This window comes from Sinorhizobium sp. FG01, from assembly GCF_002531875.1.
Taxonomy (GTDB): Bacteria; Pseudomonadota; Alphaproteobacteria; order Rhizobiales; family Rhizobiaceae; genus Sinorhizobium; species Sinorhizobium fredii_C.
The window spans coordinates 1-54,249 of sequence record NZ_NWTB01000010.1 but is presented as its reverse complement, the minus strand read 5'-3'; the positions used below and the strand labels follow the sequence as shown (position 1 = coordinate 54,249).

General features: G+C 64.0%; 57 protein-coding genes (1 of these 57 only partly in view). 26 read left to right on the top strand and 31 right to left on the bottom strand.

The window, feature by feature from the left end:
- Positions 1-557, top strand: the 3' portion of a protein-coding gene (locus tag CO656_RS17825) for a hypothetical protein (protein ID WP_097526605.1). It extends 22 nt beyond the left edge of the window; the window shows 557 of its 579 coding nt (coding positions 23-579); the start codon falls outside the window, past its left edge; its stop codon occupies positions 555-557.
- Between the two features lie 33 nt (positions 558-590).
- On the opposite strand, the gene CO656_RS17820 is transcribed toward CO656_RS17825, so the two are convergent.
- On the bottom strand, positions 591-1,061 hold the full coding sequence (locus CO656_RS17820; RefSeq protein ID WP_234819788.1) for a hypothetical protein: 471 nt from the start codon (positions 1,059-1,061) through the stop codon (positions 591-593).
- A 255-nt stretch (positions 1,062-1,316) separates the two neighbouring features.
- Here CO656_RS17820 and CO656_RS17815 point away from each other — a divergent pair, with 255 nt between their 5' ends.
- The 3 genes from CO656_RS17815 to CO656_RS17805 all read left to right on the top strand — a co-directional run bounded on the left by CO656_RS17815 (position 1,317) and on the right by CO656_RS17805 (position 2,263).
- Positions 1,317-1,712, top strand: coding sequence for a low affinity iron permease family protein (locus CO656_RS17815; protein ID WP_037419897.1), 396 nt, complete (start codon positions 1,317-1,319; stop codon positions 1,710-1,712).
- A 79-nt stretch (positions 1,713-1,791) separates the two neighbouring features.
- A complete protein-coding gene (locus CO656_RS17810) occupies positions 1,792-1,980 on the top strand; it encodes a hypothetical protein (protein ID WP_037419894.1) in 189 nt (62 codons plus the stop codon).
- A gap of 34 nt (positions 1,981-2,014) precedes the next feature.
- Positions 2,015-2,263 (top strand): hypothetical protein, encoded by a 249-nt coding sequence (locus tag CO656_RS17805; protein ID WP_037419891.1) that lies wholly within the window; start codon positions 2,015-2,017, stop codon positions 2,261-2,263.
- Here the strand turns inward: CO656_RS17805 and CO656_RS17800 are convergent.
- The 6 genes from CO656_RS17800 to hutF form a co-directional block, all read right to left on the bottom strand.
- Entirely contained in the window at positions 2,260-2,835 is a 576-nt protein-coding gene (locus CO656_RS17800; RefSeq protein WP_037419888.1) for a HutD family protein, read from the bottom strand. The genes CO656_RS17805 and CO656_RS17800 overlap by 4 nt on opposite strands.
- Complete coding sequence (gene hutH, locus CO656_RS17795; RefSeq protein WP_097526604.1) at positions 2,832-4,319, bottom strand: histidine ammonia-lyase; 1,488 nt, start codon at positions 4,317-4,319, stop codon at positions 2,832-2,834. The genes CO656_RS17800 and hutH overlap by 4 nt, the downstream gene beginning before the upstream one ends.
- Positions 4,312-5,139: a betaine/proline/choline family ABC transporter ATP-binding protein gene (locus CO656_RS17790; protein ID WP_097526603.1), complete on the bottom strand. Its 828-nt coding sequence runs from the start codon at positions 5,137-5,139 to the stop codon at positions 4,312-4,314. Before CO656_RS17790 ends, hutH begins: the two co-directional genes overlap by 8 nt.
- Complete coding sequence (locus tag CO656_RS17785; protein ID WP_097526602.1) at positions 5,132-5,989, bottom strand: proline/glycine betaine ABC transporter permease; 858 nt, start codon at positions 5,987-5,989, stop codon at positions 5,132-5,134. The genes CO656_RS17790 and CO656_RS17785 overlap by 8 nt, the downstream gene beginning before the upstream one ends.
- 134 nt (positions 5,990-6,123) lie before the next feature.
- A complete protein-coding gene (locus tag CO656_RS17780) occupies positions 6,124-7,158 on the bottom strand; it encodes an ABC transporter substrate-binding protein (protein ID WP_097526710.1) in 1,035 nt (344 codons plus the stop codon).
- A 34-nt stretch (positions 7,159-7,192) separates the two neighbouring features.
- On the bottom strand, positions 7,193-8,566 hold the full coding sequence (gene hutF, locus CO656_RS17775) for a formimidoylglutamate deiminase (RefSeq protein WP_097526601.1): 1,374 nt from the start codon (positions 8,564-8,566) through the stop codon (positions 7,193-7,195).
- Positions 8,567-8,697: 131 nt separating this feature from the next.
- On the opposite strand from hutF, the gene hutC reads away from it, so the two are divergent.
- Positions 8,698-9,441 carry a histidine utilization repressor gene (gene hutC, locus CO656_RS17770; protein ID WP_037419879.1) on the top strand — a complete coding sequence of 248 codons (744 nt, stop codon included), beginning with the start codon at positions 8,698-8,700 and terminating at the stop codon, positions 9,439-9,441.
- Positions 9,442-9,470: 29 nt separating this feature from the next.
- A complete protein-coding gene (locus CO656_RS17765; RefSeq protein WP_097526600.1) occupies positions 9,471-12,398 on the top strand; it encodes an aminotransferase in 2,928 nt (975 codons plus the stop codon).
- Positions 12,399-12,405: 7 nt separating this feature from the next.
- Here the strand turns inward: CO656_RS17765 and CO656_RS17760 are convergent, their stop codons facing one another.
- Positions 12,406-13,347: an AraC family transcriptional regulator gene (locus tag CO656_RS17760; RefSeq protein ID WP_097526599.1), complete on the bottom strand. Its 942-nt coding sequence runs from the start codon at positions 13,345-13,347 to the stop codon at positions 12,406-12,408.
- Positions 13,348-13,567: 220 nt separating this feature from the next.
- Here CO656_RS17760 and CO656_RS17755 point away from each other — a divergent pair, with 220 nt between their 5' ends.
- The gene (locus CO656_RS17755) at positions 13,568-14,614 is read left to right on the top strand and encodes an NAD(P)-dependent alcohol dehydrogenase (RefSeq protein ID WP_097526598.1); all 1,047 of its coding nucleotides are present in this window, start codon (positions 13,568-13,570) and stop codon (positions 14,612-14,614) included.
- Between the two features lie 18 nt (positions 14,615-14,632).
- Here the strand turns inward: CO656_RS17755 and CO656_RS17750 are convergent, their stop codons facing one another.
- A complete protein-coding gene (locus tag CO656_RS17750; protein ID WP_037388644.1) occupies positions 14,633-15,097 on the bottom strand; it encodes an Lrp/AsnC ligand binding domain-containing protein in 465 nt (154 codons plus the stop codon).
- A gap of 23 nt (positions 15,098-15,120) precedes the next feature.
- Complete coding sequence (locus CO656_RS17745; RefSeq protein WP_097526597.1) at positions 15,121-16,284, bottom strand: M20 aminoacylase family protein; 1,164 nt, start codon at positions 16,282-16,284, stop codon at positions 15,121-15,123.
- Between the two features lie 170 nt (positions 16,285-16,454).
- On the opposite strand from CO656_RS17745, the gene CO656_RS17740 reads away from it, so the two are divergent.
- Together CO656_RS17740 and CO656_RS17735 are read left to right on the top strand one after the other, a co-directional pair.
- Positions 16,455-17,540: a D-alanyl-D-alanine carboxypeptidase family protein gene (locus tag CO656_RS17740; RefSeq protein ID WP_179864788.1), complete on the top strand. Its 1,086-nt coding sequence runs from the start codon at positions 16,455-16,457 to the stop codon at positions 17,538-17,540.
- Between the two features lie 66 nt (positions 17,541-17,606).
- A complete protein-coding gene (locus tag CO656_RS17735) occupies positions 17,607-18,737 on the top strand; it encodes a GTP-binding protein (RefSeq protein ID WP_097526595.1) in 1,131 nt (376 codons plus the stop codon).
- 63 nt (positions 18,738-18,800) lie between these two features.
- Here the strand turns inward: CO656_RS17735 and CO656_RS17730 are convergent, their stop codons facing one another.
- The 5 genes from CO656_RS17730 to CO656_RS17710 all read right to left on the bottom strand — a co-directional run bounded on the left by CO656_RS17730 (position 18,801) and on the right by CO656_RS17710 (position 22,844).
- Positions 18,801-19,037 (bottom strand): sulfurtransferase TusA family protein, encoded by a 237-nt coding sequence (locus CO656_RS17730; RefSeq protein ID WP_097526594.1) that lies wholly within the window; start codon positions 19,035-19,037, stop codon positions 18,801-18,803.
- A complete protein-coding gene (locus CO656_RS17725) occupies positions 19,037-20,461 on the bottom strand; it encodes a murein L,D-transpeptidase family protein (RefSeq protein ID WP_097526593.1) in 1,425 nt (474 codons plus the stop codon). Before CO656_RS17725 ends, CO656_RS17730 begins: the two co-directional genes overlap by 1 nt.
- A 278-nt stretch (positions 20,462-20,739) precedes the next feature.
- Positions 20,740-21,693 carry an acetyl-CoA carboxylase carboxyltransferase subunit alpha gene (locus CO656_RS17720; RefSeq protein WP_097526592.1) on the bottom strand — a complete coding sequence of 318 codons (954 nt, stop codon included), beginning with the start codon at positions 21,691-21,693 and terminating at the stop codon, positions 20,740-20,742.
- 63 nt (positions 21,694-21,756) lie between these two features.
- A complete protein-coding gene (gene xerD / locus CO656_RS17715; protein WP_097526591.1) occupies positions 21,757-22,698 on the bottom strand; it encodes a site-specific tyrosine recombinase XerD in 942 nt (313 codons plus the stop codon).
- Positions 22,695-22,844, bottom strand: a complete 150-nt coding sequence (locus tag CO656_RS17710) for a hypothetical protein (protein ID WP_018235448.1) — start codon at positions 22,842-22,844, stop codon at positions 22,695-22,697. Before CO656_RS17710 ends, xerD begins: the two co-directional genes overlap by 4 nt.
- Before the next feature lie 156 nt (positions 22,845-23,000).
- On the opposite strand from CO656_RS17710, the gene CO656_RS17705 reads away from it, so the two are divergent.
- From CO656_RS17705 to CO656_RS17695, 3 genes are read left to right on the top strand one after another with little or no spacing between them, the layout of a single operon-like run.
- The gene (locus CO656_RS17705) at positions 23,001-23,588 is read left to right on the top strand and encodes a shikimate kinase (RefSeq protein ID WP_037419837.1); all 588 of its coding nucleotides are present in this window, start codon (positions 23,001-23,003) and stop codon (positions 23,586-23,588) included.
- Positions 23,585-24,715, top strand: coding sequence for a 3-dehydroquinate synthase (aroB, locus tag CO656_RS17700; RefSeq protein ID WP_083854082.1), 1,131 nt, complete (start codon positions 23,585-23,587; stop codon positions 24,713-24,715). Before CO656_RS17705 ends, aroB begins: the two co-directional genes overlap by 4 nt.
- Positions 24,712-26,019, top strand: coding sequence for an HlyC/CorC family transporter (locus CO656_RS17695; RefSeq protein ID WP_037419831.1), 1,308 nt, complete (start codon positions 24,712-24,714; stop codon positions 26,017-26,019). The genes aroB and CO656_RS17695 overlap by 4 nt, the downstream gene beginning before the upstream one ends.
- Before the next feature lie 3 nt (positions 26,020-26,022).
- Here CO656_RS17695 and CO656_RS17690 read toward each other — a convergent pair whose 3' ends face one another.
- Positions 26,023-26,304: a BolA family transcriptional regulator gene (locus CO656_RS17690; RefSeq protein WP_037419828.1), complete on the bottom strand. Its 282-nt coding sequence runs from the start codon at positions 26,302-26,304 to the stop codon at positions 26,023-26,025.
- A gap of 124 nt (positions 26,305-26,428) precedes the next feature.
- Between CO656_RS17690 and CO656_RS17685 the strand changes: the two genes are divergently transcribed.
- From CO656_RS17685 to CO656_RS17670, 4 genes are all read left to right on the top strand, one after another.
- Positions 26,429-27,067 carry a J domain-containing protein gene (locus tag CO656_RS17685; protein ID WP_095678005.1) on the top strand — a complete coding sequence of 213 codons (639 nt, stop codon included), beginning with the start codon at positions 26,429-26,431 and terminating at the stop codon, positions 27,065-27,067.
- 75 nt (positions 27,068-27,142) lie between these two features.
- A complete protein-coding gene (gene cobS / locus CO656_RS17680; protein WP_037419822.1) occupies positions 27,143-28,138 on the top strand; it encodes a cobaltochelatase subunit CobS in 996 nt (331 codons plus the stop codon).
- A gap of 98 nt (positions 28,139-28,236) precedes the next feature.
- Positions 28,237-30,129, top strand: coding sequence for a cobaltochelatase subunit CobT (cobT, locus tag CO656_RS17675; RefSeq protein ID WP_097526590.1), 1,893 nt, complete (start codon positions 28,237-28,239; stop codon positions 30,127-30,129).
- 102 nt (positions 30,130-30,231) lie between these two features.
- The gene (locus tag CO656_RS17670; protein WP_097526589.1) at positions 30,232-31,236 is read left to right on the top strand and encodes an esterase-like activity of phytase family protein; all 1,005 of its coding nucleotides are present in this window, start codon (positions 30,232-30,234) and stop codon (positions 31,234-31,236) included.
- Between the two features lie 45 nt (positions 31,237-31,281).
- Here the strand turns inward: CO656_RS17670 and CO656_RS17665 are convergent, their stop codons facing one another.
- Together CO656_RS17665 and rpmB are read right to left on the bottom strand one after the other, a co-directional pair.
- Positions 31,282-31,920: a VUT family protein gene (locus CO656_RS17665; protein WP_097526588.1), complete on the bottom strand. Its 639-nt coding sequence runs from the start codon at positions 31,918-31,920 to the stop codon at positions 31,282-31,284.
- A gap of 139 nt (positions 31,921-32,059) precedes the next feature.
- Complete coding sequence (gene rpmB, locus CO656_RS17660; RefSeq protein ID WP_012709220.1) at positions 32,060-32,350, bottom strand: 50S ribosomal protein L28; 291 nt, start codon at positions 32,348-32,350, stop codon at positions 32,060-32,062.
- 443 nt (positions 32,351-32,793) lie between these two features.
- Between rpmB and CO656_RS17655 the strand changes: the two genes are divergently transcribed.
- Both CO656_RS17655 and CO656_RS17650 read left to right on the top strand, forming a co-directional pair.
- A complete protein-coding gene (locus CO656_RS17655) occupies positions 32,794-33,585 on the top strand; it encodes a DUF3108 domain-containing protein (protein WP_162109123.1) in 792 nt (263 codons plus the stop codon).
- Between the two features lie 123 nt (positions 33,586-33,708).
- Positions 33,709-34,599 carry an EamA family transporter gene (locus CO656_RS17650; protein ID WP_037419815.1) on the top strand — a complete coding sequence of 297 codons (891 nt, stop codon included), beginning with the start codon at positions 33,709-33,711 and terminating at the stop codon, positions 34,597-34,599.
- Between the two features lie 3 nt (positions 34,600-34,602).
- Here CO656_RS17650 and CO656_RS17645 read toward each other — a convergent pair whose 3' ends face one another.
- Positions 34,603-35,046, bottom strand: a complete 444-nt coding sequence (locus tag CO656_RS17645) for a cupin domain-containing protein (protein WP_097526587.1) — start codon at positions 35,044-35,046, stop codon at positions 34,603-34,605.
- Positions 35,046-35,816, bottom strand: a complete 771-nt coding sequence (gene gloB / locus CO656_RS17640; protein ID WP_037419810.1) for a hydroxyacylglutathione hydrolase — start codon at positions 35,814-35,816, stop codon at positions 35,046-35,048. The genes CO656_RS17645 and gloB overlap by 1 nt, the downstream gene beginning before the upstream one ends.
- A 189-nt stretch (positions 35,817-36,005) precedes the next feature.
- Between gloB and CO656_RS17635 the strand changes: the two genes are divergently transcribed.
- The 3 genes from CO656_RS17635 to CO656_RS17625 all read left to right on the top strand — a co-directional run bounded on the left by CO656_RS17635 (position 36,006) and on the right by CO656_RS17625 (position 38,888).
- Positions 36,006-36,776: a class I SAM-dependent methyltransferase gene (locus tag CO656_RS17635; protein WP_097526586.1), complete on the top strand. Its 771-nt coding sequence runs from the start codon at positions 36,006-36,008 to the stop codon at positions 36,774-36,776.
- 82 nt (positions 36,777-36,858) lie between these two features.
- Positions 36,859-37,965 (top strand): histidinol-phosphate transaminase, encoded by a 1,107-nt coding sequence (gene hisC / locus CO656_RS17630; RefSeq protein ID WP_097526585.1) that lies wholly within the window; start codon positions 36,859-36,861, stop codon positions 37,963-37,965.
- Positions 37,962-38,888 (top strand): prephenate/arogenate dehydrogenase family protein, encoded by a 927-nt coding sequence (locus CO656_RS17625; RefSeq protein WP_097526584.1) that lies wholly within the window; start codon positions 37,962-37,964, stop codon positions 38,886-38,888. Before hisC ends, CO656_RS17625 begins: the two co-directional genes overlap by 4 nt.
- Positions 38,889-38,903: 15 nt before the next feature.
- Here the strand turns inward: CO656_RS17625 and CO656_RS17620 are convergent, their stop codons facing one another.
- Positions 38,904-39,917, bottom strand: coding sequence for a DUF2125 domain-containing protein (locus CO656_RS17620; RefSeq protein ID WP_097526583.1), 1,014 nt, complete (start codon positions 39,915-39,917; stop codon positions 38,904-38,906).
- Positions 39,918-40,228: 311 nt separating this feature from the next.
- Here CO656_RS17620 and CO656_RS17610 point away from each other — a divergent pair, with 311 nt between their 5' ends.
- Positions 40,229-40,783 (top strand): gamma-glutamylcyclotransferase, encoded by a 555-nt coding sequence (locus tag CO656_RS17610; protein ID WP_097526581.1) that lies wholly within the window; start codon positions 40,229-40,231, stop codon positions 40,781-40,783.
- Here CO656_RS17610 and CO656_RS17605 read toward each other — a convergent pair.
- The 4 genes from CO656_RS17605 to ftsE form a co-directional block, all read right to left on the bottom strand.
- Positions 40,774-41,574, bottom strand: coding sequence for a 1-acyl-sn-glycerol-3-phosphate acyltransferase (locus CO656_RS17605; protein ID WP_097526580.1), 801 nt, complete (start codon positions 41,572-41,574; stop codon positions 40,774-40,776). The two genes, CO656_RS17610 and CO656_RS17605, sit on opposite strands and share 10 nt — an antisense overlap.
- Positions 41,575-41,681: 107 nt before the next feature.
- On the bottom strand, positions 41,682-42,380 hold the full coding sequence (locus CO656_RS17600; RefSeq protein WP_234819796.1) for a YdcF family protein: 699 nt from the start codon (positions 42,378-42,380) through the stop codon (positions 41,682-41,684).
- Between the two features lie 113 nt (positions 42,381-42,493).
- The gene (locus CO656_RS17595; protein WP_097526578.1) at positions 42,494-43,501 is read right to left on the bottom strand and encodes an ABC transporter permease; all 1,008 of its coding nucleotides are present in this window, start codon (positions 43,499-43,501) and stop codon (positions 42,494-42,496) included.
- Positions 43,494-44,117, bottom strand: coding sequence for a cell division ATP-binding protein FtsE (gene ftsE / locus CO656_RS17590; protein WP_234782359.1), 624 nt, complete (start codon positions 44,115-44,117; stop codon positions 43,494-43,496). Before ftsE ends, CO656_RS17595 begins: the two co-directional genes overlap by 8 nt.
- A gap of 402 nt (positions 44,118-44,519) precedes the next feature.
- Here ftsE and CO656_RS17585 point away from each other — a divergent pair, with 402 nt between their 5' ends.
- From CO656_RS17585 to CO656_RS17575, 3 genes are all read left to right on the top strand, one after another.
- Positions 44,520-45,173, top strand: a complete 654-nt coding sequence (locus CO656_RS17585) for a hypothetical protein (protein ID WP_097526577.1) — start codon at positions 44,520-44,522, stop codon at positions 45,171-45,173.
- Between the two features lie 62 nt (positions 45,174-45,235).
- A complete protein-coding gene (gene hpt, locus CO656_RS17580; protein ID WP_097526576.1) occupies positions 45,236-45,781 on the top strand; it encodes a hypoxanthine phosphoribosyltransferase in 546 nt (181 codons plus the stop codon).
- A gap of 271 nt (positions 45,782-46,052) precedes the next feature.
- On the top strand, positions 46,053-46,412 hold the full coding sequence (locus CO656_RS17575) for a response regulator (RefSeq protein ID WP_037419785.1): 360 nt from the start codon (positions 46,053-46,055) through the stop codon (positions 46,410-46,412).
- Positions 46,413-46,443: 31 nt separating this feature from the next.
- Here CO656_RS17575 and CO656_RS17570 read toward each other — a convergent pair whose 3' ends face one another.
- The 4 genes from CO656_RS17570 to argH all read right to left on the bottom strand — a co-directional run bounded on the left by CO656_RS17570 (position 46,444) and on the right by argH (position 52,286).
- Positions 46,444-49,053, bottom strand: coding sequence for a TIGR02302 family protein (locus CO656_RS17570; RefSeq protein ID WP_097526575.1), 2,610 nt, complete (start codon positions 49,051-49,053; stop codon positions 46,444-46,446).
- 144 nt (positions 49,054-49,197) lie between these two features.
- Positions 49,198-50,466, bottom strand: a complete 1,269-nt coding sequence (gene lysA / locus CO656_RS17565; protein ID WP_097526574.1) for a diaminopimelate decarboxylase — start codon at positions 50,464-50,466, stop codon at positions 49,198-49,200.
- Between the two features lie 15 nt (positions 50,467-50,481).
- A complete protein-coding gene (locus CO656_RS17560) occupies positions 50,482-50,676 on the bottom strand; it encodes a lipoprotein (RefSeq protein ID WP_097526709.1) in 195 nt (64 codons plus the stop codon).
- A gap of 206 nt (positions 50,677-50,882) precedes the next feature.
- A complete protein-coding gene (argH, locus tag CO656_RS17555) occupies positions 50,883-52,286 on the bottom strand; it encodes an argininosuccinate lyase (RefSeq protein WP_097526708.1) in 1,404 nt (467 codons plus the stop codon).
- Between the two features lie 27 nt (positions 52,287-52,313).
- On the opposite strand from argH, the gene CO656_RS17550 reads away from it, so the two are divergent.
- Positions 52,314-52,988: a TlpA disulfide reductase family protein gene (locus CO656_RS17550; protein WP_097526573.1), complete on the top strand. Its 675-nt coding sequence runs from the start codon at positions 52,314-52,316 to the stop codon at positions 52,986-52,988.
- 15 nt (positions 52,989-53,003) lie between these two features.
- Here the strand turns inward: CO656_RS17550 and CO656_RS17545 are convergent, their stop codons facing one another.
- Together CO656_RS17545 and CO656_RS17540 are read right to left on the bottom strand one after the other, a co-directional pair.
- Positions 53,004-53,876, bottom strand: a complete 873-nt coding sequence (locus tag CO656_RS17545) for a 3-hydroxybutyryl-CoA dehydrogenase (protein ID WP_037419783.1) — start codon at positions 53,874-53,876, stop codon at positions 53,004-53,006.
- Positions 53,877-54,018: 142 nt separating this feature from the next.
- Positions 54,019-54,249 (bottom strand): FAD-binding protein (locus tag CO656_RS17540; RefSeq protein ID WP_202862288.1); only part of this gene is annotated, 231 nt, incomplete at its 5' end.

Here is a 54,249-nt window from a genome sequence, read left to right as displayed (position 1 = left end):
GCCGCCTATGGACGAACTGTCTGGCGGCAGCCATTGCTTTCATGTCCGCACATCTGGTCAACGCGTCCGACAAGCTTCCGCCGGAGCTCGAGAAGCTCAAGGCGTCGCTTGAAAAATACCAGGATCCGGTGGTTGCCGTGCGCGACGGCTATTTCTCGACGCTCGGCTGCGTCACCTTCGCGACCGGCACGATGGGGGTGCATTTCCTGAACCCCGCCCTGATCGGCCCGGTGCCCGACCCGATGAAGCCCACTTTGCTGGTCTACGAGCCGGTTGGGGACAAGCTGCAGCTCGTTGCCGTCGAGTGGCTGATCCCGCTCGCCACCGGTGTCAAGTCAAAGCCCGAGCTGTTCGGGCGGCCTTTCGACGGGCCGATGGAGGGCCATGAGCCGCTTCTACCGGCGCAACTGCATCATTACGACCTGCATGCCTGGATCTTCAAGCCGAACCCGCTCGGCCTGTTCCATCCGGTCAATCCGGACGTCAAATGCCCGGAGGGGCCTTATACCTTCCTGGAAGAGGCGCCGAAATCCGTGCCGCATCATGGGGCGCAATGAGGCGAAATATGCCGGGGTCTTTCCGGCATAGCCTCAGGGATCACGGGCGGCCGCGCTCAACCGCCCCTCTTGAGCGGATGTGAACGAAGGGAAGTGATATCCTTCCACCGGTGAGACGCCCTTGGTCTCGCCGGACACGCGCTTGCGGCTTCGCGGGGCCAGCATCTCGGCGGCCAAGTTGTCGAGATAGTCCAGAGCTTCCTGGGCCGCCTCCGCCGTGACCCGGCTGCCATCGGCCCCGGCCGCGCTCCTCAGTTCTTCTCGCATATCCTCCATGGCTTCCGCAATGAAACGCTGGGGGTCGTCGGTCTGCGCAGCAACCCAGTGCAGCAACCGGCATGTCACCATCTCATTGACACGCATCGCGGCGACAGTCTGGCCGAGCATCAGTGTCAGTTTCTGAAGCTTGTTGTCTTTCTGAGGCATCGGGTCCTTCTTCCGTTCTACAGCGCCGTGCGTCTTATCAGACCCACAAGGGCGCTTTAGCACTTTGAATTCCTGCATGTTTTTGTCCTCCAATGGGCGATTTGAGGAAACATGCAGAGGATTGTCTCTCCTTCGCCCTGCAGCAGTCCGGGGAGACGACATCCAAAGGACGAGGAACGAAGCACGGCGCGCAATACGTGTCGCACGCGATGCGCCATAGGCTGAACGGCAAGCAGTGCGATTTGTTCCCTCGGTTCGGCTGGCCGTCATCCTCGCCGGCAGGAACCAAGCAGGCCGTCGCCGCGTTGGCGGCTTTCGGAAGGAGCACGCCAGATGCAGCCATTCTTTACCCAATTCTCAAAGCAGATTTCCGAGCTCGCCGGAAGGCCGTACACTTTTGCCGTGGCGTCCTCGGCGATCGTCATCTGGGCCATATGTGGTCCGCTCTTCGATTTCTCGGCAAAATGGCAGCTCGCCGTCAATACCTGTACGACGATCACGACATTCCTGATGGTCTTCGTGCTTCAGAACTCACAGAACCGCGACGGTGTCGCGCTGCAAGCCAAGATCGACGAGCTGATCCGAGTGAGTGACGCCGAGAACCGCTTCATCGGAATAGAGAAGCTGGACGAACAGGAGCTGAAGGACGTTCGCCGCGACTGCATGCAAGAGGGAACGCAAGCGCGGGACGCGGAAAACGGCGTCACGGGTGCGCATCGCAGCGCGTGACGCGCATTCGGTGCCTTGCCGAGGCGGTGGAACCAAAATCGGAGCGGCGACGTTTCTCGCCAGAGGTGGGAGGTGCAGAATGAGACACATGGACATCCGCAAGCTCGAAAAGACCGATGCCAAGCATGTCTGGGACGTGGCGGAGTACTGCAGGCGAAGCGGTCTGCACAAGGCAGAGGAGCAGCGCCTGATCAAGGTGCTGGGCAGATACGCTTCGGCCCACGAGCTGCAGATGAATGTCGTGCGTCCTCAGACGCGTACACGCTGAGGCGTGATCGCGCAGTGAATTGCGGAGCAAGCGCGTGTGGCCAGTCCTCGCCGGTGCATTCCTGTTTATATGCGGCGTTCTCGTCATGACCTGGGAGGCGCTTGGCCGAAGGCGGCTGAGCGAGCCGCCGCATCCCCTCGACAATGACCCCCAGACGCTGGAGCCAAGACATCAGAGCCTGCGATTCCTCGGGCTGACGCGGAACTGGCACGGGGTGGCAATGATGGCGCTCGGCGCCTTGCTCCTGCTTTTCGGTGCAATCCGCTACGCCTTGGTGCTCTAGGCGGAACTGATCTCGACAAGAAAGACTTCCGAGGCGATGTCCGCCGAAAGCGTGACGGCGAGCGGCTGCTGCAGCACTGCCGTATCTAGCGCGTGCAGCGTCGCCGAGACGCCTTCGGTCGACAGCGCGACGCTGCCGCGGTGGCAGAAAAGGATGAGTTCGCGGGCATGGGAGGTGATCGGCTGCGAGTGCTCGACATGGAGCTTTCGCACCCGGTGCCTGAGTGTCTGCCGGCGGCTCATCACATTCAGGTCGGTGATCGGGCCATTGGTGAGCTTGGCCGAGGTCGCGACATCGGCAGGGAAGGAGAGCGGGGCGTCGGCCGTCGTCAACAGCTTCGGGGGGCGGCCCTCGATCGACAGTGTCATGCCGGCGCCTTCGAGAATGGAAAGGCTCCGGTCGATGCCGGGAAAGCTGGAAAACAGGCCGTCATTGGCAACCGTCGCCATGCTGACGCGCCAGTCGAAATCGGAAAGCGGCGCGCGATCCGGCGACACGGCGATTTCGATTGTCTCGCCGCCGCCGTTCTTCCAGGGCATGTGCCTGTAGTCGTTTGAGCGCAGGATTTTCATGGTGCCACTCCTCGCATGAGGTCGCGCATCCGGTCGAAGTCCTCGTTCATCGGCCGGTCGTCGGCATAGGTTGAGATTGCTCCGCGAATGCGGCCATAAAGAGCATCGGTGCGCGGTGCCCTGCCGCGCGACTTGGGCTGCATGTCATAGGCCTGGGCGGCGGCCAGCAATTCGATCGCGACGATCCGTTCGAGATTGTCGAGGATCGACAGGACCTTCCATGCGGCAGGCGTCGCATGGGTCAGGATATCCTCCTGCAGCGCGGAGGTGATACCGCCGTCAAGGCTTGCCGGTGCTGCCAGCCGGCGGTTCTCGGCGACGAGGGCCGCGGCGGTATACTGGGCGATCATGAAACCGGAGGAGACGCCGCTGTCATCGGCAAGAAACGCCGGAAGGCCGCTCACCAGCGGATTGACCAGACGGTCGATGCGGCGCTCCGAAATCGCGGCGACCTCTGACACGGCGACGGCGAGAGTATCCATTGCAAGTCCGAGCGCGGCTCCGACGGCATGCGCCTGTGAGTGGACCTGGGGTGCCTCGGGCGAACCGAACACGGCCGGATTGTCGGTAACGCTTGCTAGTTCCCGGTCGACGATCTCGGCTACCTGGTAGAAGGCGTCGCGCGCCGCGCCATGCACCTGCGGCACGGCTCTCAGACTTAACGGATCCTGCGTGCGGCTGCCCGCTGTCTCGGCAAGCATCGGGCTTTCCGCGAGCCAGCGACGCAAGGTCTTGCCTACCGCCTGGAGACCTGGCGATTGGCGCAGTGTCAGTGGTGCCTCGGCAAACGGCTCCGCCTGGCTGCCGAGATTTTCATAGGTCAGCGCCGCGGCCGCGTCGGCCCAGCCGAAGAGCCGTTCCGTGCGGGCCAGCGCCAGCGCAGCCTGCCCGGTGGCGCAAGGCGTGCCGTTGACGAGGCTGAGACCCTCCTTTGCTTCGAGCCGCAAGGGCTCCAGCCCCACCCGAGCGAGCGCCTCCATGCCGCTGAGCGTTTCGGCCCCGTGCGCGGCCGCGCCATGACCGATCAGAACGAGCCCGATCGCGGCAGCGTGGGTGAGATAACCGACCGAACCGCGCGAGGGGATGAGCGGAATGATATCCGCATTCAGAAGGGCGATCAGCGCCTCGACGGTCTCGATCCGAACGCCGGAGTAGCCATGCGAGAAATTGGCGATCTGCGCTGCCATCACGGCACGGGCTTCGGCCCGCCCGAGAGGTTCGCCGACGCCGCAGGCGTGGCTTAGAATGATGTTGCGCGACAGAGCCTCTTGGTTCTCGCGACTGATGACGACATCGCAAAGCGCACCGACGCCGGTATTGATACCGTAACCGCGGATGCCGCGCTCGACCAGCGCATCGACGATCCGGCGGGCATCGACGATCCGCTGACGCGTCCGCTCGGACAAGGCAAGGCGAACGCCACCGGCGATGACGGCGATCTCGCGCCATGTCAGCGGTCCATCGATGAGGATCGTCTCAGTCATGCTTCTCGGGTCTTCCCTGCCGGCGCTGGACGAAGCGCGCGACATAGTCGTTTGCCGGATTATCGAGAATATCACTGGGCGAGCCGACCTGCACGACCTGACCGTCTTTCAAGATCGCGATCTCGGATCCGATGCGCAGGGCCTCGTCGAGATCGTGAGTGATGAAGACGATGGTTTTTGCAAGGTTCTGCTGCAGTTGCAGCAACTGATCCTGCATATCGGCGCGGATCAGCGGATCGAGGGCGCTGAAAGCCTCGTCCATCAGGATCACGTCGGTATCCGCGGCCAGCGCCCGCGCGAGACCGACGCGTTGCTTCATGCCGCCCGAGAGCTGGTGCGGGAACTTCGCGTCATAGCCTGACAGGCCGACGGTCTCGATCCATTTCATGCCGATTTCGCGGGCATCGGCTTTCGACAGGCCGCGTACGCGCTGGCCGTAGACGACATTCTGCAGCACGGTCCGGTGCGGCATCAGCGCGAAGCTCTGGAACACCATGCTGACGCGCCGCATGCGGAAGGCACGCAGCGCCTTTGCGTCGAGATCGAGGATATTGCTGCCGTCGAACACGACCTTGCCGCTCGTCGGCTCGATCAGCCGGTTGATATGACGCACCAAGGTCGACTTGCCCGACCCGGAAAGCCCCATAATCACGAAAATCTTGCCGGCGCCGATCTTGAGGCTGACATCGTTGAGGCCGACGCTGCAGCCGGAGCGGGCAAGAATATCGGCCTTGTCGAGGCCATCCTTGGCCATGGCGAGCGCCGCCTTCGCGTCGTGCCCGAAGATTTTGTAGACGTTGCGGATATCGATATCAGCCATTGCGGGCGTCCTCCGTCCGGGGCTTGCCGAAGCCCTGCGTGATGCGGTCGAGCACGATTGCGAGAATAACGATGCCGATGCCGGCCTCGAGCCCCTTGCCGACGTCGAGCGTCTGGATGCCGTTCAGCACCTGCTCGCCGAGACCGCGCGCGCCGATCATCGAGGCGACGACGACCATCGACAGAGCCATCATGATCGTCTGGTTGAGGCCGGCCATGATGGTCGGAGTGGCGAGCGGCAGCTCGACGCCGAAGAGGATCTGCGTCGGACTGCCGCCGAAGGCGGTTGCCGCTTCGACAACCTCGCCGTCGACCTGGCGGATGCCGAGATCGGTCAGGCGGATCAGCGGCGGCACCGCATAGATGATGGTGGCGAGGATCGCCGGCACCTTGCCGAGACCGAAGAGCATCAGCGCCGGGATTAGGTAGACGAAGCTCGGCATTGTCTGCATGACGTCGAGGACCGGCAGGGTGACGTTGCGCACGACGCGGCTCTTGGCGACCAGGATGCCGATCGGCACGCCAACTACCACCGAGACGATGGTTGCCATCAGCATCAGGGCCAATGTCTGCATCGTCAGGTCCCAGAGGCCGAGCACGCCGACGGCGAGAAGCAGGGCACCGACGGCAAGCGTCAGCGTCCAGCGCTTCGAACTCTGCCAGGCAAGCGCCATGAAGGCCAGAAGCACCAGCCACCAGGGCAGGCCACGCAGGATCCATTCGATGAACAGCACGGCCTTCAGGATGACGCCGCTGATCGCCTTGAACACCCAGCCGTAGTTGGTGACGAGCGCCTGGATGAACTCGTTCACCGGGGCGCGGATCGAAAGATTGAGAGAGTCCGGAAACATCGGAAAAATCCTTGCTCGGATAGCCGCCGGCGATCATCGCCGCCTGTCCGCGGCATCTTGGCAGATTGCGGGCGCCGCGCCTTACCGTGGTGGAAGGATAAGGCGCGGCGAACGCAGACGGAATTGAGCTCGTCTTATTTGAGGCTCGCTTCGATCTTGCCGCGGGCCTCTTCGGAAACCCATTTGCCCCAGACGTCGGCCTTGGTCTTGAGGAATTCCGCGGCGGCAGCGGCGGCGTCGACCTTGTTGTCGGCCATATAGGCAAGGCTGCCGTTGACCGCTTCGAGCGGGAAGGTCGCCTTTTCGAGAATCGCGATGATCTCCGGAGCCTCCGAAGCGAAGGTGCTGTTCACGCCATAGGCGACCTCGACGGAAGGGAAGGCGCAGCCCTGATCGCGCTTGCCGTTGGCGCTGCTCAGTTCCTTCCAGCAGGCCTCGTTGTATGCCGGCTCTTCCAGCTGGACGAGCTTGAATTTGCCCATGATGGCCGTCGGCGACCAGTAGTAGAAGAGGATCGGCTCGCCCTGGAGATAGGCGGAGGTGATCGCCGAATCGAGCGCCGTGCCGGTGCCGGGCCGGAAGTTCACATAGGCCTCGCCGAGCTTGTAGGCTTCGAGCTTGGCAGTGCTGACGCCCTCGCAGGTCCAGCCGGAGGGGCAATTCAGGAAGCGCCCCTTGGACGGCTCCTCCGGATCGGCAAACACTTCGACGACCTTAGGGTCGGAAAGCTGAGAGACGCTCTTGAGATCCGGCGCCTTGGCTTCGATGTTGCGAGCGGGATCGCCGTGGACGACATAGTCCGGCACGAACCAGCCTTCGCTGGCACCGACGAAGGTCTTGCCGACAGCAACCACCTTCTTTTCTTCGACCGCCTTGTTCCAGACGTCGGAGCGGCCGAGCCATTCCTCGGCAAAAATCTGTACGTCATTGTTGGCGGTCGCCTGCTCGAGCGTGACGGAATTGCCGGGTATGGAATCCACCTGGCAATCGTAGCCCTTAGCCAGGATCGTCTTCATGACTTCCGTGATGAAGGCGCCGCTTTCCCAATCGATGCCGGCGAAGGTCACGGTCTTTCCGTCGCTGCAATAAGAGGCGTTGGCCGCGCTCGCAGAAGCCGCAAGCATCAGGCCGGCGGCGGCGAAGGTGAGTTTCATAGTGCTGATCGACATGCGCATTCCCCTTTTTTGATCGTCGACTGGATTGCTATTTCAGCTTGGTGAGAACCCGCGCGAAGGCGCGGTCGATGTCTTCCTCCCGGTCATGGTGTCCATTGCGGATCTTCCATTGGCCGGCGACCATGACGTCGCGGACCGTCTCGCCGCCGAGCGCAAAAAGCCAGCGGTCGAGAAACTGATTGCCGCTTGCCGCGGCGATATAGGGATTGGCGCCATCGAGCACGACGAGGTCCGCCCGCGCGCCGACCTGAATGCCCGCCGTACCGAGACCGGCCGCCCGGGCACCGCCGGCGAGTGCGGCGTCGAAGATCGTCCTGCCGACCGAGGCGCCGGGAGCGGCGAGCCGGTTGCGCCTGCGGTCGCGCAGCCGCTGGCCGTATTCGAGAAGCCGGAGCTCTTCCGCGACGCTGGTCGCCACATGGCTGTCGGTGCCGATGCCGAGACGTCCTCCGGCGGCAAGGAAATCGGTGGCGGGAAAGATGCCGTCGCCGAGATTGGCCTCGGTCGCCGGGCAGAGACCGGCAACCGCTCCCGATTTCGCCAGCCGCTCGGTTTCCTCCGGCGTCATATGCGTCGCATGAATGGCGCACCAGCGCTCGTCGACCGGCATTTCGTCGAGCAGCCATTCGACTGGGCGACGGCCGCTCCAGGCGAGGCAATCCTCGACCTCGCGGGTCTGCTCCGCGACGTGGATGTGGATCGGTCCGGAAACCGGTGCCGACCCGAGGATCTCTCGCATCTCTTGGGGCGTGGCGGCGCGCAGGGAATGGATGGCATAGCCGAGCTCGGCGCCGGCCTCGGCGCTCGCCGGAACCAGCCGTTCGAGCAGGGCAAGAAAGCGATCCGGATCGTGAAGGAAAGGGCGCTGGCCCGGATTGGGCTCCATGCCGCCGAAGTTGGCATGCGCGTAGAAAACCGGCAGGTGCGTGAGTCCGATGCCGGTCGTACGGGCGGCGTTCAGGATGCGCAGCGACATTTCCGCCGGATCGGCATAGGAGGTGCCGTCCGCCTGGTGATGAAGATAGTGGAATTCGACCACTCGGCCGAAGCCACCCTTCAGCATCTCCACATAGAGCTTCGCGGCGATCGCCTCGACATCGTCCGGATCGACAAGGCCGACGGTGTGGTACATTGTCTCGCGCCATGTCCAGAAGCTGTCGTCGCCGCTACCGGCCACTTCGGCAAGGCCGGCCATGGCGCGCTGAAAGGCATGGGAATGCAGGTTCGACATGGCCGGGACAAGGGGGCCGGCGATGCGTTCGTCGCCCGCTGCCGGCGCCCGGGCCGTTTCGACGGCGGCAATGCATCCGTCACTGTCTAGGGAAATGACCACGTTCTCCGCCCAACCGGTCGACAGAAGCGCCTGCTCGGCAAAGAGCCGGTGAGCGGAAAAGGCAGACATCGCTTTCTCCCTGTACGTGGTTGTATATGGAACTATAGATATTTTCTGGTGGCGCGCAACCTAAAAATCGTCGAAAACAATCCGTGGTCGCCGGTCGCATGTCGGTCCGGCATCGACGAACGGAGCATACTATGCCGTCAATGGAGCGCAAAAGCGACGCATCCGCCTTCGAGGATGGACCCATCCCGCGCTATGAGGCGGTGAAGCAGTTCATCCGCAGCCGCATCGAAAGCGGGGAGTGGCCGGAGCATCATCGCATCCCCTCCGAAAACGACATTGTTGCCGATCTCGGGGTCAGCCGGATGACCGCGAACCGCGCCTTGCGCGAGCTGGCAAGCGAGGGCGCCATCACCCGGGTGCAAGGTGTCGGGTCCTTCGTCGCGCCTCACAAGGGCAGCACCGCGCTGCTCGAAGTCCGCAACATCGCCGATGAGATTCGCGAGCGGGGTCACCGTCACAGCTCTCGCATCGATCGTCTCGAAGAGATATCGGCAAACCCCGACATTGCCGGTGCGCTGGGGCTCTCGACCGGGGCACGGGTCTTCCACTCGATCATCGTTCACGCGGAAAACGGCATGCCGATCCAACTCGAGGATCGTTTCGTCAATCCGGTGATCTGCCCCGACTATCTTAAGCAGGATTTCGTGAGCACGACGCCGAACGCCTACCTGACGCTGGTTGCGCCGATCACCCGCACCGAACAGGTCGTCGAGGCGGTGTTACCGCAGCCCTGGGAATGCAAGCTGCTTTCGATCGGCCGCAACGAACCCTGCCTGATGATCCGCCGCCGGACCTGGTCGGAAAACCGGAATGTCACGGTCGCGCGGCTCATCTATCCCGGTACGCGCTATCGCCTCGAAGGCGTTTCATCGTAAGAAGCCTTGAGACGAACGGGAGCGGAACGATGGAAGAGGACTCGCTGAAGCGCCGCACCGAGCTCGCAAGGCCCGACGTGTCGGCGGATGAGGCAAAGGCGATCCTGCTCGAACATTACGGCGTCTCCGGGGATCTTACCGAACTCGGCAGCCAGCAGGACCGCAACTACCGTGTCAATACGGGCGAAGGCCGCTTCGTGCTGAAGATTGCGAGGGCGGAATACGAGCGCGTCGAACTCGAGGCGCAAAACGCGGCGTTGCGCCATGTGGGCGCCAAGGCCAATGCGCCGATGGTGCCGCGGGTCGTTCCGGCGCGCGATGGCGAAGAGATCGTCAGTGCCGCCGTGCGCGACGTCACCTACCAGTTCCGGCTGCTGACCTACCTCGCGGGAACCCCGCTGACGCGCCGCAAGCACCTGTCGGCAGAAACGGTATCGGCCCTTGGCGACCTCGCCGGTCGGCTCGCCGCGGCACTCGCGGACTTCGACCATCCGGGGCTCGTCCGGCAACTGCAATGGGATCTCCGGCGAGCCGGTCCAGTGGCGCTTCAGCTGCTTTCGGCGATGACCGATGTCGATTTGCGCAAGCGCATCGCCGAGGCGATGGTGGGGGCGATGCGCCGCGTTCAGCCGCTGATGCCGGAGCTGCGCCTCAGGGCGATCCATCAGGATGTCACCGACGACAATGTCGTGAGCCGGGCGGAGAAGGGCGGCCGCCTGGTGCCCGAGGGCGTCATCGATTTCGGCGACGTGCTCCAAGGCTGGCTGGTGGCGGAGCTCGCGGTCACCTGTGCGTCGCTGCTTCACCATGTCGACGGCGATCCTTTCCGCATCCTGCCGGCGGTCAAGGCGTTCCATGCCGTCTGCCCGCTGACCGAGGCCGAAATCAAGGCACTCTGGCCGCTGATCGTCGCGCGCGCCGGCATTCTCGTTGCAAGCTCGGCACGGCAGCTCGAGATCGAGCCGGACAACGCATATGTCCAGGGCAATGCCGCACATGAGCGCGAAATCTTCGATGTCGCCGTCTCCGTTCCCTTCGAGCTTATGGATCATGCCATTCATCAGGCGATCGGCAAGGAGGATGCGTCGCCCGTCCTCCCGGAGAGTGGCCGCCTGATGCCGGACGTCGATCCTCACCGGGTCGGTATCGTCGACCTGTCGCTGCTCGGACCGCATCTGCCCGCCGACCGCTGGCACTACGAGGATACCGAGGCGCTGCTCCTGCAGTCGGCGGCGCGGGCCGCCGGGGCTGCCGCGACCCGCTACGGCGAATTCCGCCTGACCGAAACGCGCCTTCTCCAGGCCAAGCCTCCCCAGACGCTCGCCCTCCATGTCGACCTCTGCCTGCACGGGCAGACCGCAGTTCACGCGCCCTTTGCCGGGCAGCTGCACCAGCGCCGCGGCAGGCTGATTCTTTCGACGCAGGGCCTCCACCTCCATCTGCTGGGGATCGAGCCGGCAAGACTTGAAGATGGGAGCGTCGAGGCAGGGGACCGGATCGGCACGGTCCCCGGCGACGCTTCAGCGCTCGGCTTCATGCGCGTGCAGCTTTGCACCGCCGCGGAAATCGACCCGCCGCCTTTTGCGGTCCCGCATCAGGCGGAAGCCTGGCGGAGGCTCTCTCCGTCGCCGGGGCCAATCCTCGGTTTCGATTGCGATGCGCCGCCACCGCAAGCGGCGGCGCTGCTCGATCGACGGCAGCGCCATTTCGCGCGGCCGCAGAAGAACTATTACCGCAAGCCCCCGCAGATCGAGCGTGGCTGGAAGGAGCATCTCTTCGACGTCGAGGGGCGGGCCTATCTCGACATGGTCAACAACGTCACCATTGTCGGGCACGGCCATCCGCGCCTCTCGGCTGCGGTTGGACGGCAATGGTCGCTGCTTAACACCAATTCCCGCTTCCACTACGCGGCCGTCGCCGAGTTTTCCGAGCGGCTTGCGGCTCTTGCACCGGAAGGCCTCGACACGGTCTTTCTCGTCAACAGCGGCTCGGAAGCGAACGACCTCGCCATCCGCCTCGCCTGGGCCTATTCCGGCGCGCGCAGCGTGGTCTCGCTGCTGGAGGCCTATCATGGCTGGACGGTCGCCAGCGACGCCGTCTCGACCTCCATCGCCGACAATCCGCAGGCTCTGACAACCCGGCCCCAGTGGGTGCACCCGGTCGTCTCGCCGAATACCTATCGCGGGCCGTATCGCGGCGAAAGCTCGACCGGCGACTATGTCGGGGCGGTCGCGGCAAAGCTTGAGGAACTGGATGAGAACGGCGGGGGCCTCGCCGGGTTCATCTGCGAAGCGGTCTACGGCAATGCCGGCGGCATTCCGCTGCCGCCCGGTTATCTCGAGGCCGTCTATCGGATGGTCAGGGCGCGTGGCGGTGTGTGCATCGCGGACGAGGTACAGGTCGGCTATGGCCGGCTCGGTCACTATTTCTGGGGTTTCGAGGAACAGGGCGTCGTGCCGGATATCATCTCCGTCGCCAAGGGCATGGGCAATGGCCACCCGCTCGGAGCGGTGATCACCCGCCGCGAAATCGCCGAGGCGCTCGAGAAGGAAGGCTATTTCTTCTCTTCCGCCGGCGGCAGCCCGGTGAGCTCCGTCGTCGGGCTGACCGTCCTCGACATCCTGCATGACGAGGCGCTGCAGGAGAACGCCCGCGCGGTGGGTGATCATCTCAAGGAGCGGCTGCAAGCGCTCGGTGAGCTAATCCCGATCGTCGGTGCGGTGCACGGCATGGGGCTCTATCTCGGCGTGGAATTCGTCCGCGACCGCGAGACCCTGGAGCCGGCGACGGAGGAGACGGCGGCGATCTGCGACCGTCTCCTGGAGCTCGGCGTCATCATGCAGCCGACCGGCGACCATCTCAACGTCTTGAAAATCAAGCCGCCGCTCTGCCTCAGCCGCGAGAGCGCCGATTTCTTCGCCGCCATGCTGGCAAAGGTGCTGGAGGAGGGGTGGTAGAGCCCGACTACCCCTCGCTCAGCATCTCCGGCTCACCGGTCAAAAGATCGACGAGGCTTCGGCGAACGCGGCCGATGTCGCGCATCGGCGGCTCACCGAAGTGGCGCGCATATTCGCGGCTGAACTGCGACTGGCTGTCGTAACCAACCTGATGACCGGCGTCGCCCGCGTCGAGGCGCTCCTCCAGCATCAGCCGGCGTGCTTCCTGCAGGCGGAGCTGCTTCTGGTATTGCAGCGGGCTCATCGCCGTGATCGCCTTGAAATGATGATGCAGCGAGGAGACGCTCATGCTGACCCGGTTTGCCAGATCGTCGATGCGGAGCGGGTGGGAGTAGTGCTCCTTCAGCCAGGCGACGGCGCGGCCGATCTGGTGTGGCTGGCTTTCAGCGGTCGTCATCTGCCGCAGCCTGGCACCATGTGGCCCAATCAGCAGCCGATAGAGGATTTCCTGTTCGATAAGCGGCAACAGGATGGGCATCTCGGCGGGGCGATCGAGGAGCCGCAGCAGTCGCAGTGCCGCGTCTTCCAGGTCCGCCGTAAGCTTGTTAACCGTCATGCCGCGCGGCGACGCGGGTGACCTTGCCGTCTGATCGCCGACCCTGTCGATAAGCGCTGGAATCTTCGCCGTATCGATCTGAAAATTCATGCTGAGATAGGGCTCGTCGTTGGAAGCCAAGGAAATTTGCGACAGGACCGGCAGGTCGATCGACGTCAGCAGATAGTCCGATGCGCCATAGACGAACAGCTCCCCGCCGAGCAGGACGCGTTTGGCGCCCTGGACGATGATTGCGAGACTCGGCTTGTAGGCGGCACAATTCGGCTTGGCGGAGCTCGAATGCCGGTGAATGCTGAGGCCCGGAATGATCGTCGGGTGGTCGCCGTCCACCGCGGCAATCCGGGCAATGATGTCGATCATCTCCTGGCGCGGCGTCCGTTGCAGTTCTGACATCTTCTATATTCTTTCCGGTGCTTGGGGCTTATGAGATGGGGCACAGATAGGAGGAGGACGTTGCGGCGCAACGGCCGTTCTTTCATTCTTGCAGGATTGTGCAAAAACTTTGCAGGATCGCACTAACGCAGTGCCGCCCAGGAACAGCATAGTCCGCCTTGCCGCCCGAGGTCCATGCCTCCGCGCGGCGCGCTATTCCCAGACATGAAGGAAAGACCCCATGGCCATCGCAAGAGGATATGCGGCAACGGACGCATCGAAGCCGCTCGCCCCTTTCACCTTCGAACGTCGCGAACCGCGCGACGACGACGTCGTCATCGACATCCAGTATTGCGGCGTCTGCCACTCCGACATCCACCAGGCCCGCAATGAATGGGGGAACTCGACCTTTCCCATGGTGCCCGGCCACGAAATCGTCGGCATCGTTCGGGCCGTCGGCTCCAAGGTCACCAAGTTCAAGCGCGGCGACCGGGTCGGCGTCGGCTGCTTCGTCGATTCCTGCACGACCTGCGCCACCCGCGATCCCGATCTCGAACATTACATGCCCGGCCTGGTCGTGACCTATAACGGGGTCGAGGCCGATGGGAAGACCCCGACCCAGGGCGGCTATTCCGATCACATCGTCGTCAAGGAGGGCTATGTCCTCTCGATCCCCGAGAACCTGCCGCTTGATGCGGCCGCGCCGCTGCTCTGCGCCGGCATCACGCTCTATTCGCCGCTCCGCCACTGGAAGGCGGGGCCTGGAAAGAAGGTGGCGATCGTCGGCATGGGCGGTCTCGGCCACATGGGCGTCAAGCTCGCCCATGCGATGGGTGCAGAGGTCACCGTCCTCAGCCAGACATTGTCCAAGAAGGAAGACGGGCTGAAACTCGGAGCCGACCACTATTATGCAACGAACGATCCGCAGACCTTCGAGAAACTGGCCGGAAGCTTCGATCTGATCATCTGCACCGTGGGCACCGAGATCGACTGGAACGCCTATCTCAACCTCTTGAAGGTCGACGGCGATTTCGTGGTCGTGGGCATTCCCGAGAAGCCGGTGCCGGTTCATGCCTTCTCGCTGGTGCCGGCGCGGCGCAGCATTTCGGGCTCGATGATCGGCTCGATCAAGGAAACCCAGGAGATGCTGGATTTCTGCGGCGAGCACGGCATCGTCTCGGAGATCGAGACGATCCGGATGGAGGAGGTCAACGCCGCCTATGAGAGGGTGCTGAAGAGCGACGTGCGCTATCGCTTCGTAATCGACATGGCTTCGATCAAGGCATGATCTGACGAGCCGCTGCCGTCAAACGAGCGGCAGCGGCCCGTCGTTCTTGATTTCCTCCATCACCGCATAGGTGCGGGTCTCCTTGACGCCCGGCAGCGTCCAAAGCACCTGGCCGAGGAAATTGCGGTAGGCGGTCATATCCTCGAAACGGGTCTTGACGAGGTAGTCGAAGCCGCCGGCGACCATGTGACATTCGAGCACCGCAGGCGCCTGCTTGATGGCGGCGGCGAACTGGTCGAAGACCTCCGGCGTCGTCTTGTCGAGCATCACTTCGATGAAGACCAGCAGCCCGAAACCGAGCTTGTGCGGATCGAGGCGCGCCCCGAAGCCGGATACGTAGCCCTCTTTCAGAAGCCGCCGCAGCCGCTCGCTCGTCGCGGTCGGCGAGAGGCCGATGCGGTCCGCCAGTTCGAGATTGGTGATCCGCCCGTCGGCCTGCAGGATATTGAGGATCCGGCGATCGGTCTTGTCGATCTGGTGCATCTGCCTGCCCCTGCTCCGATCTATCAGGCGGCGAGCCGCGCTTCGGCGAGCTTCACCCAATAGGTAATCCCGTGCGGGATCACTTCGTCGTTGAAGTCGTAGGCGGGATGGTGGAGACCGGCGGAATCGCCGTTGCCGATGAAGACGAAGGCGCCGGGCCGGGCAAGTAGCATGTAGGAGAAGTCCTCGCCGCCCATCATCGGATCGAGCGCGGCATTGACGTTGCCTTGGCCGGCGACCGTTGCGGCGGCGGCAAGCGCGTGGCCGGTCTCTTCGGCATGGTTGACGGTGACAGGATAGTTGCGGCCGTACCAGACGTCGACCGTCGCGCCATAGGCGCCGGCAATGCTTTCGGCGATCCGGCGGATGCGCGTCTCGCCGGTGTCGCGCACCTCGGGCGTCAGCGCGCGCACCGTGCCGGCCAGGACCGCCTGTTCCGGAATGACGTTGTGGGCGAAGCCGGCATTGAACTTGGTGACGGAAACGACGATGGAGGCAAGCGGGTCGACGGTGCGCGAGGCGATCGTCTGCAGCGCATTGACGATCTGCGCGCCGATGGCGATCGGATCGATGGTCTTGTGCGGCTGCGCCGCATGGCCGCCGCGCCCCTTGATGGTGATGGTGAACTCGTCGGTCGAAGCCATGATCGGCCCGACGCGACTGCCGAAATGACCGACCGGCATGCCCGGCATATTGTGCATGCCATAGACCTCCTCGATGGCAAAGCGTTCCATCATGCCGTCCTTGACCATCTCGTTGCCGCCGCCGCCGCCTTCCTCGGCCGGCTGGAAGATGACGGCGACGCTGCCGGCGAAGTTGCGCGTCTCGGCGAGATATTTCGCTGCACCAAGCAGCATGGCGGTGTGGCCGTCGTGGCCGCAGGCATGCATCTTGCCGGGGGTCGTCGACGACCAGGCCCTGCCGCTCGTCTCGGTGATCGGCAGGGCGTCCATGTCGGCCCTGAGGCCGATGGTGCGGCCGGGGCCGAGACTGCCGCGGATAAGCCCTACGACGCCCGTCCGGCCGAGGCCGGTCACGATCTCGTCAACGCCGAATTCCTTCAGTTTCCTTTCGACGAAGGCTGCCGTATTTTCCACCGCGAACAGGAGCTCCGGGTTCATGTGCAGATGGCGCCGCCATTCGGTCACTTCGTTCTGGAGTTCGGCAGCGCGGTTCAATATCGGCATGATGCTTCCCTGTGGGTCTGTTCGGTGGGTGGCCTGACGGCGAGGTGAATGGGCTTTGCCATCTCCTTGCCATATAGGCTAAATAGCCGGACGATACGAGGCAACTGCGGAAATTCGAGGTTAAGATAGTGGTGACAGTTCGACTTCTGATGCGCAACAGGGCAGGCGCGATGGGCGTTTTTGCCGGTGTTTGTGCGGCATTGGCGGCGGCGCTTCCGGCGTCGGCCAATCCGCGGCTCGTTGTCGACGTCGCAACTCTCAAGGTCTACGAGCATCAGGACATCTTCCAGAAATGGTATCCGGCGTCGCTGACCAAGCTGATGACGGCCTATACGACGTTTCGGGCAATCCAGGCGGGACAGCTGACGCTGGAAAGCCCGGTGGTGATGACGAAGAACGCGGCGGCCGAGCCGCCGAGCAAGATGTTCTACAAGCCCGGGCAGGCGATGACGCTCGACAGCGCGTTAAAGATGATGCTCGTCAAATCCGCCAATGACGTCGCCGTGGCGATTGCGGAAACGGTCGGCGGAACGGAGCAGGCTTTCATCGACCGCATGAACGCGGAAGCGCGGCGGATCGGCATGACCTCGTCGCATTTCATCAATGCCAACGGTTTGCCGGGGCAGGGCCAATACACGACCGCGCGTGACCTTGCCGTTCTGGCCATCATGCTGAAGCGCGAGTTTCCGCAATATGCCTCCTATTTCTCGCTGGAAGGCTTCACCACCGGCAAGAAGGACTATGCAAACTACAATATGCTGATCGGCCGCTTCGAAGGGGCCGACGGCATGAAGACCGGCTTCATCTGCGCGTCGGGCTTCAACCAGGTATCGTCGGCGAGCCGCTCTGGTCGCAGCGTCATATCGGTCGTGCTCGGCGAGGATAGCCTCGGCGCCCGCGCCGACGAGTCGGCCCGGCTTCTTCAGATGGCGCTGACGACCCCTGCGGCCGGAAAACCGTCGCTGACCGCCATCGCGCCTTACGGCGAAGGCCGTGAAGTGGTTTCGGACGTCAGCAAGGAGATCTGCTCCAAGCAGGCGGCGAAGGTCCGTAGCGAAGGCCGCGACGAGGGCGGCCGGCAGAAGCTGCTGTCGCCCTATATCCACGAGATCAACCGTCCGCTGAAGCTTGCCTTCGCCGGGCTTATTCCGGGCAGCGGCGACAAGACCGCCAAGGCAGGCAGCGATGTCGCCGGGCAGGGTGATGTCGCCGAGCTCGCCAACGTCCCGGTTCCGGTGCCGCGCCCCAGCTTCTGAGCGCGATGGGAATGCGATTGCGGTTTCCGTCCGGACGCCGCCAAGGTCTATGACGGAGTCCTTTCCATGAACGGTCCACTGCCGGTCGTGCCGGTGTCGATCCTCACCGGCTTCCTCGGTGCGGGCAAGACGACCCTTCTGAACCGCTTGCTGAAGGATCCGGCGCTTGCCGACACCGCCGTGATCATCAACGAATTCGGCGATGTCTCGATCGATCACCTGCTTGTCGAGGCGTCGAGCGACGGGGTGATCGAGCTTTCCGACGGCTGCCTGTGCTGTACGGTCCGCGGTGAACTGGTCGACACGCTCGCCGACCTGATGGACCGAATGCAGACCGGGCGGATCAAGCCGCTGAAGCGCGTCGTCATCGAGACGACCGGCCTGGCCGACCCGGCGCCGGTGCTGCAGTCGGTGCTCGGCAATCCGGTGATCGCCCAGAACTTCCGCCTCGACGGCGTAGTGACTGTCGTCGATGCGGTGAATGGGGCCCAGACGATCGCAAAGCACATCGAGGCGCTGAAGCAGGTCGCCGTGGCCGACCGGCTGGTGATCAGCAAGACGGGGCTTTCCGGTAAGGAACAGCTCGACGCGCTGGCTGACCTTCTGAAGGACCTCAATCCGCGCGCGCCAATCTTCGACGGCGACGGGCAAGAGGCGGGGCGGGCCGACCTGTTCGCCTGCGGGCTCTACGATCCATCCACCAAAGTTGCCGATGTCGGCCGCTGGCTGCAGGACGAGCTCGATGGAGGTGACGATCATGACCATCACCACGGCCATGATCATGGGCACGATCACCACCACCACGACGTCAATCGCCACGGCTCCGACATCCGCTCCTTCAGCATCGTTCACGACCGGCCGATCGAGCCGGTGGCGCTCGAAATGTTCGTCGACCTGTTGCGCTCGGCCCATGGCGAGAAGCTGTTGCGTATGAAGGCGATCGTTTGCGCCGCGGACCGGCCGGAGCGCCCGGTGGTCCTGCACGGCGTCCAGTCCGTCTTTCACGCGCCTGAACGGCTTGCCGCCTGGCCGGACCCAGCCGACCGGCGCACCCGGATGGTGCTGATCACCAAGGGGCTCGAAGAGGCTTTCGTGCGCGATCTCTTCGATGCCTTCACCGGCAAGCCGCGCGTCGACCGTCCGGATGCGCAGGCGCTCACCGACAACCCGCTCGCCGTGCCCGGTGTGAAGTTCTGATCAAGCCGCTTTGCCCCTTACTGCCCACAGGCGTCATAATAGAGAACGCCGGAATCTCCGCCGTCACGTCTTCTTGCGAATGAGAAAGCGATGGCCGCCGGCGGTCGATGCCGCCTGCTCGAGCCGGTGCCCATCCTCGTTGCAGAAATGCGGAATGTCGATCACGGCCAGCGGATCGGTCGTCTCGACCTCGATGAGCCCGCCGGGCGCCATCGTTTCCATTCGCTTGCGCGTCTTCAAAACGGGAAGGGGGCATTTCAGCCCCCTCAAATCATAGACCACCCTTGGCTCGTCCGGCATCAATTGCCCCAGATCTTCCAGAACGGACGCTTCTTCGGCGGCTGTTCCGCCGGCGCCGTTTCGCTGCCGGCTGCAGGGGCCGTGGCCACTTGCGGATTGGCCCCGGCCGGCGTGGCTGCCTGTTGCTGAGTGCTGGCAGGGTGCTGCTGGGTCGCAGCCGCCTGTTGAGCCCCCGGCTGGACTGCGCTCTGCTCGGCGGGCGCCTGGTTGACCGGTGCCGGCGCCGCGGGCTCGCTTTTCGAGAACAGGTTCCAGAAGGATTTCTGGGTAGGCGCCGTCTGCAGCGCCGCCTGCTGAACCGGGCGCTCGATCGGGCTCTGCTGCGGCACGGGTACGGCCTTGCCGTCGCGCGTCGCCTTCTCCAGAGCTTCCTTCTGGATCAACGCCGCCTGTTTGGCCTCTTCGGCCTCCTTCTGCTCGGCGAGCCGCTTTTCGAGATCGCTCACCTTCATCAGCTTGCCGGCGTCGAGCGACGTGCCGGTCGGCGCATAGGCAAGCTCGCGGCCCTTGCGCTGCTCGGCGACGATCGCCTTGCGCTCCGCTTCGCTCGGCTCATACCAAACCATGCCGTCGTATTTCTTCAGCGCCTTCTGATAATCGCGCTGGTAGTCCTTGTCGAAATTGGCCATGGCCACTTGCAAGGCCGGCGGCGTCGACATGGCGGGGCACTGGCCGGCAGGGTTGAAGCTGCCGTCGGACTGCTGATTGAAGACGTATTTCCTCTCGCAGACATTGACCTGCGGCGGACGTTTGGTCACTTCGAACTGGTCGTAGCCGACCTTCAGCATCTTCCAGAATTCGATGTTCGGATTGTCGCGGTGGCGGGCCATGTTCTCGGCCGTCATGCGGAAGGGGAAGGCCTGAAGCTGGACGCTCTCCTGACCGCCCTTGAAGGCGTCGCGGGCGAGCGCGAAGATCTCGATGATCTGCTCGTCGGTCATCGAATAGCAGCCCGACGACGAGCAGGCGCCGTGGATCATCAGATGCGTGCCGCTGCGGCCATTCGCCCTGTCATAGGTGTTGGGGAAGCCGGTATTGATCGCCAGGTAATAGTTCGAATTGGGGTTCATCTGGTGCGGATAGAGCGGATAGAAGCCCTCCGGCGCCTGACGGTCACCTTCCTTCACCTTGGGGCCGAGCTTGCCCGACCAGGCGCAGATCTTATAGCTCTTCAAGAGCTGGAGGCGGCTTGACGCATTCGCCTTCCAGACCTCGAGCGTTCCCTCTTCCTTGAAAATGCGCAACAGGATCGGGGATGTCTTCTGCATCCCCAGTTCCTTCATCTTGCCGACGATCTTGCCGGACAGCTGGTATTCGGTCTTGTTCTTGACGGAGGAGAGATTGACCGAATCGAGCGTTTCGTTGGTGCAGCCGGCGAGCGCGGCTGCAATGACGGCGGTGACAAAAAGATTCCTGAAACGCATCGGCAAAAGCCCGTTTTATCCAGATTCCATCCGTGCACGCCCCTTCCGCGAGGGAGAGGTGTCAACGAATCAGTAAGTCATTATCCTTCACGAAATCTTAACCGTGCAGGCGCCCCCTGCGAACGGCCGTTTCTCATGACCCCATGAATATGGCCAAGATTTGGCCACAGTCCCGATTTCCGGTTGTCGAGCGCGCCAAGTTGATCGCAATGGTTAATCCCGGGCGCTGAACGAGGCTAAAGCGGGAGGCGGCCAGGATCACGCTCTGCCTCGCCCGCTCAGAGATTGCGGCCGATGTTCAGGTATTTCTGCCGGCGGTCGGCGCGCAGTTCGTCGCCATTGCGGCCGGATAGCTCCTTCAGTGCATCGGCGATGACCGTGCCGGTGCGGCCGATCACGGCCTGCGCGTCGCGATGGGCGCCGCCGATAGGTTCGGGAATGATGCCGTCGATGACGCCGAGCGCCTTCAGGTCCTCGGCGGTGATCTTCATGTTGCTGGCCGCTTCTTTCGCCCGCGTCGAGTCGCGCCAGAGGATCGAGGCCGCACCCTCCGGCGAGATGACGCTGTAGATCGCGTGCTCGAGCATATAGACGCGGTTGCCCGTCGCGATCGCGATCGCGCCGCCGGAGCCGCCTTCGCCGATCACTACAGTGATGATCGGCACCTTGACGTTGAGGCACATTTCGGTCGAACGGGCGATCGCCTCGGCCTGGCCGCGCTCCTCGGCGCCGACCCCGGGATAGGCGCCGGCGGTGTCGACCAGGGTAATCAGCGGCAGGCCGAACCGGTCGGCCATTTCCATGACGCGGACCGCCTTGCGGTAGCCCTCGGGGCGCGGGCTGCCGAAATTGTGCTTGATGCGCGACTTCGTGTCGTTGCCCTTCTCCTGTCCGATCACCGCGACCGGCGCGCCGCGGAACCGCGCGAGGCCCGCCTGGATCGCATCGTCGTTCGCATAGTTTCGGTCGCCGGCAAGCGGCGTGAACTCGGTGAAGAGTTCCGCGGCATAGTCGAGGAAATGCGGCCGGGACGGGTGGCGCGCAACCTGAGTCTTCTGCCAGGGCGACAGCTTGGAATAGATCTCCGCCATCGCATCGCGGACACGTCCCTCGAGCCGCGCGATCTCATCGGAAGTGTTCACGCTCTCGTCTTCGCCGGCAAGCTTCTTCAATTCGAGGATTTTGCCCTCGAGATCAGAGATGGGTTTTTCGAAGTCGAGATAGTTGTGCATGAGATGCGTTTCCGATCGTTTTGCGACAAGGACCGTCCGGCAAAGCCAACCTGCCCGGCGGTCCTAATCCTGTTTTTTCGCCTGTTTGGCAAGGGGGTGGTGGTTTTGCACCAGCTCGTGCAGCCGTTCTTCAAGCACATGCGTATAGATTTGTGTCGTCGAAATGTCCGAATGGCCGAGCAGTTCCTGCACGGCGCGCAGGTCGGCGCCATTGGCGAGGAGGTGACTGGCGAATGCATGGCGCAGCACATGCGGCGAGATCGCCGCGACCTTGATGCCGGCACGAGCCGCGAGACTCTTGAGGTCGCGGGCAAAGACCTGGCGCGGCAGGTGACCGGATTTGCCGAAGGAGGGGAAGAGCCAGGGGCTCTCCGTTTCCGCCGCTCTTTCGCGCAACTCGGCCCCGTAGGTCCGCATGGCGCGGATCGCGGCCTGCGACAGCGGCACGAGCCGTTCCTTGTTTCCCTTGCCGCGGATCACCAGGAAGCGTCCGTTCTGCGCAAGCACGCTTGCCGGCAGCGACACGAGCTCGCTGACGCGCATGCCGGTCGCATAAAGAAGCTCCAGGAGGGCGTGCATGCGACGCTTCGCGAAGGCGTCTTCGGCGCCGGAGCCGGCCTCCGCCTCGGCCTGGCCGATCAGCCGGGTGACGTCATCGACGCTGAGCGTCTTCGGCAAGGGGCGCGCCTTCTTGGGCGCGTCGAGAATGCCGGTAGGGTCGTCGCCGCGCAGCCCTTCCGCATAGAGGAACTTGTAGAATTGCCGAAGGGCCGACAGCCGGCGTGACTGCGAGGAAGGCTTGAAGCCCTCGCCGGCAAGATGCGAGAGATAGCGTCTCAGATCGTCGGCCGTGGCGGCATTGAGCCGCGTCCCGCAGGTGCGCAGGAAGGAGCTGGCATCCCTGAGATCGCGTTCGTAGGATTGCAGCGTGTTGACCGCCGCGCCTCGTTCGGCGCTCATCATTTCCAGGAAAGCTTCGAGGTGGGCCTCCGAAAGATCGGTCATTGCGGCTTGTTGACCCGTTCGGACGGAATGCGCACCGTCACGTCCCGCTCTACCGGTTCGACGAAGGTGACGAGCGCCACCATGGTTCCATAGATCATGCCGGCCACCACGGCGCAGAAGAACAGGAACCGGAACAGGGTTGGCATTTCAGTCTCCAGTACGCGGGTAACGCCATTGCGGAACCGTGATCTATATGAACGGCTCGTCCGGCAAGTTCAAGAAGCGTGGCCCGGCCGGCGCGACGACTTGACGCCCCCCGCCGATTTGTCGATACGGAAGGGGAATGGGGACTGTGACGCCTAATGAACGATGTGACCGAACCGGATTCCGCGACGCTCGCCGAGCGGGCGAAGCTCGCTCTCGGTAAACGCAATCTCATTTTTATCGGCCTGATGGGGGCGGGAAAATCGGCGATCGGTCGGCTGACCGCACAGGCGCTCGGGGTTCCCTTCGTCGATTCCGACCACGAGATCGAGCGGGTTTCGCGCATGACGGTGAGCGAGCTTTTCGCCGCCTATGGCGAGGAGGAGTTCCGTGCGCTCGAGGCGAGGGTGCTGAAGCGGTTGCTGAGATCGGGGCCGCGGGTCGTCTCGACCGGCGGCGGCGCCTATATCAACGAACGCTCGCGCCGGCAGATCAAGAAGGGCGGTTTGACTGTCTGGCTGAATGCGGATCTCGACGTGCTGTGGGAACGGGTGAACAAGCGCGACACCCGGCCGCTCCTCAAGACGGAAAACCCCAAGCAGACGCTGGAGAACCTGATGCGGGCTCGCTACCCGATCTACGCCGAGGCGGACCTCGTGGTCCTGTCGCGCGACGTGAAAAAGGAGACGATGGTCGAGGAGGTCCTCGCCGCCATCGCCGACTGCAAGAAAGTCGAGATGCCATGATGAACCATGTGACGCCTGCCGAGCGAAAGGTCCGGGTGAACCTCGGAGACCGGTCCTACGACATTCTCATCGGCCCCGGCCTGATCGCCGCGGCGGGCAAGGAAATCGCCTCGCGCCTCAAGGGCCGCCGGATGGCGGTGATCACGGACGAAAACGTGGCGCCCCGTTATCTGGAGCCGCTGATGACGAGCCTGAAGGAGAGCGGCATCGAGGCGGTCTCGCTCGTCCTGCCGGCGGGCGAGAAGACCAAGAGCTTCGAGCATCTGATCCCGGTGTGCGACGCCATTCTCGCGGCGAAGATCGAGCGCAACGATGCGGTGATCGCGCTCGGCGGCGGCGTGATCGGCGACCTGACCGGCTTTGCCGCCGGCATCGTCCGGCGCGGCTCGCGCTTCATCCAGATGCCGACCTCGCTTCTGGCACAGGTCGATTCCTCCGTCGGCGGCAAGACCGGCATCAACTCGCCGCACGGCAAGAACCTGATCGGCGTGTTCCACCAGCCGGATCTGGTGCTCGCCGACACGGACGTGCTCGATACGCTGAGTGCGCGCGAGTTTCGCGCCGGCTATGCCGAGGTTGCGAAATACGGCCTGATCGACAAGCCGGAATTCTTCGATTGGCTGGAGCGCAATTGGCAGGCGGTCTTTGCCGGCGGATCGGCTCGCATCGAGGCGATCGCGGTCAGTTGCCAGGCCAAGGCCGACGTCGTCGCCGCGGACGAGCGCGAGAACGGCCTGCGCGCGCTGCTCAATCTCGGACACACATTCGGTCACGCCCTGGAGGCCGCGACCGAGTATGACAGCCGCAGGCTCGTGCACGGGGAAGGCGTTGCGATCGGCATGGTGCTGGCGCACGAGTTCTCCACCCGGATGAATCTTGCAAGTCCGGACGATGCGCGGCGCGTCGAAGCCCACCTCAAGGCGGTCGGATTGCCGACGCGCTTGTCCGACATTCCCGGCGACCTTCCGCCGGCCGAGCGGCTGATGGAGGCGATAGCCCAGGACAAGAAGGTCAAGGGCGGCAAGCTCACTTTCATCCTGACGAGAGGCATCGGCCAGTCCTTCGTCGCCGACGACGTTCCGGCGTCCGAGGTGCTGGGCTTTCTCAAGGAAAAGCATCCGCGATGAGCGTCGAGGCGGCATGGCTGTTCCTGGCGGAGCACTGGCTGTCGCTCCTCTCGGTCGTTTGCCTGCTGCTCCTTTCGGCCTTCTTCTCCGGTTCGGAGGCGGCCCTGACCGCAACCTCCCGGGCGCGCATGCATTCGCTCGAGGGCAATGGCGACCGGCGCGCCGGTCTCGTCAACCGGCTGATCGAGCGGCGTGACCGGCTGGTCGGAACGCTGCTCCTCGGCAACAACCTCGTCACCATTCTCGCCACGTCGCTGACGACCAGCCTGCTGATCCGCCTCGTCGGCAACTTCGCCGTGCTCGTCGCGACGCTCGGCATGACGGTGCTGCTCGTCCTCTTCTGCGAGGTGCTGCCGAAGAGCTGGGCGATCGCCTCTCCCGATCGGTTCGCCCTTGCCGTGGCGCCCATGGTGAAGCGCTTCGTGGCGATTGCCGGTCCGATATCGGCGCTCATAAACGGGATCGTGCGCCGCCTCCTGAACCTATCCGGCGTGAAGGTTTCCTCCGACCGGCCGATGCTTTCGGCCCAGGAGGAACTGCGCGGTGCCGTCGACCTGCTTCATCGGGAAGGGGCGGTGGTCAAGGCGGACCGCGACCGGTTGGGCGGCGTCCTCGACCTCGGCGAGCTCGAGGTTTCCGACATCATGATCCACCGCACCGCCATGCAGGCGGTCAACGCGGAGGAGCCGCCGGAGGTCTGCGTCCGGGAAATCCTCGGAAGCCCCTTCACGCGCCTGCCGCTGTGGCGCGGCTCGACCGACAACATCATCGGCGTTGTCCATTCGAAGGATCTGCAGAGGGCGCTCGCCGAGCCGGGTGTCGAACCGCATACCGTCGATATCGTCAGGATCGCGCAGAAGCCATGGTTCGTGCCGGACACGACCAATCTCACGGACCAGCTCAACGCCTTCCTCAGGCGAAAGCTGCATCTGGCGATCGTGGTCGACGAATACGGCCAGGTTCAGGGCCTCGTCACGCTGGAGGACATTCTCGAGGAGATCGTCGGCGACATTGCCGACGAGCACGACCTCGACATCCAGGGCGTTCGACAGGAGGCCGACGGTTCGATCGTCGTCGACGGTTCGGTGCCGATCCGCGATCTCAACCGCGCTCTTGACTGGTCCCTGCCGGACGAGGAGGCGACCACTGTCGCCGGTCTCGTCATCCACGAAGCGAAGAGCATTCCGGAGGAGCGGCAGGCCTTCACCTTCTACGGCAAGCGTTTCATCGTCATGAAGCGGGTGAAGAACCGGATCACCAAACTGCGCATCCGCCCGGCCGAGGAGGAGGCGGCAGGGCTCTGACCTCTACCAGCGCGTCGCTTCTCCGGGCGCGGCCGGCTCCACCGCCAGCGCATGCAGGCCGGCATCGAGCTCGGGCTTCAATAGGTCGTTGATGGCGCGGTGGCGCGCCACGCGGCTCATGCCGGCAAAGGCGCTCGCGACGATCCGGATGCGCAGGTGGGTTTCGCCGCCGCCGTCGAAGCCGGGCTGGTGGCCGGCGTGCAGATGGCTTTCGTTGATCACCATCAGCCGTTCGGGATGGAAGGCCTCCTGAAGCTTCTCTTCGATGCGGTTCTGCAGCGACATGCTTCCGTCCCATTTTCCTGTTGCTCTGGCGCCGCGATATGGCGCCGGCGATGCAAAATGCGCGCACAAAGCCAGCAACATTCCGCTTTGTCAATTCTTGTTGTGACCCGTCGCAAACCCCATAATGGCTGCCATGAAGCTCGATTCAAAATACTTCGATCGAATCCGCACGCGCCCCAAGGGGGCACAGGCGCGCGTGGAGCCGTCTACGCCGACGTGCCAGTGGGACGGCTGCGACAAGACGGGCGTGCATCGGGCTCCGGTCGGCCGAAATGCGGAAGGCGAGTATTTCCTGTTCTGCTTCGAGCACGTGAAGGAATACAACAAGGGATACAATTATTTCTCCGGGCTCTCGGACACCGAGATCGCCCGCTACCAGAAGGAAGCGGTCACAGGGCATCGTCCCACCTGGACGGTCGGCGTCAACAAGAGTGCCCGCAACGGCCCGACACAATCGCAGATGCGTTCCGGCAGCGCCGGCGCCCAGGCGCGCATGCGGGATCCGTTCGGCTTCTTCAACGAGGCGCGCGCCCGGCAGGCGCGGCACGAGCCGCGGTTGCGCAAGCTGAAGACGCTCGAGGCCAAGGCCTTCGAAACGCTCGGGCTCGCCGCCTCGGCAACCTCCGCCGATATCAAGGCCGCGTACAAGGACCTCGTGAAGAAACACCACCCCGATGCGAATGGCGGAGACAGGGGCTCGGAAGACCGTTTTCGGGCCGTGATTCAGGCCTATCAATTGTTAAAACAGGCTGGTTTCTGCTAACAACGCGGATTAAGACAGAAAACACTTTTGCAGGCGAATGCGCGGCTGCCGTCCGGCGGCCGCTCTGGAGACATGATGAGCAAGATTGACCTCGACATTTCCAACCTCCCCGATACGACGATCTCGGTCCGGGAGGCTTTCGGCATCGATACGGATCTGCGCGTTCCAGCCTATTCGAAGGGCGACGCCTATGTGCCCGATCTCGATCCCGATTATCTTTTTGACCGGGAAACGACGCTCGCCATTCTTGCAGGCTTTGCCCACAACCGACGCGTGATGGTTTCCGGCTATCACGGGACCGGCAAGTCGACCCATATCGAGCAGGTGGCGTCGCGGCTCAACTGGCCCTGCGTGCGCATCAATCTGGACAGCCATGTCAGCCGTATCGATCTCGTCGGCAAGGATGCAATCGTCGTCAAGGACGGGCTGCAGATCACTGAATTCAAGGACGGCATCCTGCCCTGGGCCTATCAGCACAATGTCGCGCTCGTGTTCGACGAGTATGATGCCGGTCGTCCGGACGTCATGTTCGTCATTCAGCGGGTGCTGGAATCCTCCGGCCGCCTCACGTTGCTCGACCAGAGCCGCGTCATCCGCCCGCACCCGGCCTTCCGCCTGTTTGCCACCGCCAACACGATCGGCCTCGGGGACACGACCGGGCTCTATCACGGCACGCAGCAGATCAATCAGGCGCAGATGGACCGCTGGTCGATCGTGACCGCGCTCAACTACCTGCAGCACGACAAGGAGGTCGACATCGTCGCTGCCAAGGTGAAAGGCTTCACGGCCGACAAGGGCCGCGAGACCGTGTCGAAGATGGTGCGCGTCGCCGATCTCACGCGCGCCGCTTTCATCAATGGCGACCTCTCGACGGTGATGAGCCCGCGCACGGTGATCACCTGGGCCGAGAACGCCCATATCTTCGGCGATATCGCCTTCGCGTTCCGTGTGACCTTCCTCAACAAATGCGACGAGCTGGAGCGGGCCCTGGTCGCCGAGCACTACCAGCGTGCCTTCGGTGTCGAGCTCAAGGAAAGCGCCGCCAATATCGTGCTGGAAGCGACTGCCTGAGTTCGCCCAAGCGCCGGCACCCGCCCGGAGCCGCCGGCGCTTAGGTACATCGGTGATGCGCTGGGTATCAGCCGGAGCCGGCTGAAGAAGGAACTGTCGTGAGCTCGAATTCAAAGGCGAAGCCGCAAACGAGGGAAAACGCCGCCGAACCGTTCAAGCGGGCGCTTTCCGGCTGCGTCCGGTCGATCGCCGGGGATGCGGAGCTCGAAGTCGCCTTCGCGAACGAGCGCCCCGGGATGACCGGCGAGCGCATCCGGCTGCCGGAGCTTTCGAAGCGTCCGACCCGGCACGAACTCGCCGTGGCGCGCGGTCTGGGCGATTCCATGGCGCTGCGCAAGGCCTGCCACAACCACCGCATCCATGCGACCATGTCGCCGCAGGGCGCCGATGCGCGGGCGATTTTCGATGCCGTCGAGCAGGCGCGGGTCGAAGCGATCGGGGCGATCCGCATGCCAGGCGTTGCCGACAATCTCTCCTCCATGCTCGAGGAGAAATATGCCAAGGCCAATTTCGGCTCCATCGAAGCGCAAGCGGATGCACCGCTCGAAGAGGCGGTGGCGCTGCTGGTCAGGGAAAAGCTGACGGGCAAGAAGCCGCCGGCGGCGGCCGGCAAGGTGCTGGACCTCTGGCGCGATTTCATCGAGCAGAAGGCCTCCGCCGACATCGGGCACCTGCCGGCGGCGATCAACGACCAGCACGCCTTCGCCCGGGTGGTGCGCGACATGCTTGCCTCGATGGATGTGGCCGAGAAATACGGCGAGGACGATATCGAGCCGGACGAGCAGGAAAGCGAGACCGACGAGGACCAGCCGCGCAGCCAGGAGCAGGACGAGAACGCCAGCGAAGAGGAGGAGGGCTCCGATGCCGCCCCCGCCGATGAAAACCAGTCTGCCGAGGAACAGATGGAAGAAGGCGAGATGGACGGCGCCGAGATCTCCGACGACGACCTTCAGGACGAGGGCGACGAAGACAGCGAGACGCCCGGCGAGGTCAAGCGGCCGAACCACCCCTTCGCCGATCTGAACGAAAAGGTCGACTACGCGGTCTATACGCGCGAATTCGACGAGACCATCACAGCCGAGGAGCTCTGCGAGGAGGCGGAACTCGACCGCCTGCGTGCCTTCCTCGACAAGCAGCTGGCACACCTGCAGGGGGCCGTCGGCCGCCTCGCCAACCGCCTGCAGCGGCGGCTGATGGCGCAGCAGAACCGTTCCTGGGAGTTCGACCTCGAGGAGGGGTTCCTCGACACTGCGCGGCTGCAGCGGATCATCATCGATCCGATGCAGCCGCTGTCCTTCAAGCGGGAGAAGGATACGAATTTCCGCGACACGGTCGTGACGCTGCTCATCGACAATTCCGGCTCGATGCGCGGCCGGCCGATCACCGTCGCGGCCACCTGCGCGGACATCTTGGCCCGCACGCTGGAGCGCTGCGGCGTCAAGGTCGAGATCCTCGGCTTCACCACCAAGGCGTGGAAGGGCGGACAATCCCGCGAGAAATGGCTGGCCGGCGGCAAGCCGCAGTCGCCGGGCCGCCTCAACGACCTGCGCCACATCGTCTACAAGTCGGCCGATGCCCCCTGGCGCCGCGCGCGCCGCAATCTCGGCCTGATGATGCGCGAGGGGCTGCTCAAGGAGAATATCGACGGCGAGGCGCTGATGTGGGCCCATGATCGCCTGCTCGGCCGGCCGGAGCAGCGCCGCATCCTGATGATGATCTCCGACGGCGCGCCGGTCGACGATTCCACCCTGTCGGTGAACGCCGGCAATTATCTCGAGCGGCATCTGCGCGCCGTCATCGAGCAGATCGAGACGCGCTCGCCGGTCGAGCTTCTGGCGATCGGCATCGGTCATGACGTGACGCGCTATTATCGCCGCGCCGTGACGATCGTCGATGCGGACGAACTGGCCGGCGCCATGACCGAGCAGCTCGCCGCCCTCTTCGAGGAGGAGAGGCATGGCCGCGTCGGGGGCCTGCGCCGGGTCGGCTGAGCGGTTTGCCACGCCGCAAATTCGCCTGCATCTCCATCATCTGCTAGGAGGCTGCCCGTCGGTCAGCACCTGCGTCGCCTCCCTGGAAGGTTGTGCCTAGACATGCTCCGCCGATTCCTTGCCGTTCTCTTCCTGTTGGCGTCGACCGTGGCTGCGAAGGCGGAGGCCTTGTGTGAGATCGCTCCGATCCGCAGCCGGCAGATCTCGCAGTTCAAGGTCGGCTCCGACGCGACGACCTTCGGCAGGCTCGAATTCATCGGCGGCATCGAGATGACCTCGCCCAATGCGCTGTTCGGAGCGGTTTCGGCGATCCGCTTCCGGCCGGGTGGCGAATCCTTCGTCGCCGTTCTCGATACTGGACATTGGGTCGAGGGCGCCGTCATTCGGGACGCGGCGGGCAGGCTGCTGGGCACGACCGACCTCGCCATCACCGCAATGACCGATGCCAATGGCGGGGCTCAGCTCAAGAAATGGATGGTGGATTCCGAGGGGCTGGTGCTGCGCGACGGCGCCGTCATCGTCAGCTTCGAGCAGGCGGCACGGGTCGATCTCTATCCGGACCCAGGTTTTGCCGGATCGCGGCCGATCGGCCAGATGAGCCTGCCCTTTCGGGTCGAGGAGCTGCGTAGCAATGGCGGCCTGGAGACGATCGCAATTGCGCCGAAGGATGGGCCGCTCGCCGGCGCCGCTGTGGTCGTCGCGGAACGTAGCGTCGATGCGTCCGACAATCTGCTGGCCGGCATTCTCGACGGTCCGCTGCGGGGCGCCTTCGCGGTGGTGCGCAACGACCCCTATGCGGTGACCGACGGCGCGTTCCTGCCGAATGGCGATCTGCTCATCCTGGAGCGCCGCTTCAATCTCGCCTCAGGACTCGGCATGCGCATCCGGCGGCTTGCCGCCGCCGATATCCGCCCGGGCGCCGTGGTCGACGGCGAGGTGCTGCTCGAGGCCGACATGGGCTACCAGATTGACAACATGGAGGGGCTCGATGTCGTCGTCCGGCCTGACGGCGAGACTCGGCTGATCCTGGTTTCCGACGACAACCATTCGATCCTCGAGCGCAATCTAATGCTCGAGTTCCGGCTGAGGGACGGTTACACCAACTGAAGCGCGACAGGGCCAACCCGGCCCCGCCTATTCATCTCTTCAATTTCACGCGGTGGCCTTGGCTGCCGGCATCGGCTTGACGACGCTCATCAGCGCACCATAGGGCAGCAAGAGGACGATGCCGCACAGGATCTTCACCGCCAGATCGCCGAGCGCCCACGAAATCCAGCGCGGCGCTTCATAGGCGACGAGGCCGAGGAGCGGTGCTGCTTCCAGCGCGAAGCTGTCGTTCGCGCCGAGGAAGACGAAGACCGGTGCGAAGGCGAAGGAGAAGAACATCGCCGTGTCGAGGCCCGAGCCGATCAGCGAACCGGCGAGCGGAGCGCGCCACCAAGTCTGACGCCGCAGCCGGTTGAATACCGAAATATCGAGAAGCTGGCCAAGCAGGAAGGCCGAACCCGAGGCGATCGCGATCCGCGGCGTCGCGGCGAAGAAGGAAAGCGCGACGGCGACCACGAAGCCGGCGACGACGACGCGGCGCGCGATGCGCGGACCGAACTGGCGATTCGTGAGGTCGGTGACCAGGAAGGCGAAGGGATAGCTGAAAGCGCCCCAGGTCAGAAGATCGCCGAGCTGCATGCCGGCGATTGAGCCGGGCAGGGGATACTGCACGAGGAAGTTCGACGCGACCACCACCAGGGTCATCAGCGCGACATAGACGAAGAACGTACGGTTGATCAGCATTTTTTTATCCTGGGTGATGCCACCAGTGACGCACAAGACCGAAGGCAGGCATCCGGCCGGTGAATCGAACACGAGAAAAAGGCTTGCCGGACGGATCCGCAAGCCTTTCAAGCCGTGTTCGGAAAGGTTCCGGCGCCGATCAGGCGGCTTCGGCAGCCTTCTTGACGATCTGCCGGCGCAGCAGGCGGGCGCGCATGCTCAGCTCGTTCTCGTCGGCCTTCAGCAGGAAGGCGTCGAGACCGCCGCGGTGTTCGACCGAACGCAGAGCCGCAGCGGAGACGCGCAGGCGGAAACGCTGGCCGAGCGCGTCGGAAATCAGCGTGACATTGCACAGGTTCGGCAGGAACTTGCGCTTCGTCTTGTTGTTGGCGTGGCTCACATTGTGACCCGACTGGACGCCCTTACCGGTCAATTCGCAACTACGGGACATGGTACACCTATTTTCTTTTCGCCGCCGGACAATGCGGTAGCGGGCCCAGAGCCCAGGCCGCGTTCCTACTGGCCATTATTGGAAAGTCGCGGTTCTATAGTCAGTGATGGCCCGCCAGTCAAGCCAAACCTGCGCTTTCCTCAAAATCCGTGCCTTGCCAAGGATTATCAAAAATTCAGCGCGGTTGCGAGCCGTCATCTTTCCGGCCGTGCCGCGCCGCGCTATCTCCTCCTGGCGCAGGCGGAATCAAGCCCTTGGTCTCGCCTGTAGAGACTATGACGAATCGGGCGCAGAAATGCCGCAAACCGCTTGCATCTCAGGGAATTGCGGCAGGGCCGCGCCGGGTGTCGTCGAGAAGCAGAATGACACTGTAACATTTTGAGCTGCTGCATGGTTTCGTCCTTGAACCGGTCGCGCTTCACGGATCCTGCAGGAGATTGGCAATGGGGCTTTCGGGAATGATGTTGCGCAGTGGCTTTCGCGTGCCGGCACTCCTGGCCGCCGCGATGTTTTCCACAGCCTGTTTTGCTGCGGAGATCGAGCATCAGACGGACTACAGCATCGCGCTTGCCGGCCTGCCGCTGGCGCGGGCCTCGTTCCACACCGAGATCGAGCAGAATCGCTATACGATCTCGGGAACGTTGAACTCGGCCGGCCTGGTGAACATCATCAGCCCGACCGCCGGCCAGACGCGCGTTTCCGGGCTGATCGGCCGCGACCGCCTCCGGGCGACGCAATACTCGATGTCCTATCGCAGCGGCAAGAAATCCCGGGCGATCAGCGTCAGCTTCCGCAACGGCAATGTGGTGCGCGCAAGCATGGTCCCGAAGCGCACACCATTGCCGAAGAACTGGGTACCGGTGACGAGCCGCGACATGCGCAACGTCCTCGATCCGCTCTCCGGGCTGATCATTCCGGCGACAAGCCGCGTCTGCCCCAATACGCTGCCGATCTTCGACGGCGAATCGCGGCTCGACATCAGGCTGTCGGCCAAGGGCACGCGGAACTTCAAGACCAAGGGCTTTGACGGCGAGGTGATCGTCTGCGGCGTCAAGTTCGTGCCGAAGGCCGGGTACCGAAAGGGGCGTGAGGACGTCGAATATCTGCGCCGCCTGGAAACCATGGAAATCTGGTTCGCGAAGTCGGAGGCGGTCGACGTCTATGCCCCCGTCTATGTCCGCATTCCGACGAAGATCGGGCCGGTGACCGTGTCGGCGACGCGGTTTGGCGGCTAGTCGGGCCAGCCGGTCGCCTCTTTCGAAAATCGCGCAGGCACGATAAATCCATGACAAGTCGAAGGGCGGCGGTACGCGGACGTACCGGGTGTCGCCTTCGGGGGCTGCGTGAGGGGAAGTGGGATGAAGTTCAAGGCAACGCTGGTCGGTTTTTCGGCAATCCTGATGTGGTCGCTGCTGGCACTCTTCACCGCGGCCTCCGGTGAGGTGCCGCCGTTCCAGCTTTCGGCGATCTGCTTCATGATCGGCAGCCTGCCGGGCATCATCGTATTGGCGTCGAAACCTCAACGCCTCTCGCTTCTGAAGCAGCCGGCCAAGGTCTGGATCACCGGCATTGCCGGACTTTTCGGCTACCATTTTCTCTATTTCACGGCGCTTCGAAATGCCCCGGCGGTGGAAGCCGGCCTGATCGCCTATCTCTGGCCGCTTCTGATCGTCGTCGGTTCGGCCCTGCTGCCGGGTGAGAGGCTTCGCTGGTACCATATCGCCGGCGCGCTTGCGGGGCTCTCCGGCACCATCATGATCGTGGCACGCGACGGCGTCGCCTTCGACGATGCCTATGCACTCGGTTACGGAGCCGCATTCCTCTGCGCCTTCGCCTGGTCCGGCTATTCGCTGATCACCCGGCGTTTCGGCGCAGTTTCGACCGACGTGGTGACCGGCTTTTGCCTAGCGACCTCGATTCTTTCCCTTCTCTGCCATCTCGGCCTCGAGACCACGGTCTGGCCGCAGGCGCCCTTGGAATGGCTGGCGGTTGCCGGCCTCGGCCTTCTGCCGGTCGGCGCTGCCTTCTATGCCTGGGACTTCGGCGTCAAGAACGGCGACATCCAGTTCCTCGGTGTTGCGAGCTATGCGGCGCCGGTGCTCTCGACATTGATCCTCATCCTGTTCGACTTTGCCGAGCCGTCCTGGCGAATCGCCTTGGCCTGCATGCTCGTCACAGGCGGCGCCGTACTCGCGGCGAAGGATATGATCTTCAGGAGCGGCGGGACGGCGGCGCAAGCGGCCGAGTAACACTCAATCTCGCGGCGGCTGCCAATCCGGTGCGGCCATCTCGAAGGCGTAAAAGTCGAAGCCCGGCGCAACCGTGCAGCCGACGAGCGTCCAGTCTCCGAGCGAGGCGGCCGATTGCCACCAACCGGCGGGGACAATCTGTTGCGGCCGTTCGCCGTTCAGAAGGTCGGGACCGAGCCGATGGCGTGAGGCCCGCTTTCCGGGTTCGGCAATGCTGAGTTCGAGCGGCGCCCCGGCGTAATGATGCCAGACTTCGGCTGCATCGCGGACGCGATGCCAGTGCGATCGGTCACCCTTTTCAAGCAGATAGTAGATTGCCGTCGAGTGGCCGCGTGACCCGTCGTCGGCATCGCGGAAGGTCTCGACGTACCAGCCGCCTTCCGGATGCCGGGTGAGCCCCAGCGTGTCGATGATCGTGGCCGCCGTCATCTCCCGCGCGGCGCTCATCAGAAATTGTCCTTGCGCTTGCGAATTTCCGCGAAGACGGCTGCATCGCTCGCCTTCTCCATGCCGAGGTGAGCGCGGATTTTCGGATCGGCGGCGCGCAGGAACGGGTTGGTTCTCTTCTCAAGGCCGATCGTCGTCGGCGCCGTGAAGCCGCCGTCCGAACGGGTCTCCTCGATTTCGGCGGCGCGCTCTTTCAGCGCCGAGTTTTCCGGATCGATCGTCACGGCGAAATGAGCGTTCGACAGCGTGTATTCGTGGCCGAAATAGACCGCCGTATCGTCGGGAAGCGCCATCAGCCGGTTCAGCGATTGCCACATCGTCTCGGCCGTCCCCTCGAAGAGCCGACCGCAGCCGAGCGCGAACAGCGTATCGGCGGCGAAGAGCAACTTGTCTTCGGGCAGATGGAAGCAGATGTGCCCCGCCGTATGACCGGGCGTTTCGATCACCTCGACCGGATGGCCGGAGAATACGAAGCGTTCCCCATGCGCCACTTGCTTGTCGATGCCCGGAATCTTCGAAGCCTCGCCCTTTGGACCGATGATGGTGACGCCGAAGCGTTCCTTCAGGCCGACATTTGCCGCGACGTGGTCGCCATGGTGATGGGTCGTCAGGATGTGGGTGAGGTGCCAGCCGCGCCGCTCCAGGGCCTCGAGGATCGGCTGCTCCTCGGGTGCGTCGATCGACGCCGTTGCGCCGCTTACCGGATCGTGGACGAGCACACCGAAGTTGTCGCTACGGCAGAGGAAGAGGTCAAGTTCGAGCGCGGCCATGGCTTGGGCCTCCCTTGGAGCATGCGTCGGGACTACAGCGACTTTTGCGCGTCTGATCAGGCGCGCAAAAGTCGCTGTAGCACTTTGAATTGCTGCATGTCTTTGTCCTAAATCGAAGTCGATCTTAGGAGACATGCAGTAGCCGAATGTAGCGAGCCTCGCCTTGAAGTCTACCGCTTCGAAGCTAACATGTTGCGCATGCATACAGATATCGTCGATCTCCGCCAATTCTATCATTCCGAGCTCGGCCGGATGGCAGAGCAAGCCGTCAGCATGGCGATCGCTTCCGTCTGGGCGCGCATGCCGGAAGAGCGGCTGGTCGGCCTCGGCTACGCGGTTCCCTATCTCGAGCGTTTCCGCGCCGACACCGAACGCACCTTCGCCTTCATGCCGGCCGGACAAGGCGCGGTGAACTGGCCGGTTGCCGAACTCTCCTCCACCGCGCTCGTCTTCGACGAGGAACTGCCGCTGCCGGATGCCTCGATCGACCGGGTGCTGATGGTCCATGCGCTGGAATTCGCCGAGAGCCCGCGGGAGACGATGAAGGAGATCTGGCGCGTGCTTGCTCCCGGCGGGCGGCTGGTCATCGTCGTGCCAAACCGTCGCGGTGTCTGGGCGCGGATGGAGCACACGCCCTTCGGTTCCGGCCGGCCCTATTCGCGGGGACAGCTGACTGCACTTTTGCGCGAGACCAACTTCACGCCGGGGGCGAGCTCCGAAGCGCTCTTCTTTCCGCCATCGAGACGAAAGATGATCCTGCGACTGCGCCATGGTCTCGAGCGCTTCGGCCGCTCGCTCTGGCCGGTGTTTTCCGGGGTGATCATCGTCGAGGCGCAGAAGCGGCTCTATCAGGGCCTGCCGGTGGCGGCGCGCGCCTCGCGCCGCGTCTTCGTCCCGGTGCTGGCACCGCATGGCGTTCCCAGCACCCGCACTCGGGCGCCGGAGGTCAAAACCCCTTAAACGCGGCAGCGACGCCGCACTCGACAAATTTGCCGCGCCCCGGTATTGGCTGGACCGCATTCTTCCCCGCGAAAGCCGATCGATGAACCTTGCCCTGAAGAGCCCCGAGCCGCGTCCCGGCATCCTGGACATTGCCGCCTATGTGCCGGGCCGGGAACACGCGCCGGGCGTGGCGAAGGTCCACAAGCTGTCGTCGAACGAAACGCCGCTCGGCGCGAGTCCGCGCGCAATCGAGGCATTCCAGCGGGCGGCGTTTACTCTAGAGCGCTATCCGGACGGGCAGGCTCACGCGCTGAAACACGCGATTGCCGCGGTTCACGGGCTGAACCCGGCCAATATTCTCTGCGGCAACGGCTCGGACGAGCTGCTGGGGCTCCTCTGCCACACCTATCTCGGCCCCGGCGACGAAGGGATCGTCACCGAGCATGGGTTCCTCGTCTACAAGATCCAGATCACCGCCGCCGGCGGGAGGCCGGTGACGGTCAAGGAGAGCGACGCGCGCGTCGACGTCGACGCGATCCTCGCTGCCGTCACCGAGCGGACAAAGATCGTCTTCATCGCCAATCCGGCAAACCCGACGGGAACCTATATTCCCGTCGACGAGGTGCGGCGCCTCCATGCCGGGCTGCCGCCCGGCGTCGTTCTGGTACTCGATGCGGCTTATGCCGAATATGTCCGGCGCAACGATTACGAGGCGGGAGTGGAGTTGGTTTCGGCCAACCGAAACGTGGTGATGACACGGACCTTCTCGAAGATCTATGGCCTTGCGGGCCTGCGCATCGGCTGGATGTATGCGCCGCGCGACATTGTGGAGGCCGTCGACCGCGTGCGCGGCCCCTTCAACCTCAATGCGCCGGCGATTGCGGCCGGGGCGGCGGCGATCCGGGACCAGGCCTTCGTCGCCGCGGCGGTCGATCACAACCTCGCCTGGCTCGCAAGGGCGAGCGAAGCCCTGGCGGCGATCGGTCTCCGTGTCACGCCGTCGGTCACCAATTTCGTGCTGATCCATTTCCAGGAGGCGGGCGGCAAATCGGCCGAGGAAGCGGATGCCTTTTTGACCGGCCGCGGGTTTATCCTGCGTGCCGTCAGCGCTTACGGCTTTCCCAATGCGCTGCGCATGACCATCGGCTCGGAAGAGGCGAATGAGGGCGTGATCGCGGCACTAACCGAATTCATGGGACGGAAATGATGGCTCAGCAGTTCGAAACCATCGCCCTCATCGGCATCGGCCTGATCGGCTCGTCGATCGCGCGCGACATCCTCGACAGGCAGCTCGCCGGAACGATCGTGGTGTCGACGCGCAGCGAAGCGACCCTGAAGCGCGCCGGCGAGCTCGGCCTCGGGCATCGCTATACGCTGTCGGCCGCCGAGGCGGTGAAGGATGCCGATCTCGTCATCGTCTCCGTGCCGGTCGGAGCTTCCGGTGCCGTCGCCGCCGAAATCGCCGCGCATCTGAAGCCAGGGGCGATCGTCACGGATGTCGGCTCGACGAAGGGATCGGTGATCGCCCAGATGGCACCGCACCTGCCGGACAGCGTGCATTTCGTGCCCGGTCACCCGATCGCCGGCACCGAGCATTCCGGTCCGGATGCCGGCTTCGCCGGACTGTTTCGCGGTCGCTGGTGCATCCTGACGCCGCCGCCGGGCACGGACGAGGAGGCGGTCGCAAAGCTCAGGCTTTTCTGGGAGGCGCTCGGCTCGATGGTCGACGAGATGGATCCGGAGCATCACGACATGGTGCTGGCGATCGTCTCGCATCTTCCGCACATCATCGCCTACAACATCGTCGGCACGGCGGACGACCTCGCAACCGTGACCGAGTCGGAAGTGATCAAATATTCCGCCTCGGGCTTCCGCGACTTCACCCGTCTTGCCGCCTCGGACCCGACCATGTGGCGCGACGTCTGCCTGCACAACAAGGACGCGATCCTCGAAATGCTGGCGCGCTTTTCGGAGGATCTTGCCTCGCTGCAGCGCGCGATCCGCTGGGGCGACGGCGACAAGCTGTTCGATCTCTTCACCCGTACGCGGGCGATCCGCCGGTCGATCATCCAGGCCGGTCAGGATACGGCGATGCCGGACTTCGGCCGGCATGCCATGGACCAGAAATAGATCTGAATTCCGGATTCAAAGCGCCGGCAGGACACCGATCGGAACGAAGGCCAGAAAGGCGGTGCCGTCGCGCACATTGAGCTTGACGGTCGCTTCGTTCTTGCCGGCGGCGAGCGCCGTCAAGACGTTGGCGACATTGTTGATGAGGTCCGTTTCCTCGGGAACGGCTTTCACCAGGTTCTCGCGCCATGCGTCGATGTTCACCAGGGTCAGCGAGAACTCGCCGGAAACGAGCCCCTGATCGTCTACCGAGAAGGGTCCGGTGAGCTTGGCGGTCATCCCGCTTCCTGCGTCCAACGTCAACTGCCGCATTTCGCCCCTGGTACCGCGCAGCATGTGCGGGTTGATCGCGCCGCCTCGCAGCCAGTCGGCCCTACCGGTGACCGTAAGGTCCGCGGCAAGATTGACCGGCGGGGCGGGGCTCGGGCCTTCCTCGGGCCGCAGGTCGAGCTTCTCGACGCTGAGCGCCACGTCGAGATCATCGCTGTTCTGGCGTAGATGGATCTCCCCGTGGCTGGCGCCGAAACCTATGCCCTTGCCGAGGAGCGGCGAGCGGATCGTGCCGGTCAGATTGTCGTAGGCAATCGACGTACGGTCGATGCCCGAGAGCGTCGCCGCAAGGCTTGCATGCAGCAGCGTCCAATCGGCGGACACCGAAACCCCGGGCGAGACCCGGATTTCAGCGGGGCCGTCGAGTTCGACGACGGCGCGTCCCGGCTGGTAGACCTGTGCCGCCGTCCGCAAGGCGCCGAAGGAGGCAGACGCACCGCGGCGGGTGTCGTCGAGGCGCACCTTGTCGCAGAAGAGGCCGATCCTGAACGGAAAGCCGCGCACGTCGAGATCTGTGCATTCGCCGCCAAGGCCGCTCGCCTGCTTTTCGGCCAAGTAGGCCGGCAACCGTTTCTCGATCTGGTCGGCGGCAACGAACCAGGCGGCGGAATAGAGGCCGGCGACGAGGATGATGCCTGCTGCAAGCCAGAGAAACTTCCTGCTGGCGGGCCGGCCCTTGGCGACCTCGGTTACCGTCATGGTATTGCGTACTCCACTTTGCTGGCCAATATCGGCATCTACAGCGCGCGTCTTATCAGACGCGCAAAGGTCGCTGTAGCACTTTGAATTGCTGCATGTCTTTGTCCTTAAATCGAGGTCGATTTAAGGAGAACTCGACTTCGACGCAGATGCGCATGCACTCTTCGGCGCGCTCGCCGCAGCTCCCGACAAGGTGGAGCGGCTTCAGGCGGAAAACCGCTTCACAGCTTTGCCCATCCCGCTTTAGAAAGTTCTCAGTCGGCCGCTGCGCCTATCCAGGATGATTCGGTTATTGCGGCAACATTGGTTGAATGGCAGCGGATATGGACGAATTTTGGGTCTTTGGCTACGGCTCGCTGATGTGGAACCCGGGCTTTCGCTTCGAGGAGAAGCTGACGGCGCGGGCTTTCGGCTATCGTCGCTCCCTCTGCGTCCATTCCTGGGTGCATCGCGGCACCGAGCGGCACCCCGGCCTGGTGCTCGGACTGGACCATGGCGGCTCCTGCATCGGCATGGCCTTTCGCGTCGCTGGCGCCGAAAGGGCGGAGGTGGTCGATTATCTGCGCGAGCGCGAGCTGGTCACGCAGGTCTACAAGGAGCGAACCATGCCGGTGCAGCTCTCCGACGGCCGGCGCGTGCCGGCGCTCGCCTATGTGATCGACCGCAACCACGTGCAATATGCCGGGGCGCTCAGCGCGGAGCAGGCGGCCGCCACGGTCGCAACCGCCGTGGGCAAGTCGGGAAACAACCGGGAATACGTGCTCAACACGCTTGCCCATCTGAGGGAAATGGGCATCCGCGACCATTGGCTCGAGGAAGTCGCCGCCAGTCTTACCGACGGTGCAGCCGCGTCGGCTCAGGTCTGATCGGTCACTTTTCCCGCGCCAAGTTCGCGCAGGCGCTGTTTGGCCGTCGGCGGCAGCGGCAGGTGAGGATTGGCCTTGACGGTCTCGACGAGGAGCTCGTCGCTAGCGGCCTCGGTCACTTCGACGAGCTTCGCCAAAAAGGCGTCCGGATCAAGGCCGGCTTCGATGGGCGGCAGCACGCGCACCTTGAAATGGCCGGGAAAGCGCAGGAACTTGCGGCGTGGCCAGAAGAGGCCCGGATGCATGGCGACGGGGACGACCGGCACCTGCAGGTCGCGGTAGAGCCGGGCAATGCCGTACTTGTATTCCGGCGGGGCGCCGGGCGGGCGCCGCGTGCCTTCCGGATAGATGATCAGCTGGCGTCCGGTCGCCATTTCCCGCTTGGTGCGCTCCATGACCTCCGTCATCGCCTTGCCGCGGGCGGCGCGGTTTACCGGCACCATGCGCTGCTTGATGATGTACCAGCCGAAGAGCGGGATCCAGGTCAGCTCGCGCTTCAGGATGTAGAACGGGTCGTCGAGCCAGGGCAGAAGCGCATAGGCGTCCCAGAAGGACTGGTGCTTCGGCGCGAAGATGTAGGCGCCCTGTGGAACGTTCTCGAGGCCCTCGATCTCGAAGGTCGTCCCGACGATCTTTTGCATGAGCCAGTGGTTGCTGCGCACCCAGTTCTTCGGCACGAACCAGGCTGTCTTGCGCGGCACGAGAAAATAGACCGGGGTCAGCACGATCATCTGGACGATCAGATTGGCATAGAAGACCAGGTTGAAGAGGATCGAACGCAGGATGATCATCAGGCAGGCTCTCGATGGAAGGCGACGCTGACCGCGATGCGGTTGGCCGTTCCGCTGCCTACACGAAACTCGCAGCAAGGAAAACAGTTCTTGCAGGATCCGGCGCGCTACTCTTCCCGCGGCGCGGGGAGAGAAGCGTCGGTTCTCGGATCGTCTGTCAGGTGCGTGCTCACAAGATCCCGCAGCGAGGCGACCGAATATTTGGCGTATTCGAGCAGGATGGCCTTGATGAAGAGCGGATTGCGCAGCCAGTTGGATGTCTTCAGATCCGAATTGACGACCGGATAGGCGATGAACTGCGTGTCCGGCCGAACCCGGCGCAGTTCGAGCAGGCTGCGGGGCATATGGTAGTTATTGGTGACGACGAGGACGCTCCGATAGCCGCGGTCCAGGATCCACTGCCCGGCCTCGGTCGCGTTGCCGATCGTGTCGACTGCTTCATGGCCGATATCGACGCAGCACTTGAAGAGATCGGCCGAACTTTGCGTGTTGCGGCGTATCTGGCTCTCCGTCGTCGCTGGATTGACGCCGGAGATCAGAAGCCGGTTGCCGGCGCCGGATTTCAGCAGTTCGACCGCCTGGTCTATCCGCTGGAAGCCGCCGGTCAGCACGACGATTGCATCCGCTCTGGGTGTGGCCGGCGGCTGCAGCGAGGCGACCGTATCGGCGAAGTGCAGGAAGCCGGCGACGAAGATGGCGAGAAAGGCTAGCAGCACGAAAAAGCCGCGCCGCAGGATTTTGCGCAGCAGGCTGCGAGACCGACGGCGGCGCGCGGCCCTGTCTCGCCATTTGCCCCTATCGGCCATTCCGCTCTCGCGAAGCTCCTCACCCATTATGATTCTCTCACATAGCCGCCGATTGCGGCAGGGGATAGATCGGTCGGGGGAGATTCACGGTTTTGGAAAGCCCACGAGAGGGGTCAGCTCTGATAGGTATCCGTCCGGCCGGGGTCCGAGCGGATAAGGTCGATTTCGTAGATCGTCCGGGTGACGGTCAGCCGCGCCGTCAGCGTCGTCAGCAAGGCGATGACGATGATGATCGCGAAGATGCCCAGATAGCCGGTGTAGCCGATCGCAAAGGTGCCGAAGAGGGCGGTCGCCTGGTCCGTTTCGGGGGTTGCGAGCGTCTGCGATTGCCAGAAACCGGCGATGGCGAATGACAGCGCCGCGAGCAGCCCGCCGGCGCCGGCGCCTTTGAGGCTGATTCTGAGGAAGTGCTTCTGGAACTCGGACGCCACGAAGCCCGCCTCGGCCCCGACGAAATGCAGGACCTCGACGATGTGGCGATTGCCGGAAAGGGCGCCGCGGGTGGCGAACACGACGGTCAGCACCATGGCCGAAAAGACAAGCGCCAGAACGCCGGTCCCGATCATTGTCGTGGTGTTGGCCATGGCGACCAGGCGGTCTACCCACGTGCGATGGTCGTCGAGAAACGCCTCGGGAATCGTCTCCGTCAAGGCCTTTCGCATGGCGGAAAAATCCGGCGGGTCATTTTCGTCGATGGTTATCACCACGAGCCGCGGCACCGGCAGTTCGTCGAGGTTGAGGCCGCTGCCGAGCCAGGGTTCGAGGAGGCGGGCCGTTGCGGCGCGGTCGATGATGTTGCCGCCCGTCGTGCCGGGGAAGGTCAAGGCGAGGTCGCGCGCGTCGGCGAGCGCCTTCTCCATGTCCAGGTTCTCGTCCGGCTTGATCTGGATGGTGATCTCGCGAGAAATCTGCGATTGCCAGCTTTGCGCCGTCGCGCGCACCATGCTGACGCCGCCGAGCGTCAGGCAGGCGAGGAACGACATGATGGCAATGACGCACATCAAGGCATGGCCGGAGACATTGGCGGAGGGTACGATCGGCCCGGTCGGGCGCACGCGCATCTCGCTGCGGCGCTGCTGCGGCGGCGGGTCTGGCCCGCGGCGGGGGCGCTGCTCATTCATAGATATCGAGCCGCCCCTGTGAAAGGATCATGCGCCGGGCCTCGACCTGGTCCATCAGCGACAGGTCATGCGTGGCGATCACCACGGCGGTGCCGAGCCTGTTCAGTTCGAGGAAAAGGTTCAACAGCCGCCTTGCCATCGGCGGATCGACATTGCCGGTCGGTTCGTCGGCGAGCAGGATTTCCGGGCGGTCGATCAGCGCCCGGGCGATCGCGGCGCGCTGCTTTTCGCCGCCGGAAAGCACCGGCGGCAGCACATTGATGCGCTCGCCAAGACCGACCCATTTGAGAAGCTCGAGCACGTCCGAGCGATAGCTCGTCTCCTCCTTGCCGCGGACCCTCAGCGGCAGGGCGACGTTCTCATAGGTCGTCAGGTGGTCGAGAAGGCGGAAGTCCTGGAAGACGATGCCGATGCGTCGCCGCAGCATCGGAAATTCCTCGCGCGGAATGGAGGATATGTTGCGGTCGAACATGCGAATGAGCCCGCGCGTCGGCTTCAGCGACAGGAACAGCAGCCGCAGCAGCGTCGTCTTGCCGGCTCCTGATGGGCCGGTCAGGAATTGAAAGGACCGACGCGGAATGTCGAACGTCAGGTCCCGGAGAATTTCCGGCCCCATGCCATAGCGCAATCCGACATTCTCGAAATGAATCAACGGGACAGTCCAATCTCTCGTCACAATCCTCGACAACCGCCGCAACCGGCCGTTCGCACATCCAGGCGTCCTTGCGCCCCGCCGGGCGCACACGAAGCGCGCTGCATCGCTTTGAACTGCGGTGCCGATTGAAGGACCATGCAGTAGGACAGCGCGCCTGCCAAGGCAAAACCGAGTGCGGAACCATGGTTAAGCGACGGTTAATGTCCCAGGAAAGCACGCCGCTTTCGCGGCTCTTTCCGAAACATTAACCATTCCGATTTACGTTCCGTGAGGATTTGATGCAATGCCCTGTTTTTGCAGGGTCTTGCCGCGAGCTTGGCGCGCCCGGCGTAGAAGGGCGCGGCACTCCGATGGGAGAGCCCCATGCAGGCATTTCGCACGAAGACCGCCGGTATCGACCTCCTTCCGCCGGAGCGCGTGCCGCGCGCGGACAATCCCCCGGCCAGGAAACGCGACTATGTCGACGTCGAATTCGAGACCGTCGCTCCTGGTCCGCGGCGCGGCCCTTATCCGGTCTTCAACGACAATCGGCGATCGGCAGCGCGCCCCGTTCCGCCTCCGACGACGACCATTCGAAGCGTGGCAGCGGCGCGGCTCCTCGCGACTGCGGAGGTGAAACTGCGTGCGATGCCGGCGCGGCGTTTCGCCGCCCTCGCCGCCGGCCTTGGCCTCACGGCCTTCCTATTGGTGGCAGGGCTCGGGGGGCACGACGAGGCGGATGCCCGTCCGCTGGCCATCGAGGCGGTCACGACCTCACTCGATTATACCCGCGGCATGCGCGTGCTTTCCGTCTATGGGGCCATCGACAACCGCTCCGATCTCGAACAGCGTCTGCCGCCTGTGGTCGTCGAAGTGATGAGCAACGGACGGCCGGTGACGGCGACGCGGCTGATGCACGAAGGCGCGGCCATCGCGCCGGGTGAAAGCCGCCGCTTCGTCACCCGGCTTCCCTATGCGGGCGGAAAAATGCCTGAAGTCGCCGTTTCCTTTGCGGAAAACAGTGTTTCGCCTCGCTGATTGTGCTAATCGGCGCTGGAAAGGGAGGGCAGGCGTTCTTCCTTCAGAAACGGAGACCCACCATGCCCGTCGTTCGCGGCAAGAATATCGAGATCCTCTATAGCCCCGAGGCGATCGCCAGTCGCAATCGAGACATGGCGGAAGAGATCATGCGCGGGCCGCACAAGGACCTCCTCGTCATCTCGATCCTCAAGGGCTCCTTCATCTTTGCGGCCGATCTCATCCGTGCCATGCACGGGGCGGGGCTTGCGCCGGAGGTCGAGTTCATCACGCTGTCAAGCTACGGCACGGGGACCGAATCCAAGGGTGTGAGGATCACCAAGGATATCGACAGCGACGTGCACGATCGCGACGTTCTCTTGATCGACGATATTCTCGAATCCGGGCGGACGTTGCGCTTTGCCAAGGACCTGCTCTACGAACGCGGCGCCCGCCACGTGACGATCGCCGTACTGCTCGACAAGCGCATGAAGCGCCGCGTCGACTTGGAGGCTGATTATGTCGGCTTCGAATGCCCCGATCACTTCGTGGTGGGCTACGGCATGGACGTCGCCTATGCCTTCCGCGAACTGCCCTTCGTCGGCGTCGTCACCGGCGACGCGGAATAGCGTCTCTCCGGCCTCCGATACCCCGGTTTCACTCTTTGCGGGGAGGGCAATGATTGCTTGCGCCTGATGGGCGAGTATTCGCCCTTTCTCTACCTGGAAGCGCGAGATGCTGAAAATCGATGAGATCGCGTTTACCGAAAGCAAACAAAAACCTGTTTGGTTGGAACGGTGTCACGGCCGCAGGCGGCGTGGATACGGATGTTCAACGACGTAGAGCGTCTTCCTTGCGAACGACGCCGGCGCTCCGTGAGAGCGAATACGGGAGGCTATGATGGCGAAAATCCTGATTACCGAGGATGAGGATGCCTTGCGCTCGTTCGTGGCGCGGGCGCTGCAACTCGATGGACACGAAACGGTTGAGGCCGGGGATGGTGCCGACGGGCTCGCCTGCCTCAAGGACCAGCGCTTCGACCTGCTGCTTTCCGATATCCGAATGCCGGTCATGGACGGCATCGAGCTCGTGCATCAGGCATCGGCGGCCTTTCCCAAGCTCAAGATCTTGCTGATGACCGGCTATGCCGAGCAGCGCGAGCGCACCGACGATCTCACTGGCAAGGTGGTGGATGTGATTTCCAAGCCATTTTCCTTGCCTGACATCCGCAAGGCGGTTGCGCACGCCCTGGCGGCCTGAGGGTTTCCTGAGGCCCTGCTCGGGCGGGGCCTCAGCGCATATCGAGCAAGCGCTCCAGATATAGCCGCTCGACTTCGGGCGACAGGTTGTCGCCGAGCTTGCGCCGGATCGCGTCCAGGATCTGGCGGGCGCGCTGCGTGTCGATCTCGTCCGGCACCTTCACCTGGTCGCCGAAATCCGGTCCGGCGTTCTGCTGGCGGCGGCCGAGCGGATCGCGCCCGTTCTGGCCGTATTGCGGCACACCTTGCCCGGGGCCGGGCCCCTGACCCTGGGCCTGCATCTGGTTCATCATGTCCTGGGCGCCTTCGCGCAGCGCCTGCAGCGCCCGGCCCTGGCTGCCAACCGCCCGTTCGCCCTGGCCCTGGCCGAGGGCGCCCGCGGCGTCCTTCATTTCGCGCCCGGCCTGGCCGAAGCCCTTGCCGGGCTTTATGCCGAGTTCCTCCAGGCCCTTTTGCAGATCGCCCAGCTGCTTGCCGAGCGCCTCCTGCTGCTCTCTGAGCTGCCTCAAGGCTTCCTTCAGCTGCTCGGCGGTCATCTCGTCGAGCGGGTTCGGCTGTCCGTTCGGGTCGCCCTGCTGTCCGGGATCCTGGGGCATGTCCTGGCCGAACAGCTCGTTGTCCTCGCCCTGCAGCGGATCGCCGCGCTGCATCCGGTCACGCAGCGCCTGGTCCAGCTTGAATGTTTCGTCCATCAGCTGCTGCTGCTGCTGCATCAGCTGGCCGAGCTTGTCCATCTGCTGGCGCATGGCGCTGTTCTGCTCGCCGCCCTGTTGCATTCGGCCGGCCTGCAGATTGTTCATCATCCGCTGTAGTTCGGACAGAAGCTGGCGCGCCTGATCGCGCGCTCCGGAGCGCGCCAGGTTCTCGATCTGGTCCATCATCTTTTCCAGATCCTGCTGGCGCAGCACATTGTTCATGTCCGGATTGGCGGCGATCGCCGGATTTTTGGCCGCCTGCTCGGCGAGCGCGCGCATATATTCCTGCATCGCCTGACGCAACTCCTGCATCAGCCTGGCGATCTCCTCATCCGAGGCGTTGCGTTCGAGCGCATCGGAGAGCGCCTGCTGGGCATCGCGCAGCCGGCGCTCGGCGAGCGACAGGTCGCCATCCTCGATGCCGAGGGCTATTTCCCAGAGATGCTCGGCCGCGTCGCGCAGCATATCGTCGTTGCGGGCGAGCTCCATCCGCGTCCGGGCCGACTGGATCAGCAGGAAATGGGTGAGGTTCGGGAGCGTCTCCTCGGGATAGAGCGTCAGCGCATCATTGAGATCGATGGCATGGGGGAGCTGGTTGGCGTCGAGCGCGAAGACCTGCCGCTGTTCGGCGACCGCTGCGGCCAGCGGCTCGAAGAAGCGCCGCGCCGGCAACACCATTTCCTCCGGCACGCTTCGCCCTTCCTGGCCGGCGGCGTCGCGGGCGACGAGAGTGATCTCGACGCGCTTGCCGGAAAGCGGATGTTCGCTCAAGTTCCGGCTGGTCGTTCCCTTGGCATCGCGCGGGTTGCGGCGGGGCAGGTCGAGGCGGTATTCCGGTGGTGGATAGAGCGGCCTGGCGCCGGCAGCCGGTTCGTCCAGAGGCTTGATCTCTGCCCAGGCCTGGGCGATGCCGTAGTCGTCATGGGCGAGGAAGCTTATCTCCAGCGAAGCGTTCGCCGTCGGACGGGGAGCACCATCGAAGGCGATGCCGGGGACGCTGTCGGGAATGATCTTGAAATTCCAGCGCTGTCCGGCAACGGAAAGCGTCCCGTCGCGGGTGATCTTGAAGAGATGGCTGCGGGCGCCGTTCGCCGGCGTGCCGGCCGCTTCCGCCGGCTGCTGCGGCGACGGCTTGCCGGCCACGGCCGGGATGATCGTCGGCTGAGGGCTGCCCGTGTCGGCATAGCTGACCTGCGTCTCCTGGCCGGCGCCGGTTACCCGGACCGTGACGTCGCTGAACTGCGGAATGGTGATCGCAGCCTGCCTGTCGGCGGCTGCCGTATCCTCCCGGCCGGTCAGGAAAATCGGTGCGCGGCCGGTATAGGCCGGCGGCGTCACCCATGCGTCGATGCGGATGTCGGGAGCAGCGACCTGCCGTTCGGGCAGCCGAAACGCATCCGACGCCAGGCCGGCGCGGTTCGAATAGGAATAGGCGAAGGCGACGCAGGCGATGAGGATCGGCACGGCTCTGAGTGCTAGGGGATCGTGTCTCGCAACGTCGGGACGTGGCAGGCCCGTATCGAGGCCGTGGACGAGACGCGCCATGCGTGCCTGGTGCTCGTGCCAGAGTGCCGCACCAACGGCTCCCTCCGTCGCCGGCGCGTCATCCTGCACGCGGATCGCCTGATGCGGCAGCCGATTGCGGTCTTCGAGCATCCGGTCGGCTTCGGCGATCTCCGGCCAGCGAACGCGAGTGAGCGGCAGCAGCGTCAGGAAAAGCCCGGCGGCGAAGGCGAGCAGTACCACGACGTGCAGCCAGAACGGCGCGACACGAAAAAGGCCGAGCCAGCCAGCTGAGAGGAAGAGGAGAACGAGCGAGGCCGGGGCGAGCGCACGGGGCAGGAGCTGCTCGGAAAGCAGGATCAGGCGTGCCAGGAACCGCTTCGTCGCCAGCATTCTGCCGAGTGACTTCGGTTGTGGCGTTTCATCCTGCCGGAATTGCGTCATCCGCCCAAGTTCCCTTTCGATCCCTTTGACCGCCGCGGCGGTCAAAGGTCAGGATAACATCCTTTGTGGCGAAGGCGAGGGCGACAAGAAAAACAAACCGTGATCGCGCCGAGGCGCGGCCCGTCGAAAGATCTACGCCGGGGATCAGTCAAGCCAATCCGGCACCGAGTCGAGGCCGATCAAATCGTCGTAGTCCTCGCGCGGGCGGATCACGTGGAATCGATCGGCCTTGACGAGTACCTCGGGGACCAGAAGGCGGCTGTTATAGGTGCTGGCCTGGACCGCTCCGTAGGCGCCCGCTGAACCGATGGCGAAGAGATCGCCCGGCTTCGGCATCGCCATCTCCCGGTCGAGCGCCAGATAATCGCCCGTCTCGCAGACCGGGCCGACGACGTCGGCCTTGATGCGCGGCGCATTGGCCGCAGAAATCTTCACCGGCCTGATCTCGTGATAGGCTTCGTATAGCGTCGGGCGGATCAGGTCGTTCATCGCGCCATCGACGATTACGAAGGTCTTTTCGCCGCCATCCTTCACATAAATGACTTCGGTGACGAGAATGCCGGCATTGCCGACAATCAGCCGGCCCGGCTCGGTGACGATCTTACAGTCGAGGCCCTTCAGCTGGTTCTTGACGATGTCCGCATAGGCATCGGGGAGCGGCGGCGGATTGTTGTCTTCACGATAGGGGATGCCGAGGCCGCCGCCGATATCCACATGATCGATGATGTGGCCATCCGAGCGCAGCGTATCGACCAGTTCGCGCAGCAGCTTGAAGGCATCGTCGAAGGGCTGCAGCTCGGTGATCTGGCTGCCGATATGCATGTCGATGCCGGTCACCTTGATGCCGGGGAGCGTCGCGGCATGGGCATAGACGGCGCGCGCCCGCTCCCAGGAAATGCCGAACTTGTTTTCCTTCTTGCCGGTCGAGATCTTGGCGTGCGTGCCGGCGTCGACGTCCGGATTGATGCGGAAGGAGACATGCGCCTTTTTGCCGGCGCGGACGGCCCGCTGGTTGAGGATCTCCAGCTCCGGCTCGGATTCGACGTTGAAGCAATAGATGCCGGCCTCGAGCCCGAGGTCCATTTCGCGCGGCGTCTTGCCGACGCCGGAAAACATGATCCGCTCCGCCGGAATGCCGGCGGCGAGCGCGCGGCGAAGTTCGCCCTCCGAGACCACGTCGACACCGGCGCCAAGGCGCCCGAGCGTCTTCAGCACGGCCTGGTTGGAATTGGCCTTCACCGCATAGCAGACCATCGCATCGACGTCGGCAAAGGCCCTTGCGAACACCCGGTAGTGTCGCTCGAGCGTCGCGGTGGAATAGCAATAGAAGGGCGTGCCGACGGCGCGGGCGATATCCGTTACTGGGACGTCTTCGGCGTAAAGAATTCCGTCGCGATAGTCGAAATGGTTCACGGGGGTGTCGCTCGCTTAGAGGAGGGGATCAAGCAGGAAGGGGCGGTCCTCGACCGTCTCCTTCGGTTCGGCGGTGCCGGCGGGCGCCTTCGTGTTGATCGTCGTGGTGGCGCCCGGCCGGTCGAGATCGCCCTTGCGCCCGCAGCCGGTCAGAACCAGCCCCGGAATTGCCAACAGGAGCGCAAGCCGGGCCGCCTTGGTAGATGTCATCGTCATGTCCCTCGCCGAAGCTGAAGCCGATTGATCTTAGATAGAGCGGTCTCTTATCGGTTTTTCAGCGACTTGTGCACCCCTGTTTGTGTGCGCAGATGTCTACGTTTCAATGCATATCGCTGCCTCACCCTAGCCTTCTCCCCGCGTGCGGGGAGAAGGCCGCGGCAGCGGGATTAGGGGGCGCGCCGGCGGCAGCGAATCCACTAATTGCGCGCCCGCCACCAGGCAATCTGCTTGCGCACCTCGGCCGGTGCGGTGCCGCCGAAGCTGGTACGGCTCGCGACGGACGCTTCGACGGTCAGCACGTCGAAGACCTTGTCGGTAATGGCGGGGTTGATCGCCGTGAGTTCGGCAAGCGGGAGGTCAGCGAGATCGCAGCCCTTCTCTTCGGCAAGTGCGACGGCTTTTCCGGTCACGTGATGCGCATCGCGGAACGGAAGGCCCGCCGCGCGGACCAGCCAGTCGGCAAGGTCGGTGGCGGTCGAATAGCCGGAACCGGCGGCGGCCTTCATCCGGTCGGCGCGGATCGTCATGTCGCGGACCATGCCGGTCATCGCCGCGATCGCCAGTTCGAGGCTTTCGGCCGCGTCGAAGACCTGTTCCTTGTCCTCCTGCATGTCCTTGGAATAGGCGAGCGGCAGCCCTTTCATCACCGTCAGAAGCGCAATCAGCGAGCCGTTGATGCGGCCGGTCTTGGCGCGCACGAGCTCGGCGGCATCCGGGTTCTTCTTCTGCGGCATGATCGAAGAACCGGTCGAGAAGGCATCCGACAGGCGGATGAAGCCGAATTGCGGCGTCGACCAGATGACGATCTCTTCGGCAAGACGCGACAGGTGCGTGGCGGCGATTGCGGCGATAGACAGGAATTCCAGTGCGAAGTCGCGATCGGAGACCGTATCGATCGAGTTGCGGGTCGGCTCGCGGAAGCCGAGTGCCTTCGCCGTCATGTGCCGGTCGATCGGGAAGCCGGTGCCGGCAAGGGCGGCGGCGCCGATCGGGCTTTCGTCCATATGCTCGATCGCGTGGCGGACGCGCGAGCGGTCGCGGCCGAACATCTCGACATAGGCCATGCAATGGTGGCCGAAGGTCACCGGCTGGGCCGTCTGCAGATGGGTGAAGCCCGGCATCACCGTGTCGGCATGCTCTTCCGCCCGGTCGAGAAAGGCGCCGATCAGCGCTGTCAGGGCCCTTTCGGTCCTCTGCAGTTCTTCCTTCACCCAGAGGCGGAAATCGAGCGCCACCTGGTCGTTGCGCGAGCGTGCCGTATGCAGGCGTCCGGCGGCGGGGCCGATCAGCGTCGCCAGCCGCGCTTCGATGTTCATGTGAATGTCTTCGAGCCGGCGCGAGAACTCGAAGGCGCCGCTTTCGATCTCTGACAGGATCGTGCCGAGACCGTGAACGATCTTGTCTTTGTCCTCGGCGGAAATGATGCCCTGATGCGCGAGCATCGTGGCGTGCGCTATTGAGCCGCGGATGTCCTGGGCATAGAGCTTCTTGTCGAAGCCGATCGAGGCATTTATCTCCTCCATGATCGCGTCCGGGCCCGAGGCGAAGCGTCCGCCCCACATCTGGTTGGAGGATTTCGTCTCGGAACTGCCGTCAGCCATCGGAATGCCCGCCCTTTGGAGAATGAAATGCAAGACCAGAAGAAACGTCCTCCGGCCGTGAAGTTGTTCGCGCTCGCTGCCCTGTTTGGCGTGATCGCCGGTGCGGCTGCGGTATACGTGAAGGAGACCGGGTCTGGCAATGGCGGCGCGGCGCCGACGGCGGACGCAAGCTGCCCGCTCGCCGGCGAAAAGGTGGCAGCGCTGACGCCGCTGATGCGCGGCCAGGTGGCGGCGATGACACCGGCCGCCAATCCGCGGCCGATTGGCGGTCTCGACTTCACGGGGCCGGCCGGAAAGCCGCTGACGCTCGCCTCTTTTGCCGGCAAGACGGTGCTCGTCAATCTCTGGGCAACCTGGTGCCTGCCCTGCCGCGAGGAGATGCCAGCGCTTGACGGGCTGCAGGGGGCGCTTGGCGGCCATCGCTTCGAGGTCGTCGCGGTCAACATCGACACCGGTGGCGACGACAAGCCGAAGGCCTTCCTCGACGAGATCGGGGTCAAAGACCTGCGCTATTATCGCGACGCCTCGATGGGCGTCTTCAACACGCTGAAGAAGGAGGGGCTTGCCTTCGGTCTGCCGGCCACCCTGCTGATCGACGAGAAGGGTTGCCTTATCGGTTCGATGAACGGGCCGGCCGCCTGGGACAGCGACGATGCGAAGCGGCTGATCGAGGTGGCGATAGCGCCGCCTCCGGAAAGTTAAGCGATATCGCGGGCCTCAGCGCGTCGGGACCGGAACGTCGCCGCGATAATCGTAGAAGCCGCGGCCGGACTTGCGGCCGAGCCAGCCGGCCTCGACATATTTCACCAGCAGCGGGCAGGGACGGTATTTCGAATCGGCGAGGCCGTCGTGCAGCACCTGCATGATTGACAGACAGGTATCGAGGCCGATGAAATCGGCGAGCTGTAGCGGCCCCATCGGATGATTGGCGCCGAGCTTCATCGCCGTGTCGATGGCATCGACCGTGCCGACGCCCTCGTAGAGCGTGTAGATCGCCTCGTTGATCATCGGCAGCAGGATGCGGTTGACGATGAAGGCGGGGAAGTCCTCGGCGACCGTGACGGTCTTGTCGAGATGGGCGACGAATTCCTTGGCCGTCCGGAAGGTCTCCTCGTCGGTGGCGATGCCGCGCACGAGTTCCACCAGCTTCATCACCGGAACCGGGTTCATGAAGTGGATGCCCATGAAGCGTTCGGGACGGTCGGTCGCCGAGGCGAGCCGGGTGATCGACAGCGACGAGGTGTTGGTGGCAAGCAGCGCGTCCGCCTTCATGATCGGACAAACCTGGCCGTAGATCTTGCGTTTGACGGTTTCGTCTTCGGTGACCGCCTCGATTACGAGATCGGCCTGCGAAAGATCGTTGATATCTGTCGAGCCCTTCATCAGCGACAGCGCCTTCTTGCGGTCGTCGTCGCTCATCTTGCCGGAGGAAACCTGGCGGGCGAGGTTGCCGTTGATGGTCGCCAGCCCTGCTTCGATGCGGTCAGCAGCAATATCGTAGAGCTGTACCTTGTAACCGGCGGCTGCTGAAACATGGGCAATGCCGCAGCCCATTTGCCCCGCGCCAATAATTCCGATTGTCTTGATCATCGAAGCGAACATCCACTTTAGGAAATCTCGGCAGCGGCGCTGCCGAAGATGCAAAAAACCGGGCCGATGGTACGGCCCGGTACGATTGTTAATGCCAACCCGGCAGATTTTCCAGCCCTTTTCGTGCCCGAGTGCGGCGCCCTCAAAGCGCCTTCTCGAGTTCCGGCAGGACATCGAAGAGATCGGCGACGAGGCCGTAGTCGGCGACCTGGAAGATCGGCGCCTCCTCGTCCTTGTTGATCGCGACGATCACCTTGGAGTCCTTCATGCCGGCGAGGTGCTGGATGGCGCCGGAAATGCCGCAGGCGATGTAGAGGTCGGGGGCGACCACCTTGCCGGTCTGGCCGACCTGCCAGTCGTTCGGCGCATAGCC

Bases quoted from the DNA above. Each gene is read 5' to 3' on its own strand.
- CO656_RS17820 (WP_234819788.1), bottom strand. From the start codon at position 1,061: ATGCAGGAATTCAAAGTGCTAAAGCGCCCTTGTGGGTCTGATAAGACG.
- CO656_RS17815 (WP_037419897.1), top strand. From the start codon at position 1,317: ATGCAGCCATTCTTTACCCAATTCTCAAAGCAGATTTCCGAGCTCGCC.
- CO656_RS17810 (WP_037419894.1), top strand. From the start codon at position 1,792: ATGAGACACATGGACATCCGCAAGCTCGAAAAGACCGATGCCAAGCAT.
- CO656_RS17800 (WP_037419888.1), bottom strand. From the start codon at position 2,835: ATGAAAATCCTGCGCTCAAACGACTACAGGCACATGCCCTGGAAGAAC.
- hutH (WP_097526604.1), bottom strand. From the start codon at position 4,319: ATGACTGAGACGATCCTCATCGATGGACCGCTGACATGGCGCGAGATC.
- CO656_RS17790 (WP_097526603.1), bottom strand. From the start codon at position 5,139: ATGGCTGATATCGATATCCGCAACGTCTACAAAATCTTCGGGCACGAC.
- CO656_RS17785 (WP_097526602.1), bottom strand. From the start codon at position 5,989: ATGTTTCCGGACTCTCTCAATCTTTCGATCCGCGCCCCGGTGAACGAG.
- CO656_RS17780 (WP_097526710.1), bottom strand. From the start codon at position 7,158: ATGTCGATCAGCACTATGAAACTCACCTTCGCCGCCGCCGGCCTGATG.
- hutF (WP_097526601.1), bottom strand. From the start codon at position 8,566: ATGTCTGCCTTTTCCGCTCACCGGCTCTTTGCCGAGCAGGCGCTTCTG.
- hutC (WP_037419879.1), top strand. From the start codon at position 8,698: ATGCCGTCAATGGAGCGCAAAAGCGACGCATCCGCCTTCGAGGATGGA.
- CO656_RS17765 (WP_097526600.1), top strand. From the start codon at position 9,471: ATGGAAGAGGACTCGCTGAAGCGCCGCACCGAGCTCGCAAGGCCCGAC.
- CO656_RS17760 (WP_097526599.1), bottom strand. From the start codon at position 13,347: ATGTCAGAACTGCAACGGACGCCGCGCCAGGAGATGATCGACATCATT.
- CO656_RS17755 (WP_097526598.1), top strand. From the start codon at position 13,568: ATGGCCATCGCAAGAGGATATGCGGCAACGGACGCATCGAAGCCGCTC.
- CO656_RS17750 (WP_037388644.1), bottom strand. From the start codon at position 15,097: ATGCACCAGATCGACAAGACCGATCGCCGGATCCTCAATATCCTGCAG.
- CO656_RS17745 (WP_097526597.1), bottom strand. From the start codon at position 16,284: ATGCCGATATTGAACCGCGCTGCCGAACTCCAGAACGAAGTGACCGAA.
- CO656_RS17740 (WP_179864788.1), top strand. From the start codon at position 16,455: ATGGGCGTTTTTGCCGGTGTTTGTGCGGCATTGGCGGCGGCGCTTCCG.
- CO656_RS17735 (WP_097526595.1), top strand. From the start codon at position 17,607: ATGAACGGTCCACTGCCGGTCGTGCCGGTGTCGATCCTCACCGGCTTC.
- CO656_RS17730 (WP_097526594.1), bottom strand. From the start codon at position 19,037: ATGCCGGACGAGCCAAGGGTGGTCTATGATTTGAGGGGGCTGAAATGC.
- CO656_RS17725 (WP_097526593.1), bottom strand. From the start codon at position 20,461: ATGCGTTTCAGGAATCTTTTTGTCACCGCCGTCATTGCAGCCGCGCTC.
- CO656_RS17720 (WP_097526592.1), bottom strand. From the start codon at position 21,693: ATGCACAACTATCTCGACTTCGAAAAACCCATCTCTGATCTCGAGGGC.
- xerD (WP_097526591.1), bottom strand. From the start codon at position 22,698: ATGACCGATCTTTCGGAGGCCCACCTCGAAGCTTTCCTGGAAATGATG.
- CO656_RS17710 (WP_018235448.1), bottom strand. From the start codon at position 22,844: ATGCCAACCCTGTTCCGGTTCCTGTTCTTCTGCGCCGTGGTGGCCGGC.
- CO656_RS17705 (WP_037419837.1), top strand. From the start codon at position 23,001: ATGAACGATGTGACCGAACCGGATTCCGCGACGCTCGCCGAGCGGGCG.
- aroB (WP_083854082.1), top strand. From the start codon at position 23,585: ATGATGAACCATGTGACGCCTGCCGAGCGAAAGGTCCGGGTGAACCTC.
- CO656_RS17695 (WP_037419831.1), top strand. From the start codon at position 24,712: ATGAGCGTCGAGGCGGCATGGCTGTTCCTGGCGGAGCACTGGCTGTCG.
- CO656_RS17690 (WP_037419828.1), bottom strand. From the start codon at position 26,304: ATGTCGCTGCAGAACCGCATCGAAGAGAAGCTTCAGGAGGCCTTCCAT.
- CO656_RS17685 (WP_095678005.1), top strand. From the start codon at position 26,429: ATGGCTGCCATGAAGCTCGATTCAAAATACTTCGATCGAATCCGCACG.
- cobS (WP_037419822.1), top strand. From the start codon at position 27,143: ATGAGCAAGATTGACCTCGACATTTCCAACCTCCCCGATACGACGATC.
- CO656_RS17670 (WP_097526589.1), top strand. From the start codon at position 30,232: ATGCTCCGCCGATTCCTTGCCGTTCTCTTCCTGTTGGCGTCGACCGTG.
- CO656_RS17665 (WP_097526588.1), bottom strand. From the start codon at position 31,920: ATGCTGATCAACCGTACGTTCTTCGTCTATGTCGCGCTGATGACCCTG.
- rpmB (WP_012709220.1), bottom strand. From the start codon at position 32,350: ATGTCCCGTAGTTGCGAATTGACCGGTAAGGGCGTCCAGTCGGGTCAC.
- CO656_RS17655 (WP_162109123.1), top strand. From the start codon at position 32,794: ATGGGGCTTTCGGGAATGATGTTGCGCAGTGGCTTTCGCGTGCCGGCA.
- CO656_RS17650 (WP_037419815.1), top strand. From the start codon at position 33,709: ATGAAGTTCAAGGCAACGCTGGTCGGTTTTTCGGCAATCCTGATGTGG.
- CO656_RS17645 (WP_097526587.1), bottom strand. From the start codon at position 35,046: ATGAGCGCCGCGCGGGAGATGACGGCGGCCACGATCATCGACACGCTG.
- gloB (WP_037419810.1), bottom strand. From the start codon at position 35,816: ATGGCCGCGCTCGAACTTGACCTCTTCCTCTGCCGTAGCGACAACTTC.
- CO656_RS17635 (WP_097526586.1), top strand. From the start codon at position 36,006: ATGTTGCGCATGCATACAGATATCGTCGATCTCCGCCAATTCTATCAT.
- hisC (WP_097526585.1), top strand. From the start codon at position 36,859: ATGAACCTTGCCCTGAAGAGCCCCGAGCCGCGTCCCGGCATCCTGGAC.
- CO656_RS17625 (WP_097526584.1), top strand. From the start codon at position 37,962: ATGATGGCTCAGCAGTTCGAAACCATCGCCCTCATCGGCATCGGCCTG.
- CO656_RS17620 (WP_097526583.1), bottom strand. From the start codon at position 39,917: ATGACGGTAACCGAGGTCGCCAAGGGCCGGCCCGCCAGCAGGAAGTTT.
- CO656_RS17610 (WP_097526581.1), top strand. From the start codon at position 40,229: ATGGCAGCGGATATGGACGAATTTTGGGTCTTTGGCTACGGCTCGCTG.
- CO656_RS17605 (WP_097526580.1), bottom strand. From the start codon at position 41,574: ATGATCATCCTGCGTTCGATCCTCTTCAACCTGGTCTTCTATGCCAAT.
- CO656_RS17600 (WP_234819796.1), bottom strand. From the start codon at position 42,380: ATGGCCGATAGGGGCAAATGGCGAGACAGGGCCGCGCGCCGCCGTCGG.
- CO656_RS17595 (WP_097526578.1), bottom strand. From the start codon at position 43,501: ATGAATGAGCAGCGCCCCCGCCGCGGGCCAGACCCGCCGCCGCAGCAG.
- ftsE (WP_234782359.1), bottom strand. From the start codon at position 44,117: ATGGGGCCGGAAATTCTCCGGGACCTGACGTTCGACATTCCGCGTCGG.
- CO656_RS17585 (WP_097526577.1), top strand. From the start codon at position 44,520: ATGCAGGCATTTCGCACGAAGACCGCCGGTATCGACCTCCTTCCGCCG.
- hpt (WP_097526576.1), top strand. From the start codon at position 45,236: ATGCCCGTCGTTCGCGGCAAGAATATCGAGATCCTCTATAGCCCCGAG.
- CO656_RS17575 (WP_037419785.1), top strand. From the start codon at position 46,053: ATGGCGAAAATCCTGATTACCGAGGATGAGGATGCCTTGCGCTCGTTC.
- CO656_RS17570 (WP_097526575.1), bottom strand. From the start codon at position 49,053: ATGACGCAATTCCGGCAGGATGAAACGCCACAACCGAAGTCACTCGGC.
- CO656_RS17560 (WP_097526709.1), bottom strand. From the start codon at position 50,676: ATGACATCTACCAAGGCGGCCCGGCTTGCGCTCCTGTTGGCAATTCCG.
- argH (WP_097526708.1), bottom strand. From the start codon at position 52,286: ATGGCTGACGGCAGTTCCGAGACGAAATCCTCCAACCAGATGTGGGGC.
- CO656_RS17550 (WP_097526573.1), top strand. From the start codon at position 52,314: ATGCAAGACCAGAAGAAACGTCCTCCGGCCGTGAAGTTGTTCGCGCTC.
- CO656_RS17545 (WP_037419783.1), bottom strand. From the start codon at position 53,876: ATGATCAAGACAATCGGAATTATTGGCGCGGGGCAAATGGGCTGCGGC.